This window comes from Streptomyces sp. MS06, assembly GCF_047200655.1.
GTDB lineage: Bacteria > Actinomycetota > Actinomycetes > Streptomycetales > Streptomycetaceae > Streptomyces.
The window spans coordinates 1-56,593 of sequence record NZ_JBJZOJ010000023.1 but is presented as its reverse complement, the minus strand read 5'-3'; the positions used below and the strand labels follow the sequence as shown (position 1 = coordinate 56,593).

The 56,593-nt window shown below is 73.4% G+C and carries 49 protein-coding genes and 2 pseudogenes (1 of these 51 cut by a window edge); 31 read left to right on the top strand and 20 right to left on the bottom strand.

Annotated elements, in window-relative coordinates; translation table 11 throughout:
* The 3 genes from ACL02U_RS14935 to ACL02U_RS14925 form a co-directional block, all read right to left on the bottom strand.
* Positions 1-1,002: the 5' portion of an alpha/beta hydrolase gene (locus ACL02U_RS14935; RefSeq protein WP_412791289.1), read on the bottom strand. 777 nt of this gene lie to the left of the window's left edge; the window shows 1,002 of its 1,779 coding nt (coding positions 1-1,002); it begins with the start codon at positions 1,000-1,002; the stop codon falls past the left edge of the window.
* Positions 1,003-1,009: 7 nt separating this feature from the next.
* Positions 1,010-1,456, bottom strand: a complete 447-nt coding sequence (locus tag ACL02U_RS14930) for an amino acid ABC transporter permease (RefSeq protein WP_412791288.1) — start codon at positions 1,454-1,456, stop codon at positions 1,010-1,012.
* Between the two features lie 510 nt (positions 1,457-1,966).
* Complete coding sequence (locus tag ACL02U_RS14925; protein ID WP_412791287.1) at positions 1,967-5,086, bottom strand: efflux RND transporter permease subunit; 3,120 nt, start codon at positions 5,084-5,086, stop codon at positions 1,967-1,969.
* A 208-nt stretch (positions 5,087-5,294) separates the two neighbouring features.
* On the opposite strand from ACL02U_RS14925, the pseudogene ACL02U_RS14920 reads away from it, so the two are divergent.
* Positions 5,295-5,531, top strand: a pseudogene (locus tag ACL02U_RS14920) (Uma2 family endonuclease); the annotation flags it as partial.
* 31 nt (positions 5,532-5,562) lie between these two features.
* Here ACL02U_RS14920 and ACL02U_RS14915 read toward each other — a convergent pair.
* From ACL02U_RS14915 to ACL02U_RS14900, 4 genes are all read right to left on the bottom strand, one after another.
* Positions 5,563-6,249 carry a response regulator gene (locus ACL02U_RS14915; protein WP_412791286.1) on the bottom strand — a complete coding sequence of 229 codons (687 nt, stop codon included), beginning with the start codon at positions 6,247-6,249 and terminating at the stop codon, positions 5,563-5,565.
* The gene (locus tag ACL02U_RS14910) at positions 6,246-7,484 is read right to left on the bottom strand and encodes a sensor histidine kinase (protein ID WP_412791285.1); all 1,239 of its coding nucleotides are present in this window, start codon (positions 7,482-7,484) and stop codon (positions 6,246-6,248) included. Before ACL02U_RS14910 ends, ACL02U_RS14915 begins: the two co-directional genes overlap by 4 nt.
* A gap of 63 nt (positions 7,485-7,547) precedes the next feature.
* The gene (gene pspAA, locus ACL02U_RS14905) at positions 7,548-7,826 is read right to left on the bottom strand and encodes a PspA-associated protein PspAA (RefSeq protein ID WP_412791335.1); all 279 of its coding nucleotides are present in this window, start codon (positions 7,824-7,826) and stop codon (positions 7,548-7,550) included.
* Positions 7,827-7,976: 150 nt separating this feature from the next.
* Complete coding sequence (locus tag ACL02U_RS14900; protein WP_412791334.1) at positions 7,977-8,747, bottom strand: PspA/IM30 family protein; 771 nt, start codon at positions 8,745-8,747, stop codon at positions 7,977-7,979.
* 256 nt (positions 8,748-9,003) lie between these two features.
* Here ACL02U_RS14900 and ACL02U_RS14895 point away from each other — a divergent pair, with 256 nt between their 5' ends.
* The 3 genes from ACL02U_RS14895 (at position 9,004) to ACL02U_RS14885 (ending at position 11,851) form a co-directional block, all read left to right on the top strand.
* Entirely contained in the window at positions 9,004-9,630 is a 627-nt protein-coding gene (locus tag ACL02U_RS14895; protein ID WP_412791333.1) for a DUF3043 domain-containing protein, read from the top strand.
* Between the two features lie 83 nt (positions 9,631-9,713).
* Positions 9,714-10,451, top strand: coding sequence for a class I SAM-dependent methyltransferase (locus ACL02U_RS14890; RefSeq protein ID WP_412791284.1), 738 nt, complete (start codon positions 9,714-9,716; stop codon positions 10,449-10,451).
* Positions 10,452-10,759: 308 nt separating this feature from the next.
* Positions 10,760-11,851, top strand: a complete 1,092-nt coding sequence (locus ACL02U_RS14885; RefSeq protein WP_412791283.1) for a S1C family serine protease — start codon at positions 10,760-10,762, stop codon at positions 11,849-11,851.
* Positions 11,852-12,010: 159 nt separating this feature from the next.
* Here the strand turns inward: ACL02U_RS14885 and ACL02U_RS14880 are convergent, their stop codons facing one another.
* The gene (locus ACL02U_RS14880; RefSeq protein ID WP_412791282.1) at positions 12,011-12,229 is read right to left on the bottom strand and encodes a hypothetical protein; all 219 of its coding nucleotides are present in this window, start codon (positions 12,227-12,229) and stop codon (positions 12,011-12,013) included.
* Between the two features lie 111 nt (positions 12,230-12,340).
* Between ACL02U_RS14880 and ACL02U_RS14875 the strand changes: the two genes are divergently transcribed.
* A complete protein-coding gene (locus ACL02U_RS14875; protein WP_412791281.1) occupies positions 12,341-13,546 on the top strand; it encodes a bifunctional adenosylcobinamide kinase/adenosylcobinamide-phosphate guanylyltransferase in 1,206 nt (401 codons plus the stop codon).
* Positions 13,547-13,564: 18 nt separating this feature from the next.
* Here ACL02U_RS14875 and ACL02U_RS14870 read toward each other — a convergent pair whose 3' ends face one another.
* Positions 13,565-14,521: a class I SAM-dependent methyltransferase gene (locus ACL02U_RS14870; protein WP_412791280.1), complete on the bottom strand. Its 957-nt coding sequence runs from the start codon at positions 14,519-14,521 to the stop codon at positions 13,565-13,567.
* A 170-nt stretch (positions 14,522-14,691) separates the two neighbouring features.
* Between ACL02U_RS14870 and cobT the strand changes: the two genes are divergently transcribed.
* On the top strand, positions 14,692-15,846 hold the full coding sequence (gene cobT / locus ACL02U_RS14865; protein WP_412791279.1) for a nicotinate-nucleotide--dimethylbenzimidazole phosphoribosyltransferase: 1,155 nt from the start codon (positions 14,692-14,694) through the stop codon (positions 15,844-15,846).
* A gap of 70 nt (positions 15,847-15,916) precedes the next feature.
* Here cobT and ACL02U_RS14860 read toward each other — a convergent pair whose 3' ends face one another.
* Positions 15,917-16,684 carry a hypothetical protein gene (locus ACL02U_RS14860; RefSeq protein ID WP_412791278.1) on the bottom strand — a complete coding sequence of 256 codons (768 nt, stop codon included), beginning with the start codon at positions 16,682-16,684 and terminating at the stop codon, positions 15,917-15,919.
* Between the two features lie 69 nt (positions 16,685-16,753).
* Between ACL02U_RS14860 and ACL02U_RS14855 the strand changes: the two genes are divergently transcribed.
* Positions 16,754-17,539 (top strand): adenosylcobinamide-GDP ribazoletransferase, encoded by a 786-nt coding sequence (locus tag ACL02U_RS14855; RefSeq protein WP_412791277.1) that lies wholly within the window; start codon positions 16,754-16,756, stop codon positions 17,537-17,539.
* A 138-nt stretch (positions 17,540-17,677) separates the two neighbouring features.
* Here ACL02U_RS14855 and ACL02U_RS14850 read toward each other — a convergent pair whose 3' ends face one another.
* Genes ACL02U_RS14850 through ACL02U_RS14840 form a run of 3 tightly spaced genes read right to left on the bottom strand, consistent with a single transcriptional unit; the run spans position 17,678 to position 19,323 of the window.
* Positions 17,678-18,292, bottom strand: a complete 615-nt coding sequence (locus tag ACL02U_RS14850; RefSeq protein ID WP_412791276.1) for a DUF4865 family protein — start codon at positions 18,290-18,292, stop codon at positions 17,678-17,680.
* A gap of 28 nt (positions 18,293-18,320) precedes the next feature.
* On the bottom strand, positions 18,321-18,731 hold the full coding sequence (locus ACL02U_RS14845) for a cupin domain-containing protein (RefSeq protein WP_412791275.1): 411 nt from the start codon (positions 18,729-18,731) through the stop codon (positions 18,321-18,323).
* 16 nt (positions 18,732-18,747) lie between these two features.
* Entirely contained in the window at positions 18,748-19,323 is a 576-nt protein-coding gene (locus ACL02U_RS14840; protein ID WP_412791274.1) for a TetR/AcrR family transcriptional regulator, read from the bottom strand.
* A 127-nt stretch (positions 19,324-19,450) separates the two neighbouring features.
* Here ACL02U_RS14840 and ACL02U_RS14835 point away from each other — a divergent pair, with 127 nt between their 5' ends.
* Positions 19,451-20,068: an RDD family protein gene (locus ACL02U_RS14835; protein ID WP_412791273.1), complete on the top strand. Its 618-nt coding sequence runs from the start codon at positions 19,451-19,453 to the stop codon at positions 20,066-20,068.
* Here the strand turns inward: ACL02U_RS14835 and ACL02U_RS14830 are convergent.
* Positions 20,016-20,834 (bottom strand): endo alpha-1,4 polygalactosaminidase, encoded by an 819-nt coding sequence (locus ACL02U_RS14830; protein ID WP_412791272.1) that lies wholly within the window; start codon positions 20,832-20,834, stop codon positions 20,016-20,018. The two genes, ACL02U_RS14835 and ACL02U_RS14830, sit on opposite strands and share 53 nt — an antisense overlap.
* Positions 20,835-21,221: 387 nt before the next feature.
* Between ACL02U_RS14830 and ACL02U_RS14825 the strand changes: the two genes are divergently transcribed.
* The 6 genes from ACL02U_RS14825 to ACL02U_RS14800 all read left to right on the top strand — a co-directional run bounded on the left by ACL02U_RS14825 (position 21,222) and on the right by ACL02U_RS14800 (position 31,026).
* Complete coding sequence (locus ACL02U_RS14825) at positions 21,222-22,772, top strand: leucyl aminopeptidase (protein ID WP_412791271.1); 1,551 nt, start codon at positions 21,222-21,224, stop codon at positions 22,770-22,772.
* Positions 22,773-23,101: 329 nt separating this feature from the next.
* Positions 23,102-24,490, top strand: a complete 1,389-nt coding sequence (gene lpdA, locus ACL02U_RS14820; RefSeq protein WP_412791270.1) for a dihydrolipoyl dehydrogenase — start codon at positions 23,102-23,104, stop codon at positions 24,488-24,490.
* Positions 24,491-24,556: 66 nt separating this feature from the next.
* Complete coding sequence (gene sucB, locus ACL02U_RS14815; protein ID WP_412791269.1) at positions 24,557-26,314, top strand: 2-oxoglutarate dehydrogenase, E2 component, dihydrolipoamide succinyltransferase; 1,758 nt, start codon at positions 24,557-24,559, stop codon at positions 26,312-26,314.
* 329 nt (positions 26,315-26,643) lie between these two features.
* Positions 26,644-27,273: a GntR family transcriptional regulator gene (locus ACL02U_RS14810; RefSeq protein WP_412791268.1), complete on the top strand. Its 630-nt coding sequence runs from the start codon at positions 26,644-26,646 to the stop codon at positions 27,271-27,273.
* A gap of 287 nt (positions 27,274-27,560) precedes the next feature.
* The gene (aceE, locus tag ACL02U_RS14805; RefSeq protein ID WP_412791267.1) at positions 27,561-30,263 is read left to right on the top strand and encodes a pyruvate dehydrogenase (acetyl-transferring), homodimeric type; all 2,703 of its coding nucleotides are present in this window, start codon (positions 27,561-27,563) and stop codon (positions 30,261-30,263) included.
* A 241-nt stretch (positions 30,264-30,504) separates the two neighbouring features.
* Complete coding sequence (locus ACL02U_RS14800) at positions 30,505-31,026, top strand: DUF4240 domain-containing protein (RefSeq protein WP_412791332.1); 522 nt, start codon at positions 30,505-30,507, stop codon at positions 31,024-31,026.
* Positions 31,027-31,575: 549 nt separating this feature from the next.
* Here ACL02U_RS14800 and ACL02U_RS14795 read toward each other — a convergent pair.
* A complete protein-coding gene (locus ACL02U_RS14795; RefSeq protein WP_412791266.1) occupies positions 31,576-32,388 on the bottom strand; it encodes a peptidoglycan recognition protein in 813 nt (270 codons plus the stop codon).
* Positions 32,389-32,468: 80 nt separating this feature from the next.
* Positions 32,469-32,957, bottom strand: coding sequence for an N-acetyltransferase family protein (locus ACL02U_RS14790; RefSeq protein WP_412791265.1), 489 nt, complete (start codon positions 32,955-32,957; stop codon positions 32,469-32,471).
* Positions 32,958-33,026: 69 nt separating this feature from the next.
* Here ACL02U_RS14790 and ACL02U_RS14785 point away from each other — a divergent pair, with 69 nt between their 5' ends.
* From ACL02U_RS14785 to ACL02U_RS14755, 7 genes are all read left to right on the top strand, one after another.
* Positions 33,027-33,920, top strand: a complete 894-nt coding sequence (locus tag ACL02U_RS14785) for a TIGR01777 family oxidoreductase (protein ID WP_412791264.1) — start codon at positions 33,027-33,029, stop codon at positions 33,918-33,920.
* A 162-nt stretch (positions 33,921-34,082) separates the two neighbouring features.
* Positions 34,083-35,498 (top strand): NAD(P)/FAD-dependent oxidoreductase, encoded by a 1,416-nt coding sequence (locus ACL02U_RS14780; protein ID WP_412791263.1) that lies wholly within the window; start codon positions 34,083-34,085, stop codon positions 35,496-35,498.
* 443 nt (positions 35,499-35,941) lie between these two features.
* Positions 35,942-36,892 carry a cyclase family protein gene (locus ACL02U_RS14775; RefSeq protein ID WP_412791262.1) on the top strand — a complete coding sequence of 317 codons (951 nt, stop codon included), beginning with the start codon at positions 35,942-35,944 and terminating at the stop codon, positions 36,890-36,892.
* Between the two features lie 169 nt (positions 36,893-37,061).
* Positions 37,062-38,651: a GMC oxidoreductase gene (locus tag ACL02U_RS14770; protein WP_412791261.1), complete on the top strand. Its 1,590-nt coding sequence runs from the start codon at positions 37,062-37,064 to the stop codon at positions 38,649-38,651.
* A 162-nt stretch (positions 38,652-38,813) separates the two neighbouring features.
* Positions 38,814-39,653, top strand: coding sequence for an SDR family oxidoreductase (locus tag ACL02U_RS14765; protein ID WP_412791260.1), 840 nt, complete (start codon positions 38,814-38,816; stop codon positions 39,651-39,653).
* Between the two features lie 36 nt (positions 39,654-39,689).
* Entirely contained in the window at positions 39,690-41,141 is a 1,452-nt protein-coding gene (locus ACL02U_RS14760) for a cytochrome ubiquinol oxidase subunit I (protein ID WP_412791259.1), read from the top strand.
* A complete protein-coding gene (locus ACL02U_RS14755; RefSeq protein WP_412791258.1) occupies positions 41,138-42,178 on the top strand; it encodes a cytochrome d ubiquinol oxidase subunit II in 1,041 nt (346 codons plus the stop codon). The genes ACL02U_RS14760 and ACL02U_RS14755 overlap by 4 nt, the downstream gene beginning before the upstream one ends.
* Positions 42,179-42,284: 106 nt before the next feature.
* On the opposite strand, the gene ACL02U_RS14750 is transcribed toward ACL02U_RS14755, so the two are convergent.
* Positions 42,285-43,235: a DUF389 domain-containing protein gene (locus ACL02U_RS14750; protein WP_412791257.1), complete on the bottom strand. Its 951-nt coding sequence runs from the start codon at positions 43,233-43,235 to the stop codon at positions 42,285-42,287.
* Positions 43,236-43,588: 353 nt separating this feature from the next.
* Complete coding sequence (locus tag ACL02U_RS14745) at positions 43,589-45,025, bottom strand: regulator (RefSeq protein WP_412791256.1); 1,437 nt, start codon at positions 45,023-45,025, stop codon at positions 43,589-43,591.
* A 295-nt stretch (positions 45,026-45,320) separates the two neighbouring features.
* On the opposite strand from ACL02U_RS14745, the gene lipB reads away from it, so the two are divergent.
* The 4 genes from lipB (at position 45,321) to ACL02U_RS14725 (ending at position 48,419) form a co-directional block, all read left to right on the top strand.
* Positions 45,321-46,121, top strand: coding sequence for a lipoyl(octanoyl) transferase LipB (gene lipB, locus ACL02U_RS14740; protein ID WP_412791255.1), 801 nt, complete (start codon positions 45,321-45,323; stop codon positions 46,119-46,121).
* 113 nt (positions 46,122-46,234) lie between these two features.
* Positions 46,235-47,200 (top strand): lipoyl synthase, encoded by a 966-nt coding sequence (gene lipA, locus ACL02U_RS14735; RefSeq protein WP_412791254.1) that lies wholly within the window; start codon positions 46,235-46,237, stop codon positions 47,198-47,200.
* 226 nt (positions 47,201-47,426) lie between these two features.
* Complete coding sequence (locus tag ACL02U_RS14730; RefSeq protein ID WP_412791253.1) at positions 47,427-47,627, top strand: hypothetical protein; 201 nt, start codon at positions 47,427-47,429, stop codon at positions 47,625-47,627.
* A gap of 90 nt (positions 47,628-47,717) precedes the next feature.
* Complete coding sequence (locus tag ACL02U_RS14725) at positions 47,718-48,419, top strand: DUF4191 domain-containing protein (RefSeq protein ID WP_412791252.1); 702 nt, start codon at positions 47,718-47,720, stop codon at positions 48,417-48,419.
* A 288-nt stretch (positions 48,420-48,707) separates the two neighbouring features.
* Here ACL02U_RS14725 and ACL02U_RS14720 read toward each other — a convergent pair whose 3' ends face one another.
* The gene (locus ACL02U_RS14720; protein WP_412791251.1) at positions 48,708-49,175 is read right to left on the bottom strand and encodes an RDD family protein; all 468 of its coding nucleotides are present in this window, start codon (positions 49,173-49,175) and stop codon (positions 48,708-48,710) included.
* Between the two features lie 209 nt (positions 49,176-49,384).
* Here ACL02U_RS14720 and glnA point away from each other — a divergent pair, with 209 nt between their 5' ends.
* From glnA to pspAB, 3 genes are all read left to right on the top strand, one after another.
* Positions 49,385-50,794 (top strand): type I glutamate--ammonia ligase, encoded by a 1,410-nt coding sequence (glnA, locus tag ACL02U_RS14715; protein ID WP_412791250.1) that lies wholly within the window; start codon positions 49,385-49,387, stop codon positions 50,792-50,794.
* A gap of 319 nt (positions 50,795-51,113) precedes the next feature.
* The gene (gene htpX, locus ACL02U_RS14710; protein WP_412791249.1) at positions 51,114-52,034 is read left to right on the top strand and encodes a zinc metalloprotease HtpX; all 921 of its coding nucleotides are present in this window, start codon (positions 51,114-51,116) and stop codon (positions 52,032-52,034) included.
* Between the two features lie 2 nt (positions 52,035-52,036).
* Entirely contained in the window at positions 52,037-52,621 is a 585-nt protein-coding gene (pspAB, locus tag ACL02U_RS14705; protein ID WP_412791248.1) for a PspA-associated protein PspAB, read from the top strand.
* A 206-nt stretch (positions 52,622-52,827) separates the two neighbouring features.
* Here the strand turns inward: pspAB and ACL02U_RS14700 are convergent, their stop codons facing one another.
* On the bottom strand, positions 52,828-53,154 hold the full coding sequence (locus ACL02U_RS14700) for a hypothetical protein (protein WP_412791247.1): 327 nt from the start codon (positions 53,152-53,154) through the stop codon (positions 52,828-52,830).
* 383 nt (positions 53,155-53,537) lie between these two features.
* Between ACL02U_RS14700 and ACL02U_RS14695 the strand changes: the two genes are divergently transcribed.
* The 3 genes and pseudogenes from ACL02U_RS14695 to ACL02U_RS14685 all read left to right on the top strand — a co-directional run.
* Positions 53,538-54,209: a hypothetical protein gene (locus ACL02U_RS14695; RefSeq protein ID WP_412791246.1), complete on the top strand. Its 672-nt coding sequence runs from the start codon at positions 53,538-53,540 to the stop codon at positions 54,207-54,209.
* A 485-nt stretch (positions 54,210-54,694) separates the two neighbouring features.
* The gene (gene glnII, locus ACL02U_RS14690) at positions 54,695-55,726 is read left to right on the top strand and encodes a glutamine synthetase (RefSeq protein WP_412791245.1); all 1,032 of its coding nucleotides are present in this window, start codon (positions 54,695-54,697) and stop codon (positions 55,724-55,726) included.
* A 339-nt stretch (positions 55,727-56,065) separates the two neighbouring features.
* Positions 56,066-56,593 (top strand): annotated as a pseudogene (locus ACL02U_RS14685) (hypothetical protein); the annotation flags it as partial.

The following is a 56,593-nucleotide window of genomic DNA, read 5'->3' as shown; positions in this document are numbered from 1 at the left end:
GCCCGTCTGGTCCAAGCGGCCATGGACAGCGGTCATGCCCCTGAGCTGGTCCTTGTACTTGTTGCCGCCCATGGCGTTCCACGCCGTCCACTCCGGGTTCGTGATGATCCCGCCTGCGGTGACGATCTGCTTCTCTGGCTCCGGGCCCAACTGGTCGAGGTTGTGCTGGACCCGGGCTCGGGCCTCGTCGAGCACGATCCGATTGGATGAGTCCCGGACCACGCTCGGTATGCCGTCTAGAGCGCCGATCTCGGCCGGATACAGCGTCTGATACTCCTCGCGCTGCTCCTGCGTGAGGCCGTCCCACCACTTCCTGTTGTCAGCCGGGGACTTGCTTTGCGGAATACTGTGCCTGCTCAGGCAGGTGCCGACCGTCTCCTGAACGCCACCCATGTCGTGGGCCTCGTCCAAGAGCATGCCATCGGTCACAGCCAGGCCGTCTGGCGCCTTCAGCTCGCGCAGGATCTTTGCGTATCGGTCGTCGATCTCGTTGGCGCTGTTCACCGCCCGCGAGATGCGTTCGGCGATGTCCTCGGCCTTGCCCATGTTGGGGTCGCCGCGTCCCTCGCCCGTGCCGGGCAGGTATGGGACGGGGGCGCCCGGCGTAGCGACTCCGGTGCCTGGGGCCATCGGAACCGCAGCGCTCCTCGGATACTCGACCGACCCGTCGTCGTTGACCGTGAACCCGAGACCGGCCGCGTCATCGAGGGCCTGCCTCAACTCCGCCTGAGCGGCGGACAGCTCTGAGGCAAGCCCGTTCAGAGTGGTGCGCATGAGACCGCATTCGCCATGTAGGTACTGGTAGTTGCGGCCCAATCGGGTCAGGTCCCGCTCTGCCGCGCTCTGCGCCTCACCCTTCTGCGTGGTGCGGATCGGCGCCGACATCTCCTGGTCGACCCGGATGCGTGCGGCGTCGGCCCGGTTACTGACCTTGCCCCAGCCGTCTGCGGCTTCCTCGTATCCGATGAACTTCGCGTCACGCAGCTGCTGCCATGTGGGCATACTCGCCTCACCGCGCCCAGTCGGGCGTGCTGCCGATCTTGACATCATTGACCTCGCGAGCGACGGCGGGGTCGATCTCGCCGAAGTCGTGGCCGGTCCTGGTGAGCGCGCCTTGCAAGCGGTCGCACTCGTCGCGTACCGAGGCCAGTCGGTTCTCCCAGGTGGGCAGGATCTCGTTCAGCGCGGCGGTGCTGGCGAAGCCGCCGGTGCCACCTTTGAGGCCCTCGTGCGCAGTCTTGAGGTCGGTGAGCCCCGATTTGGTGGTGGTCTGCAACTCCTGGGCCACGCCGGAAGCCTTCAACCATGGCCCCTTTGACGCCACCAGGTCAGGAGCCGATCCTCCGAAGGAGCCGCTCGGTCCTCCGCCTCCCCCGCCCCCCGGATCGGCCAGATGGTCGATCTGCATCCGCTGGGCCGCATCGGCCTTGAGCCGTTCCCACTCGTCCCACGCCATGGGTGTGGTTCTCCCCCTCTTCGCGGTGGCATGTGGTGTGTGCTGTGGTGCGCCAACCTACTGATGCAGTCCCGGGAGCGCCTGAGTATCGGTACTCAAACACTGAGAGGGCACTACGAGCCGCCGCAGCCGGGTGGTGTCGATGTCCGCTGCGCATCGCGCCGCTGCGCTGACACCTTCAAAGGTGATCTAGAGCTCAAGGTGGGGCTGGACTTCGACGGAGCGATGCCGGCGCCTGGCAGGCAGTCGGACGGGGCTCCGCTGTTCCCCCGTGGTTCCCCGCACTGTCCGGCACGGCTTCTCGTCTCGAAGCACAGATCCGGCCCCGTCGGGAGGGCTCTCCGTTCGGGGAGGCCAATTATTCACCAGTGCGAGAGCCTGACCGAACCCCGCACCCCACCGCCCCGTCACCTGGCGCACCACCCTCCGCACCCCGGACGGCGCGGGCAGCAATGAGCGACGGCCGGGTCTCCTCCGAGACCCGGCCGTCGCTCATTGCTGCTCCGTCCGTCAGACGCCCGCCGTCTCCAGCGGGTTCTCCGTCTGCTTGGCCTCCCGTTCCGCGGCCTTCGCCGCCCGCTTCTTCGCGCGGCGCTCCTTGCGGAGCTCCAGCATCGCGTACAGCGTGGGGACCAGGAGCAGGGTCAGCAGCGTCGACGTGACCAGACCGCCGATGACCACCACCGCGAGCGGCTGGGCGATGAAGCCGCCCTCGCCCGTGACGCCGAGGGCCATCGGCAGCAGCGCGAAGATCGTTGCCAGGGCCGTCATCAGGATGGGGCGGAGGCGGTGGCGGCCGCCTTCGATCACGGCCTCGACCACTCCGTGGCCCTGACGCCGGTACTGGTTGATCAGATCGATCAGGACGATCGCGTTCGTCACCACGATGCCGATCAGCATCAGCATGCCGATCATCGCCGGGACGCCCATCGGGGTGCCCGTGGCGATCAGCAGTCCGAGCGCGCCGGTCGCCGCGAACGGGATGGAGACCAGCAGGATCAGCGGCTGGGCCAGCGAGCGGAACGTCGCGACCAGGAGCAGGAAGACGATCGCGATGGCCGCCAGCATGGCCAGAGCGAGGTTCTTGAACGCGTCGTTCTGGTCGGAGGTGACACCGCCGATCTCGGCCGTGGCACCCGCCGGGAGCTTCAGGGCGTCCAGCTTCTTCGTCAGGTCCGCGCTCACCGCGCCGGTGTTGTCGCCGGTCGGCTTGGCGGTGATGGTCGCCGCGCGCCGACCGTCGATACGGGTCAGGGAGACCGGGCTGTCGACCAGGCGCACGTCGGCGATGTCGCTCAGCTTCACCGCGCCCAGCCGCAGGTCGCGCAGCTGCTGGAGCGTCTGCGCGGGGTGCGCGGGCCGGAGGACGACGTCCCGCTCGGTGTCGTCCAGGACCGCCTTCGCGGTCGGGGTGCCGCGGACCGCCTGGGCGACGGCCGCGCCGAGGGTCTGCTCGGTGAAGCCGGCCGCGGCGGCCCGGTCGTTGGCCGTGACCGAGATGCGGGGCACGCTCTGCGACAGGTCGCTGGTGACGTCGGTGACGTCGTCCAGGGTCGCGACCGTGTCGCGGACCCGGTCCGCGGCCTTGCGCAGTGCGTCCGCGTCGGCGGCCTTGACCACGACCTTCAGGTCCTGGCTGCCGAAGCCGTCGCCGGCCGCGATCGTGGTCGTGCCGATGCCCTTGAGGCCCGCGAGGCCCTTCTCGATGCGGTGCTGGACGTCCTCGTACGTCGCGGAGTCCTTGAGCATCACCTGGTACGACGCCTGGTTGCCGTCGGTGGCGCCGCCGAAGGCGGCCATGAAGCCGGAGGAGCCGATGGTGACCTGGTAGTCCCTGACGCCCTCGGTGCGTGCGAGCAGCTTCTCGACCTTCCGGGCCTGCACGTCGGTGGCCGCCAGGCTGGTGCCGGGTTCCAGTTCCTGCTTGACGGTGAGGACCTGCTGGTCGCCCGGGTCGAAGAAGTTCGTCTTCAGCAGCGGGGCCATGCCGAAGGTGCCGGCGAGCACGGCGGCCGCGATCAGGACGCTGGTGAGGCGGCGGCGGGTCGCGAAGCGCAGCACGGGGACGTAGAAGCGCTGGAGCCGGCTCCTGGCCTCCTTCTCCTCGGCCTGCCGGCGCGTCTCCGCGGCGCTCTCCGGGGTGGACTTCGGCGCGCGCAGGAACCAGTACGACAGCACCGGGACCACGGTCAGGGACACCAGCAGCGAGGCCAGCAGGGCGGCCGTCACGGTGATGCTGAACGGCCCGAACAGGGCGCCGACCATACCGCCGACCAGGCCGATCGGCAGGAAGACGGCGACCGTGGTGAGGGTGGAGGACGTCACCGCGCCCGCTACCTCGCGGACGGCGTTCAGGATGGCGGCGTGGCGTTCCTCGCCGTATCCGAGGTGGCGTTTGATGTTCTCCAGGACCACGATCGAGTCGTCGACGACGCGGCCGATGGCGATGGTCAGCGCGCCCAGCGTGAGCATGTTCAGGGACAGGTCGCGGGTCCACAGCACGATCAGCGCCAGGACGACCGACAGCGGGATCGAGACGGCCGTGACCAGCGTGGAGCGGACGGACGCCAGGAAGACCAGGATCACCAGCACCGCGAAGAGCAGGCCGAGCGCGCCCTCGGTGGTCAGGCCGGAGATGGACTTGGACACCGCCGGGCCCTGGTCGCTGACGACCGTGATCTTCGCGCCGGAGCCGAGGCTCGCACGCAGGGCGGGCAGCTTGTCCTGGACCGCGTCCGAGATGGCGACCGCGCTGCCGTCGTGGTCCATGGTGACCATGACGGCGAGGCTGGGCTTACCGTCGGTGCGGGTGATGGAGTCGGCCGGGGCCTCCTGCTGCGCCACGGCGGCCACGTTGCCGAGCCGGACCGGCTTCTTCGCCGCGGGTCCCTGGCCGGTGACCATCAGGTCCCGGAGCTGCTCGAGCGAGGTGTAGCCGCCGCCGACCCGGACGGTGCGGTTGGCGCCGCCCTCGTCGAAGGAGCCGGCCGGGACGGTCACGCCGCCCGCCTGCAGGGCGCGGGCGAGGTCCTGGGGCGTCAGGCCGGCCTCGGCCAGCTTCGCGTCGTCGGGGGTGACGGTGACCTGGAGGTCGCGCACGCCGTTGACCGTGACCTGGCCGACGCCGTCGATGTCCTTCAGCGCCGGTACGACCGTGCTGTCGAGCTGGTCGGCGAGGGCCTGCTGGTCCTTGCCGGAGGTGACGGACAGCACCACGGTCGGTATGTCGTCGGTCGAACCGGCCACGACCTGCGGGTCCACGGCGTCCGGCAACTGCGCGCGGGCACGGCTCACGGCCTGCTGGACGTCGGCGACGATCTGCTGGGTGTTGTTGCCGTAGTCGAAGGAGGCCATGATCACGGCGCTGCCCTCGTTCGCCGTGGAGGTGACGCCGGTGATGCCGTCGACGGCGTCGAGGCGGTTCTCGATCGGCTCGACGACCTGCTTCTCGACGACGTCGGGGGACGCGCCCCGGTAGGGCGCCACCACCGAGACGACGGGCAGTTCGATGGTCGGCAGCAGCTGCTGTTTGAGCTGCGGGATCGCGATCGCGCCGAACGCCAGCGCGACGATCGACACCAGGCCTATCAGGGCCCGTTGCGCGAGGCTGAATCGGGACAGCCAGGACATGGTCGGGGTCTTCCTTCGGTGAGCGGCAACAGGGCTCCTCCACCCTGTTGCATCGCCGCGCCCGGTTCTGTAGCCCCCAGGTCCATTTCCTTACGCGGCGCCTACTCCCGGCGCAGTACGCGCGGCTCGGGGACGCTCCACCCGCGGACGTAGCGGGCGGACGCCGGGGCGGTGCTGTGCCACGATCGTGGGAACGGTCCCCGACCCCGTGGTCCTGGAAGTGACTTCCACGAAGCCCCGGACCGGCCGTGAAGCCAAGCGCCGCTGCTACGCCCGCTCGGGAATCCCCCTGTACCTGCTCGTGGACCGGGACGCCGCCTCGATCACGCTGCTCAGCGACCCGAGAAACGACGACTACCGGCAGAGTTGCACGCTCCCGTTCGGCAAACCCCTCGCCCTCCCGGAACCGTTCGCCTTCGATCTCGACACCACGGACTTCCTCTGAGCCCGGCGCCGGGCACCCGGGCTGTACGGGGTCACTCCCCCCTCGGCCGCACCAGACCCGACTCGTAGGCGATCACGACCAGTTGTGCCCGGTCCCGCGCGCCCAGCTTCGCCATGGCCCGGTTGACGTGCGTCTTCACCGTGAGCGGGCTGACCTCCAGGCGTTCGGCGATCTGGTCGTTGGAGTGGCCGCCGGCCACCTGCACCAGCACCTCGCGCTCCCGGACGGTGAGCGCGGCCAGGCGGGCGGAGCGGGCCGGGTCGCGGTCGCCGTCCGGGCCGTGGCCCTGGGCGAGGAAGCGGGCGATCAGGCCCTTGGTGGCGGCCGGGGAGAGCAGGGCCTCGCCGCCCGCCGCGACCCGGATGGCGTTCAGCAGCTCGTCCGGTTCGCTGCCCTTGCCGAGGAAGCCGGAGGCTCCGGCCCGCAGGGACTGCACCACGTAGTCGTCGACCTCGAACGTGGTCAGGATGACCACCTTCACGTGTGCGAGGGAGGGGTCGGCGCTGATCATGCGGGTCGCGGCGAGGCCGTCGGTGCCGGGCATCCGGATGTCCATCAGGACGACGTCGGCGCGCTGCTCCGCGGCCAGCCGGACCGCCTCCGCTCCGTCGGAGGCCTCGCCGACCACCTCCATGTCGGGCTCCGAGTCGACCAGTACCCGGAAGGCGCTGCGCAGCAGGGCCTGGTCGTCGGCGAGCAGGACACGGATCGTCGTCATCGGGCCTGTCCTTCGTGCACGGCGGGTGGGCGGTTCTCGAGCGGAAGGATCGCATGCACCCGGAATCCGCCTCCGTAGCGGGGACCGGTGGTGAGCGTGCCGCGGAGTGCGGTGACCCGCTCCCGCATGCCGAGCAGGCCGTGGCCGCCGCCGCTCTCCGGCTGCCCGGCGGCGGCCGGGTCGTCGGGGCGGCCGTCGTCGAGGACCGTGATCTCGACGTGCGGCCCGACGCGTACGACGCTGACCTCGGCTCGCGCCTCGGGGCCCGCGTGCTTGTGCACGTTGGTCAGCGCCTCCTGGACGACGCGGTAGGCGGCCAGGTCGACGGCGGCGGGCAGGGTGGTGCCCTGGTCGGTGCGGGCGACCTCCACCCGGAGGCCGGCGGTGCGGAAGGTGGCCACCAGTTCGGCGAGCAGGTGCAGGCCGGGGGCGGGTTCGGTGGGGGCCTCGGGGTCGCCGGTCTGGCGGAGCAGGCCGACGGTGGCGCGCAGTTCGTTCAGGGCGGAGCGGCTGGCCTCCCGGACGTGTGCCAGCGCCTCCTTGGCCTGGTCGGGCCGCTTGTCCATGACGTGTGCCACCACTCCGGCCTGCACGTTGACCAGGGCGATGTGGTGGGCGACCACGTCGTGCAGGTCGCGGGCGATGCGCAGCCGCTCCTCGGCGACCCGGCGGCGGGCCTCCTCCTCCCGGGTGCGCTCGGCCCGCTCGGCCCGCTCGCGGATGGCGCGGACGTAGGCGCGGCGGCTGCGGACGGCGTCGCCGGCGGCCGCCGCCATGCCGGTCCAGGCGAAGATGCCGAGGTTCTCCTGGGCGTACCAGGGCAGTGGGCCGCCCAGCATCGCGGCGCCGGTCAGCACGGCCATGGTGAGCAGGCCGACCCGCCAGGTGGTGGGCCGGTCGGTGGTGGAGGCGACCGTGTAGAGGGCGATGACGGCGGACATCGCGACCGGGGCGCGGGGGTCGCCGGTGACGCACTCGATCAGCGAGACGGTGCCGGTGACGGCGAGGACGCGCAGCGGGGAGCGGCGGCGCAGGACGAGCGCGGCGGCGCCGACCGCCATCAGCAGCAGGCTGAGCGGGTCGGGGGTGCGCAGGCCCCAGGAGACGCCGTTCTCGCCGTGCGGATCGACGAAGGATCCGGCGACCATGCAGGCGAGCACGCCGGCGGCGAGTCCCGCGTCCAGTGCCAGCGGATGCGCTCGGAGCCGGCAGCGGGTGCGTTCCAGGGTGCTCACGGCTGAGTACGGTACGGGTTCCGGCCGACGGGCGGGGAACGGCGGTGCCGCACCCCCGGCCGGTCAGCCCGGGATGAGTCCGTCGTCGCTGAGGAGTGCCCGGACGTCCTCAAGGGTGGCGTCCGGGGCGGGGAGGATGAGCGCCGACGGTTCGAGCGAGTCGTCGGGAAGCGGCTCCCCCAGCTCCCGCACCTTGGACAGGAGGGCGTGCAGGGTGCGGCGGAAGCCGGGGCCGTCGCCGCTCTCCATCTCCCTCAGGAGTTCGTCGTCGAGCTTGTCCAGCTCGGCGAGGTGGCTGTCGGCCAGCGCGACCTGGCCCTCTCCCATGATCCGTACGATCATGCCGCCCATCTCGGCCTCCTCGGTGGGCCCGCCGTGACTCTGCGTCGGGACCGTCCCGGGCCCGTGCCGGGACGGTCCGCTGCTCGTCGTGCTCGTGGTGCCCGTCGAGCCGGTCCGCCGTGCCGGCGGGCCCGGGTGCTGCCCGTCGGACTACTGCTTGTCGAAGCGGGGGGTGTCCTGCGTCTGCTGCTGGGGCTGCTGCTCACCCGTGCCGCCCTCGATGGCCTGCCGGTCCGCGGACGGGCCGCCGGCCAGTTCGGCCTTCATGCGCTGCAGCTCCAGCTCTACATCCGTACCACCGGAGAGCTGGTCCAGCTCGGCCTGGATGTCGTCCTTGCGGGTGCCGGAGGGGTCGTCCAGGGCACCGGAGGCGAGCAGCTCGTCGATGGCGCCGGCGCGGGCCTGGAGCTGGGCGGTCTTGTCCTCGGCGCGCTGGATGGCCAGCCCGACGTCGCCCATCTCCTCGGAGATGCCGGTGAAGGCCTCGCCGATGCGGGTCTGGGCCTGGGCCGCCGTGTAGGTCGCCTTGATCGTCTCCTTCCTGGTGCGGAAGGCGTCGACCTTGGCCTGGAGCCGCTGGGCCGCCAGGGTGAGTTTCTCCTCCTCGCCCTGCAGCGTGGCGTGCTGCGTCTCCAGGTCGGTGACCTGCTGCTGCAGCGCGGACTTGCGGGACAGCGCCTCGCGGGCCAGGTCCTCGCGGCCCAGCGCGAGCGCCTTGCGGCCCTGGTCCTCCAGCTTGGTGGACTGCTGCTGCAACTGGTTGAGCTGCAGTTCCAGGCGCTTGCGGGAGGTGGCCACGTCCGCAACGCCGCGGCGGACCTTCTGCAGCAGCTCCAGCTGCTTCTGGTACGAGTAGTCGAGGGTCTCGCGCGGGTCCTCGGCCCGGTCCAGGGCCTTGTTCGCCTTCGCGCGGAAGATCATCCCCATACGCTTCATGACACCGCTCATGGGCTTCGCGCGCCCCCTTCTGACGGACTCCAGCTCAAGCTCTGCGACAGAACCCACAGTACGGGCCCTGCATCCATTACCGCACCGTCCGGGGACGGATGTGCTCATCCCCTGGGACGACTGAGGCCGGCCGGGCCTCCGGCGTAGGGAGTAGGTGGGTGTTCGGGGTTGTCTGTCCCCAGTAGAGACGACCGGCGTTGCCGGATCGTTCCCCGCGGGGCTGTGGTCCATGCCCGCGAAGCGCTTACCCTTGGGTTTTGTGTTCCGTAGCCGTGCCAAGGAAGAGAAGGCCGTCGCCGATCGGGCGGGCGTGACCGACTCCAAGCAGACCCGTGACCCGCAGGCCCCCAAGGGCCGGCCCACACCCAAGCGGAGTGAGGCCCGGACCCAGCGCCGCAGCGTGGCCCAGACGCCGACCACGCGCAAGGACGCCGCCAAGCGGCAGCGCGAGGACCGCCGTCAGGCCATGGCGCGCCAGCGCGAGGCGCTGGCCAGCGGCGACGAGCGCTACCTGCCCGCCCGTGACAAGGGTCCGGTCCGCAGGTTCGCGCGCGGATACATCGACTCCCGGTTCAACATCGCGGAGTTCTTCCTGCCGATGGCCGTGGTCATCCTGGTGCTGAGCATGGTGCGGGTGGGCTCGCTGCAGAGCATCGCGCTGCTGCTGTGGCTGCTGGTGATCGTGCTGATCGTGCTCGACTCGGCCGTCAGCGGCTTCCGGCTGCGCGGGCAGCTCAAGGAGCGCTTCCCCGACCAGAACAGGCGGGGTGCGGTGGCCTACGCCCTGATGCGGTCCCTCCAGATGCGCCGGCTCCGGCTGCCCAAGCCGCAGGTCAAGCGCGGAGAGCGGCCCTGAGCACGACGACGTTCCCGGGGGACGCGGCCGGCGCGTGGCTGCACGGGCCGGAAGGGCTGTGCGACGTCGTACGGCAGGAGCTGGTGGCGCGCCAGCTCGACGAGCAGCTGGCCGGGCGGTTCCCGGTCGGCCGGCGGCTGCGGGTGCTCGACGTGGGGATGGGGCGGGGCGCCCAGGCGCTGCGGCTGGCCCGGGCCGGGCACCAGGTGACCGGTCTGGAGCGGGACGCGCCGATGGTCGCCGCGGCCCGGGAGGCACTGGCCGGGGAGCCGGAGGGCATCCGGGAGCGGATGCGGATCATCGAGGGTGACGGCCGGGACACCGGCGTGCACTTCCTGCCCGGCGGCTTCGACGTGGTGCTCTGCCACGGCGTACTGATGTACGTGGAGGAGCCCGACGCCCTGGTGGCGGGGCTGGCGCGGATGCTCGCCCCGGGCGGTCTGCTGTCGCTGCTGGTGCGCAACGGCGACGCGCCGGCGATGCACCCCGGCCTCCGCGGGGACTGGGCGGGGGCGCTGGCCGCCTTCGACAGCGTCTCCTGCGTGCCCCGCTCGCGAGCGGACTCCGGTGAGCGCACGCCGGCCCGGCCCGCCCCGGACGTCCGGGGCGACCGCCTGGCCGCGCTGACGGCGACGCTCGCCGGGATCGGGGCGCCGCTGCACGCCTGGTACGGGGTGCGGGTGTTCACCGACACCGCCGCCGACCGGGTGGAGCCGGTCGCCGACGTGGGGACGCTGCTGGCGGTGGAGGAGCGGGCCGGGCGCACGGATCCGTACCGGGGTGTGGCGGCGCTGCTGCATCTGTGCGGGGTGCGCGGCTGAGGTCCGGTGGCGGGCGGCGGGGGTCGCCGTTCACCGGATCGGGTGTGCGGCCGGGAACCGGTTCGCGCCGGCGGAGGGGCCGCTGATCACCGCACGGGCCCGCGACCGCCGTTCACCCTGTCGGGTGCAAGGCCCGGGTCAGGTCCTCCGGCTGCGCGGCCGTCGCCGAGCGGATCGGCGGCGCGGTCTCCTGCCGGGTACCGGGTACGGGGCCGCGCGGAGGTGCGGCGGGAGCGGCGCACGCGGGGTGACCGGGTGGCCGCTCGGCCGGGTGGCCGGGCCGGTGCGCCGGCCCGAGACTCGGGCCCATGGACGCTTCCCTCACCCCCGCGCGTCTCCGGTGCGCCCTCGCCGCCGCGGCCGCCTGCTGTCTCGTCCTCGTCGCCGGATGCTCGGGCCGGGACGCCTCCGGCTCGGGCTCCTCCCGGAGCGAGGCGGCGACCGCTCGGGCCGCACGGCCCGCGGCCGTGTCCCAGGCGACGGACCTGCAGTCCGACTACCAGCGGGTGATCAAGGAGGTCCTGCCGTCGGTCGTGCAGATCCGCGCCGGCGACTCCCTGGGCTCCGGGGTGGTGTACGACGACAAGGGCCACATCGTCACCAACGCGCACGTGGTGGGCAACGCCAAGAACTTCGGCGTGACCGTCGCCAACAGCGAGGCCGCGCTCAACGCCCGGCTCGTCTCGTCCTATCCGGACCAGGACCTGGCCGTGGTGAAGCTGGACAGCACTCCCGACGGCCTGAAACCGGCCGCCTTCGGCGACTCCGCCAAGGTGGAGGTGGGCCAGATCGTGCTGGCCATGGGGTCGCCGCTCGGGCTGTCGTCCAGCGTGACCCAGGGCATCGTCTCGGCGACCGGGCGGACGGTCACCGAAGGCCGGTCGGACGGCGGAACCGGCGCCACCATCGGGAACATGGTCCAGACGTCCGCGGCCATCAACCCCGGCAACAGCGGGGGCGCGCTGGTCGACCTGGACGGCCGGGTGATCGGCATCCCGACGCTCGCCGCCCTCGACCCCGACCTGGGCAACGGCGCGGCCCCGGGCATCGGTTTCGCGATCCCCGCCTCGACGGTGAAGACCATCGCCGGTCAGATCGTCGACAAGGGCCGGGTCACCGACTCGGGCCGGGCTGCGCTCGGCATCACCGGGCGCACGGTCGTCGACTCGTCCTTCGAGCCCGCCGGGGTGGCCGTGGTCGAGGTGGAGTCCGGTGGCGCGGCCGACCGGGCGGGACTGCGGGCCGGGGACGTCATCGTCAGACTGGGTGACGCCGACATCACCACGATCACCTCGCTGGCGGAGGCGCTGGCCGGGGACGAGCCCGGGCAGCAGACCACGGTGTCCTACACCCGCAACGGGAGCCGGCGGACGGCGAAGGTGACGCTGGGCGAGCGGTGAGGTGGCGGGGCGCGGCCGGAGTGCGGTCCGGTGGGACCCCGCCCACCGGTCGCACCCCCGCCGCTCACGCCCCCAGCCGTCACGCCCCCGGTCATCGCACCCCGGACGGTCACGCCCCCCGGTGGTCACGCCCCCGGCCGCGTCACCCGCGCGGCCGCCTCAGTCCTGCTCGGCGTCCGCGTGCAGGCTCATCGGCCCGTAGACCTCCGTGGCGTCCTCGAACAGCCGCACCTGGTCCACGCCGCCCTCCAGCAGCGCCTTCCACTGCTCCCCGACCCAGGACTCGGCGTCGCCCTGCGTGGTGAACTCCTCGGGCTGCACCGCGGGCGGCACCTCCGTCCCGTCGGACTTCTCGAACCGCCACGTCCATGCCGCCATGTACGCCTCCCTGTGTGAGCACCGGCAGAGCAGCGGCCGGATCCCGGTCCGGCTGCTGCCCGCAGCCTAGTCGGATGCGCAAGGCCTGCGGCGACAGGTGAAAATCGGGGCGTGGAACTGACTCTGCTCGGCACCGGTGCCCCCGCGGGACTGCCCCGCCCCGACTGTCCCTGCGCCGCGTGCGCGTCCGCCGTGGGCGCGGGTGCGCGGGCGGCGACCTCGGTCCTCGTGGACGGTGCGCTGCTGCTGGACCTGACGCCGGGCGCGGCGTTCGCGGCGGCGCGGGCGGGACGGTCCCTCGGCGGGGTGCGGCAGGTGCTGCTGACGCACCCGCACCACGGGCCGGCGGTGGAGGTGCCCGCCGGCCTGCCGCAGCCGGGCCGGGTGCCGGACGGGCGGGAGCTGGCGCTGCTCACGGGCCACCGGGTGCGGGCGGTGGCGGTGGACGCGCCGGGCACGGGGTACGCGGTGACCGGGCCGGACGGGCGGCGGCTGCTCTACCTCCCGCCGGGGGGTGCACCCGCCGGTCTGGCGGAGGACACCGCGGTGGCGTACGACCTGGTCCTCGCGGACGTCGTACGGCGGCCGGACGCGCTGGCCGCGCTGCGCGCGGCGGGTGCGGTGGGGCCGACCACCGACGTGGTCGCGGTGCATCTGGGCCACGAGGTGCCGCCGGGGCCCGAGTCGGTGCGGCGACTGGCCGCGGCGGGCGCGCGTGCCGTACCGGACGGGGCCGCGCTCGCGGTCGGCGGGTACGAGGAGGTGCCGGACGTGCCGCGGCGGACGCTGGTGCTGGGCGGGGCGCGGTCGGGCAAGTCGGTGGAGGCGGAGCGGCGGCTGGAGTCCTTTCCCGGCGTGCTGTACGCGGCGACCGGCGGCACCCGGGGCGGGGACGGCGAGTGGGCGGGACGGGTGGCCGCACACCGGGAGCGACGGCCCGCGTCGTGGCGCACGGTGGAGACGTGCGATCTGGTGCCGCTGCTGACGGACGAGGGGCCGCCGCTGCTGGTCGACTGCCTGTCGTTGTGGCTGACCGACGCGATGGACTCCGTCGGCGCCTGGGACGACGCCCAGTGGGCGGACGGGGGCGAGCGGGCCCTGCGGGAGCGGGTGGCGGAGCTGGCGTCGGCGGTGCGCGGAACGCGGCGGACGGTGGTGGCCGTCTCCAACGAGGTGGGGTCGGGGATCGTGCCGGCGACGGCGTCGGGGCGGCGGTACCGGGACGAGCTGGGCCGGCTGAACGCGGCGTTCGCGGGCGAGTGCGAGCAGGTGGTGCTGGTGGTGGCGGGCCAGGCCCTGGTGCTGCGGGGCGGCTGAGGATCCCGGCGGCGCGCGCTACGGCGCGTCGGGCGGCGCGGGCGCCGGCTGCCGCGGCCCGCCCTTCCGGGCGAGGACGCGGTACCTGTTCGCGAAGCGGGTGCGGCGGAGCAGCGGCGACAGGGTGCGGTCCACCGCCGCGGCCGTCGCGACCACGGGGCCGGCCAGGGGGCGGGGGACGCGGCGGGCGGTGGCCAGCCGGGCCGCCGCCGTCAGGTCGTGCGGGAGGTGGGCCGCCCGCCGGTCCGCCGCCACGACCGTGCAGCCGAGGGACTCGAGTTCGGTGCGGAGGTTCGCCGGCGGCAGCAGTTGGAGGTGGTGCGGCTGGCCGTGGGCGTGCCACCACTTGCCGAGCAGGGCCGCGAAGGCGCTGCCGGGGTCGGGAAGTTCGATGAGGAGGTGGCCGCCGGGGCGCAGCGCGGCCAGCGCGGCGCGCAGTTCCGCCCGGGGGTCCGGGGTGTGCTCCAGGTGGCCGAGGATGCTGACCACGTCGTAGCGGGCGCGCAGGCGGGCCGCGAGCTCCGGCGAGGCCAGGTGTCCGACGTGCGCCTCCTCCACACGGGCGGCCTCGCGGGCCCGCACCACCCGGGGCGTCGGGTCGGTCCCGTCGAACGCGGTGTAGGGGAAGAGGGCCTTCGCGGTCTCCGGGAAGCGCGCGTCCCCGGTGCCCACGTCGAGCCAGCTCTCCGGCTCGGGACAGCGGCTCAGCACGGCACGGGCGGCACCGCGGTGCAGGCTGCGCAGGGCTCCGGGCGCGCCGACGGGGCCCGGCGGGGCGTACAGGGCGAGGCCCTCGGGGGTGAGGCGGGGGTTCTGGAAGGCGTGTGCGCAGTCCCGGCACTCGTCGACGGTGAAGTTGCCCGGCCCGCCGTGGCGCAGGTCGCCGGCGCGGAGTCGGACACGGAGCCGGGCCGAGCCGCACCAGGGGCAGTCCTCGCGACGCGGCTCGTGGATGGGCCTGGGTGCGGCGGACATGGGCGGCTCCCGGTGGGGCGGTGGGCGGGGCTGCCGGGGCGGGACCCACAGGAGGTGATTCCCGGCAAAACGGAACGTATGGGATACCGGTGCCGGGTGCAACGACGTCGCCGCCGCGTGGTGGCGATGTGGCGCGGAGCCGTTCGCCCGGTGGCGGTACTGTTCGCCGAATGAGCTCGCTGAATCTCGACGACTTCACCGATCTGATCGAGCGCCCGGACGGCGGGATGCGCCGGGACGCGGAGGCGCGCCGGGAGCGACAGGTCGTGCCGCCCGGATCGCTGGGGCGCCTCGACGAACTGGGTGAGTGGCTGGCCGCCGCGCAGGGCGCGGTGCCGGTGCGGCCGATCGAGCAGCCGAGGGTGGTGCTGTTCGCCGCCGACCACGGGATCGCCGCGCTGGGAGTGTCGGCGCGGCCCGCGGGCACCGCTTCGGAGCTGGTCCGGGAGGTCCTGGAGGGCGGACGGCCGGTGTCCGTGCTGGCGCGCCGGCTCGGCGTGCCGGTGCGGGTGGTCGACATGGGGCTGGACTGCGAGGCGGACTCGCTGCCCGCGGACGTGGTGCGCCACCGGGTGCGGCGCGGCAGCGGCCGGATCGACGTGGAGGACGCGCTGACCGCCGAGGAGGCGGAGGCCGCCTTCCGGGCCGGGGTCGCGGTGGCCGACGAGGAGGCCGACTCCGGCACCGACCTGGTGGTGCTGGGCGACCTCAGCGTCGGGGGCACCACGGTGGCCGGCGTGCTGGTGGCGGCGCTGTGCGGGACGGACGCCTCCGTGGTCACCGGCCGGGGAGGGCTGGCCATCGACGATCTGGCCTGGATGCGCAAGTGCGCCGCGATCCGGGACGCACTGCGCCGGGCGCGGCCGGTGCTCGGGGACCAGTTGGGGCTGCTGGCCGCGGTCGGTGGGGCCGACCTCGCGGCGATGACCGGCTTCCTGCTCCAGGCCGCGGTCCGCAAGCTGCCGGTGATCCTGGACGGAGTGGTCGGATCGGCCTGCGCGCTGCTGGCGCAGCGGGTCGCGTTCCGGGCGCCGGACTGGTGGCTGGCCGGGCACTCCGGCGGGGAGCCGGGGCAGGCCAAGGCGCTGGACCGGATGGCCCTGGAGCCGCTGCTGGAGCAGGGCGTCACGGTGGGCGAGGGCACCGGGGCGCTGCTGGCGCTGCCGCTGGTGCAGGCCGCGGCGGCGCTGGCGGCGGAACTGCCGGAGCGGCCGGAGGCGGAACCGGACGTGGAGAGCCCGGAGCAGGCACCGCACGCCGAGGCGGGGAGCGCCGTGGCGGGGGACGCCGCCGCGGAGAGCACCGCGGCGAAGACGGCGGACTAGGAGCCGCGCCCCCCGGCCGGGCGGTTCCCGCGGTCGCGGTGCCGTGCGGGCCGGACCGGGCGGGGTGACGTCAGCGGCGGTCGACGGCGCGCGGCGGCGAAGCCGGGTCGGGCTTGCCGCCGAGCCACTCCTGGAAGGCCCGGCTGGGCCCCGACCACCGCCGGTCGTGCCGGTAGGCGCGCAGGATGGCCCGGGCCCGGGCCCGCGGACGCCGCCGGTAGAAGCGGCGGGCCCAGGGCGAGCCCGGGCGGGCCAGGCGTACCGCGCCGACCACGCCGAGCAGCGGCACGATCACGCTGAAGATCGCCATCCGGGGCTTGCCCTTGGCCAGGACGGCCAGCGAGAACAGGAAGTTGATCGCCACGGTGGCGATCACGTCGGCGCGGTTCTGCAGTTCGTCCTCGCTCACGCCGTTCACCCCGAACGGCGCGAAGCCGGCGAGGACGAGGCCGACCAGCGCGGCGGTGACCACGACGACCTCGACGCTCTGCCGGCCGGCCTCCGTCCAGTAGACGTCGTCGAGGTGCAGGATCAGCGCGAACTCGTCCAGCACCAGCCCGACCCCGACCCCGAAGATCACCGCGCTCAGGTACGAGCCGAAGCCGTGCCGCCCGCCGGCGACCGCGCCGAAGCCGCCGATGACGGTCAGCACGACGCCGGGGACGACGTGGTGGATGTGCAGGCCGCCCGCACTGACGTTGCCGAAGGGTCCCCTGCCGGCGCGGATCAGCCGGGTGATGAGCCGGGTGATCAGGAAGGTGGCGACGAAGGCGGTGAGCGCGAGGAGCAGCGGAAGCTTGCCCGGCTCGATGATGTTGCGCTGCAACCATTGCCCCATATACGCAATATACGAACTCTGCCGACGGCTGCCCGCCCCGCCTCACCGGCCACCGGGTAGCCTGCGCCGGTGTCCACGCCTCCCGCCACCACCGGCCTCCGCTTCGCCTTCGGCACGCTGACCGTGCTGCCCGTGCGGGTCCACCGCTGGGATCGCGGGGCCGCCCGCGACGGTATGACGTGCGCCCCGCTCGCCGGCCTCGTCGTCGGCGCGGCCGCCGCGCTGCTCGGCGTGGTGCTGCTGCTCCTCGGCGCGGGCCCGCTGCTCGCCGCCGTCGCCACGGCCGCCGTGCCCGCCGCACTCACCCGGGGCCTGCACCTCGACGGGCTGGCCGACACGGCGGACGGGCTGGGCAGCGGCAAACCCGCCGAGGACGCCCTGCGGATCATGAAGCAGTCGGACATCGGACCGTTCGGGGTACTCACCCTCGTCCTCGTGCTGCTCGCCCAGGTGGCCGCGCTGGCCGCGGCCTACGGCGACTCCTGGGCGCGGGGTGCGCTCGCCGCGGTCGTCTCGGCCACCGTCGCCCGCCTGGCGCTCACCCTGGCCGCCCGCACCGGGGTGCCGGCCGCCCGGCCCGAGGGGCTGGGCGCCGCGGTGGCCGGGGTCGTCCCGGTGGGCCGGGCGGCGGTCGCGGCGCTCGTGGCCGCCGCGGCGGCCGCCGGGGCGGGCGCCCTGCTCGGCGGCCACGAGGCGGTGCGCACCGCACTGGCCGTCGCCGCCGCCCTCGCCGCCGCGGAGCTGCTGCTGCGGCACTGCGTCCGCCGCTTCGGCGGGGTCACCGGGGACGTGTTCGGCGGACTCGCGGAGACGGCCGCGACGACGGCGCTCGTGGTGCTGTCCCTGGGCCGCTGAGTCCGCCCGGTCCGCTGAGTCCGCCCGGTCCGCTGAGTCCGCCCGGTCCGCCCGGTCCGCCGGGGCCGCCGGGGCCTTCGGTGCGGACGCTTTCCGGGGCCGGCGCCGGCGGACAGCGGCGGGCGCCGGCGCGGACGGTCACCAGTCCCGCCCCTCCGGCAGGTCGTGCAGGCCGGGGGCGGAGAGGTGCAGTACCTCGTAGCGCTCGGTCGCGTCCTCGTCCGGGTCGCAGTCGTGCGCCCACAGCACGAAGCGCAGCAGCTGCCAGCGGTGGGGGTCGACGGCCAACGCGGCGGTGTGCACGCCGTCGCGGCGGGAGAGCCGCCGCAACCGTGCGAGCTCCCGCTCGACCAGTGCGGACAGGCCCAGTCCGGTGCCGTCCGGGTCCGCGTCCGCGGGCAGGGCGGTGAGGCGGCGCGAAGCCGCGCGGGGAGGCGCCGTGCGGGCGGGGCCGGCATGGCAGGCGACACCGGTCCAGTGACGGGCCGCGGGACGGCCGAAGTCCCGGACGATGTTCTGGAACCCGCCGCCGCCGACCAGGAAGCGGGCCATGGCACCGGTGTCGTTCCACAGGTAGAAGGGGGCGTACTGGTTGACCGGCGAGCCGTCGATGCCGCGTTCGCGGACGACGTACGCCTTCAGACCGAGTCCGGCACGGTCGTCGAGGACGTGGCCGCCGTCGGCCACCCGCTTGCGGATGGTCCGCATGTCGTAGTCGGCCGGCAGGGTGATCTCGTACTGGCTGGCGTACACGGGGTGTACCGCCTTTCGTCGGTGGCGGTCAGCGGGCGGCCGGGCGGGCCGGGTACTCGGCTTCGGTGACATGGCTGCCGCGTTCGGCCTCGGTGCCGTCCTCGGCGACCTCCTGGACGGCCAGATGCGTCATGGAGGCGGTGGGAGACGCTCCGTGCCAGTGCCACTCGCCGGGTGCGACGCGCACGCTGTCGCCCGTGCGGATGGTGTGCACCTCGCCACCGAGGCACTGGACGAGGCCCGTACCCGCGGTGACGTGGAGGACCTGGCCGAGGGGATGGCTGTGCCAGGCGGTGCGGGCGCCGGGCGCGAAGTGCACGCTGTCGACGCGGAGGTGCGACGCCCCCTCGGGTGCGGCGATCTCGTCGACCCAGGCCGCGCCGGCCACCCATTCCGGTGGCGCGGCGGCGGTGGGCCGCGGTGTGCGGGAGACACGCATGGCGGGCCTGCCCTCTCTACTCGTGGTCGGTGGGGACACGGGCGGCCAGGAAGTCCAGCAACCCGGCGACGGCCTGTTCGAACGGCTGCACGGAGTCGGCGGCGCGGGCCAGGACGTAGCCGCCCTGCAGGGTCGCGACGATGGTCGCGGCGACCGCCCGCGGGTCCGGCGCGCCCACCAGCTCGCCGCGCTCGCACCCCTCTTCGAGGACCTCGGCGAGGCGCCCGCGCAGCCAGGCCAGGGTCTCGTCGACCGGAGCCCGCAGCACCGGGTCGGCCATGACGTCGGGGTCCTGGGTGAGACGCCCGATGGGGCAGCCCCTGAGGACGTCCCGCTCCCGGCGCAGGTACGCGCCGATGCGGTCCACGGCGGTGCCCGGGGCGGAGAACTGCTCCTCCGCCTCGGCCCGCATCTCCTCCGCGGTGCGGCGGATCGCGGCGAGCGCCAGGTCGGGCTTGCCGGAGAAGTGGTGGTACATGCTGCCCTGCCCGGCTCCCGCCCGCTGCTGGATGGCCTTCGGGCTGGTACCGGTGTAGCCGCGCTCCCACAGCAGTGCGCGAGCGCTTTCGATGAGGCGTTCCTCGGTGCTCATGCGAGCACTGTACATACTAGTAGGTACAGAATGCATCCCCGCCCCGGCCGCCGCAGGCGCGGGCAGGGCCGTCGGGTAGCCTCATCGGCCGTACACGGACAACCATGCTGGTGATCGGGGGACCCACATGCCCAAGCTGCGCCGTGCCGCGGCCTGGTTCATCGACTTCGCGCTGGTGGTCGCGGCGGCCTCGGTGCTCGCCGTGCTCACCTTCCACCGGATATCCCTGCTCGTCACCGACGTGCCCGGCCTGGCCACGCGCAGCGGGCTCGACCTGCTGACCTCGCGGGGCGACGTGCTGGACGCCTCGGGACGGCTCGGCCTCTCGCTGTGGGACGAGGCCGTGCTGGACGTCGAGCAGGCCTTCGGGCTGCTGGTGCTCGGCACCTTCCTCTACCAGTGGGTCTGCCTGGCCCTCGTCGGGCGCACCGTCGGCAAGGGGGTGCTCGGTCTGAAGGTCGCCCCGAGGGCGAAGCGGAGGGCTGCGCTGCGCGCCGCCGTCACCACGGCCTCCGACGTCGCCGTGTACGCGCTGGCCTGCGTCCTGCTGATCAAGGGCCAGTTCGTGCTGTCGGTGCTGGTCTGGGCGCTCGCGGTGGCCGTCTTCCTGTGCAACGCGCTGCCGGTGCTCTCCCCGAGCCGCCGCTCGCTCGCCGACCGGCTCGCCGGGACGGCGGTGGAGGCGCTGGGCTTCAGCAGGGCCGGCGCCACGCCCCCAGCTCGCGGTGCTTCCGCATCGAGCTGAGCCGCAGCCTGCGCGCCTCGGCGCAGAAGCGCTCGGTGGGCAGGTCGTACTCCACGTGGAAGACCGCCTTGCCGGACTCGACGAAGGGGGTGAGCGCGGCGCACTCGCCGTACCGCGCGCAGCTCTCGTTCACCGCGAAGTCGAAGTCGCCGACCAGGTCCGGGATCTGGTCGAGGTCGTTCTTCAGGCCGACCGCCATGCCGCGGTCGTGGGCGAGGCGGGCGACCAGCCGGTTGTAGCGGAGCTGGTCGCCGGCCGTCAGCGGGAAACCGGTGCGGTTGCGGTAGCCGTCCATGTTGTCGGGCTCGACCGCGTCGAAGCCCTTGGCCCGGCACATGTCGAGGCGGGCGGCCATCAGCGGTTCCAGCACGCCGGTGCGGCGGATGTCGAGCCACCGCTCGCCCGGCCAGCCGTTGCCCGCGCCGAGGACCGAGGCCGGGAAGGAGTCCGCGTCCGGCCGCCAGTCCTCCCAGGCGCCCGTCGAGACGTAGCAGACGACCCGGCGGCCCGCGCGGTGCAGGGCGGCGACGGTCGCCGCTGACCGGTCGAAGCCGTCGATGTCGTAGACGGGCACGTCGACGGAGGTGTCGAGCCGCCCGCTGAGCTGCCACTGCCAGGGGGTGCCGGGGCGCGGCTGCCAGCGCCCGCCGCCCGCCGTCGCACCGTGCCGGACGGCGGCGCCGTCGGGGCGGGTGCCGCCGGGCGCCGGGGCGCAGCCCGCGAGGGCCAGGAGCAGGGCGGTCAGGACGGGCAGGGAGCGTCTCACCGGGCGGCCTCCTGGATGTGCGCTGGTGTGCCCGCCATGATCCCGCGTCCCCGTCGTACCCGGCCGGCCGGGTACGACGGGGACCTCGCGGGGGCGACCGGCCGGGCGCCGCGCGCGGCGCACCGGGACCCGATGGGCGTGGCGCGGCTTCTCGGGTGCGAGGATCGGGAAACGGTCACGACGCCGCCGACAGGTGGACGCCCGCAGTAATGAGCGAACGCTCATACGCGCGTAGTCTCGTGCCGGGTGTCCTCACCGCTTCGCCGCGTCGGTGGGGACCCCGGTCGGACCGCTCCCGCGAGCCGGATCTACTGTCGGCCGTCGGGCCCGGCCGACCCACACCGTTCGGCCACAGAAACTCCACATCGGAAGCGAGATATCACCACCGTGACTGCTCTCACTCTCAGCACCTCCGCGGCGCCCGGTCTGCGGGCCGACGCGATCGTGATCGGCGTGGCCAAGGGCGCCGCGTTCGAGTCGGACGACCTGGTCGTCGCCCCGGGCGCAGAGGCCGTGGACCAGGCCTACGACGGCCGGCTCGCCGGCGTCCTGGAGACCCTCGGGGCCACCGGTGCCGAGAGCGAGGTGACGAAGCTGCCGGCACCGGCCGGCTTCAAGGCCCCGCTCGTGGTGGCGGTGGGCCTGGGCGCCGAGCCCGAGGACGGCGCCCCGTACGAGGGCGAGGCGCTGCGCCGGGCCGCCGGCGCGGCCGCCCGCGCCCTGGCGGGCTCCGGGAAGGCCGCCTTCGCGCTGCCGCTGGCCGACCCCGCCGACACCGGCGCGATCGCCGAGGGCGTGCTGCTGGGCGCGTACGCCTTCGACACCTACAAGGCGAACGGCGCCCAGGCCAAGAAGGGCGCGAAGGCGAAGAACGGCAAGGCCCCGCTCGCCGAGGCCGCCCTGCTCGGAGCCAAGCCGCGCGACGCCGCGCACAAGGCTGCCCTGGCGCGCGCCACCGCCGTGGCCGAGGAGCTGAACCGGGCCCGCGACCTGGTCAACACCCCCGCGAACGACCTCTACCCGGAGGCCTTCGCCGCGCTCGCGCAGACCGCGGCCAAGGAGCACGGCCTGAAGGTGCAGGTGCTCGACGAGAAGGCGCTGACCAAGGGCGGCTACGGCGGCATCCTCGGCGTCGGCGGCGGCTCGGCCGCCGCGCCGCGCCTGGTGAAGCTGTCGTACACGCACCCCAAGGCGGAGAAGCACCTCGCGCTGGTCGGCAAGGGCATCACCTACGACTCGGGCGGCATCTCGCTGAAGCCGGCCGGCCACAACGAGACCATGAAGTGCGACATGAGCGGCGCGGCGGCGGTCTTCGCCGCCGTGGTCGCGGCCGCGCGCCTCGGCCTGAAGGTCAACGTGACCGGTTGGCTGGCGCTGGCGGAGAACATGCCGTCGGGTTCGGCCGTCCGCCCGGGCGACGTGCTGCGGATGTACAGCGGCAAGACCGTCGAGGTCCTCAACACGGACGCCGAGGGGCGGCTGGTGCTGGCCGACGCGCTGTGGGCGGCGTCCGGGGAGAAGCCGGACGCGATCATCGACGTGGCCACGCTGACCGGTGCGATGGTGCTGGCGCTGGGCAACCGGACGTTCGGCGTGATGGCCAACGACGAGGCGTTCCGTACCGCGCTGCACGAGGCCGCCGAGGAGGTCGGCGAGCCGGCCTGGCCGATGCCGCTGCCGGAGCACCTGCGCAAGGGCATGGACTCCCCGGTCGCGGACATCGCGAACATGGGTGAGCGGATGGGCGGCGGCCTGGTCGCCGGCCTGTTCCTGCGGGAGTTCGTCGGCGAGGGCATCACCTGGGCGCACCTGGACATCGCGGGGCCCGCCTTCAACGAGAGCGGTCCGTTCGGGTACACGCCGAAGGGCGGTACCGGTTCGGCCGTGCGGACGCTGGTGCGGGTCGCCGAGCTGGCGGCCTCCGGCGACCTCGGCTGAGGTCGGACGGCCCCGGCAGGGGCCGGACCGCCCGCCCGGGCCGCCTTGCCGTACGGCGCGGCGGCCCGGGCGGGCGTCGTTCGCCCCGCTCCCCGAGCGGGCCGCGCACCGGTGCGGTCCCGCGGCCGGGAGCGGGGCCCGTACCGCGCCACCGGGGAAGTGGGACGTCTCACACCCCGGCCCCGCGTCTCCTCGGGCGGCGACAAGTGCGAAGATGGGGCACGGCAGGACAGGGCCCCACCCAAGGGCCGAAGAACGAGCGGCCGGACACCCGCCGCCGACCGGTCGCCGACGACCGGCGCACGGCGCACATGCATGGAGGACGTGACGTGGCGAACGACGCCAGCACCGTTTTCGACCTAGTGATCCTCGGTGGTGGCAGCGGTGGTTACGCCGCGGCCCTGCGCGGGGCGCAGCTGGGACTGGACGTCGCCCTGATCGAGAAGGACAAGGTCGGCGGCACCTGCCTGCACCGGGGTTGCATCCCCACCAAGGCCCTGCTGCACGCGGGCGAGATCGCCGACCAGGCGCGCGAGAGCGAGCAGTTCGGCGTCAAGACGACCTTCGAGGGCATCGACGTACCCGCCGTCCACAAGTACAAGGACGACGTCGTCTCCGGCCTGTACAAGGGGCTGCAGGGACTCGTCGCCTCCCGCAAGGTGACGTACGTGGAGGGTGAGGGGCGGCTGTCCTCGCCCACCTCCGTCGATGTGAACGGGCAGCGGATCCAGGGCCGCCACATCCTCCTGGCGACCGGTTCCGTGCCGAAGTCGCTGCCGGGTCTGGAGATCGACGGCAACCGCATCATCTCCTCCGACCACGCCCTCGTGCTGGACCGCGTGCCGAAGTCCGCGATCGTCCTGGGCGGCGGCGTCATCGGCGCCGAGTTCGCCTCGGCGTGGAAGTCCTTCGGCTCGGACGTCACGATCATCGAGGGCATGAAGCACCTCGTGCCGGTCGAGGACGAGAACAGCTCGAAGCTGCTGGAGCGGGCCTTCCGCAAGCGCGGCATCAAGTTCAACCTGGGCACCTTCTTCCAGAAGGCCGAGTACACCCAGGACGGGGTCAGGGTCACCCTCGCGGACGGCAAGCAGTTCGAGGCCGAGGTGCTGCTGGTGGCCGTCGGCCGCGGACCGGTCTCCGCCGGTCTGGGCTACGAGGAGGCCGGGATCGCCATGGAGCGCGGCCACGTCGTGGTCGACGAGTACATGCGGACCAACGTCCCGACCGTCTCCGCGGTCGGCGACCTGGTTCCCACCCTCCAGCTCGCGCACGTCGGCTTCGCCGAGGGCATCCTGGTGGCGGAGCGGCTGGCCGGTCTGAAGACCGTCCCGATCGACTACGACGGCGTGCCGCGGGTGACGTACTGCCACCCGGAGGTCGCCTCCGTGGGTCTCACCGAGGCCAGGGCCAAGGAGATCTACGGTGCGGACAAGGTCGTCGCCCTGAAGTACAACCTCGCGGGCAACGGCAAGAGCAAGATCCTGAAGACCGCGGGCGAGATCAAGCTCGTCCAGGTCAAGGACGGTGCCGTGGTCGGCGTCCACATGGTCGGCGACCGGATGGGCGAGCAGGTCGGCGAGGCCCAGCTGATCTACAACTGGGAGGCGCTGCCGGCCGAGGTCGCCCAGCTCGTCCACGCCCACCCGACGCAGAACGAGGCGCTCGGCGAGGCTCATCTGGCGCTGGCCGGCAAGCCGCTGCACGCGCACGACTGACCCTCGGTCGCCACACGTCGTAGCGACGACCCAGACTTCCGCAACTCGTAAGGAGCAACCGAAACCATGGCGGTTTCCGTATCCCTTCCGGCGCTCGGCGAGAGCGTCACCGAGGGCACTGTCACCCGCTGGCTGAAGGCCGAGGGCGAGCGCGTCGAGGCCGACGAGCCGCTGCTCGAGGTCTCCACCGACAAGGTCGACACCGAGATCCCCTCCCCCGCCTCCGGCGTGCTGGCCTCCATCAAGGTCGCCGAGGACGAGACGGTCGAGGTCGGTGCCGAGCTCGCCGTCATCGACGACGGCTCCGGCGCCCCGGCCGCGGCCCCCGCACCGGCCGCCGAGGAGGCCGCGCCGCCGGCCCCCGCTCCGGCCCCGGCGGCCCAGGAGTCCCCCGAGCCGGCCGCGCCGGCTCCGGCGCCTTCCGCGCAGGCCGGCGGCGGTGCCGAGGGCACGGACGTGGTCCTGCCCGCGCTCGGCGAGTCCGTCACCGAGGGCACCGTCACCCGCTGGCTGAAGGCGGTCGGCGACTCCGTGGACGCCGACGAGCCGCTGCTCGAGGTCTCCACCGACAAGGTCGACACCGAGATCCCGGCGCCCGCCTCCGGCGTGCTGCTGGAGATCGTCGTCGCCGAGGACGAGACGGCCGAGGTCGGCGCCAAGCTGGCCGTCATCGGCGCCGCGGGTGCCGCCCCGGCCGCCCCCGCGCAGCCGGCCGCCCCGGCCCCCGCGCCGGCCGCCCCGGCACAGCCCGCCGCCCCGGCCCCCGCGCCGGCCGCCCAGGCTCCGGCCCCGGCCCAGCCGGCCGCTCCGGCGCAGCCCGCCGCCCCGGCTCCGGCACCCGCCGCGCCGACCCGGCCCGCGGCCCCCGCCGCGCCGGCTCCGGCCGCCGCCGCGCCGACCGACGAGGGCGCCTACGTCACCCCGCTGGTGCGCAAGCTCGCCGCCGAGAACGGCGTCGACCTGGCGGCCGTCAAGGGCACCGGCGTCGGCGGCCGTATCCGCAAGCAGGACGTCCTCGCGGCCGCCGAGGCCGCGAAGGCTCCCGCCCCGGCGGCGGCCGCGCCCGCGGCCGCGAGGAAGGCGCCCGCGCTGGAGGTCTCCCCGCTGCGCGGCCAGACCGTCAAGATGACCCGCATCCGCAAGGTCATCGGCGACAACATGGTCAAGGCGCTGCACGAGCAGGCGCAGCTGTCCTCGGTGGTCGAGGTCGACGTCACGCGCCTGATGAAGCTGCGCGGCCGGGCCAAGGACTCCTTCGCGGCCCGCGAGGGCGTCAAGCTGTCCCCGATGCCGTTCTTCGTCAAGGCGGCCGCGCAGGCGCTGAAGGCCCACCCGGTCGTCAACGCCAGGATCAACGAGGCCGAGGGGACCATCACCTACTTCGACGCCGAGAACATCGGTATCGCGGTGGACTCCGAGAAGGGCCTGATGACCCCGGTCATCAAGAACGCCGGCGACCTCAACATCGCCGGTATCGCGAAGGCCACGGCCGACCTGGCGGGCAAGGTCCGCGCGAACAAGATCACTCCGGACGAGCTGTCCGGCGCGACCTTCACCATCAGCAACACCGGCTCGCGCGGCGCGCTGTTCGACACGATCATCGTGCCTCCGGGCCAGGTCGCGATCCTCGGCATCGGTGCCACGGTCAAGCGCCCGGCCGTCATCGAGACGGAGGAGGGGACGGTCATCGGCGTGCGCGACATGACGTACCTGACCCTGTCCTACGACCACCGCCTGGTGGACGGCGCGGACGCCGCCCGCTACCTGTCGGCGGTCAAGGAGATCCTGGAGGCGGGCGAGTTCGAGGTCGAGCTCGGCCTCTGATCCGCCGGTGCGGTGCGCCGCACCACGGATCGCACGCCCCTCAGCGGTCACTGGCGCCCCCGCCCGGAACACTCCGGGCGGGGGCGTCCCGCTGCCCGGCCCCCGCGATGCGGCGGCCTCGGCGCCGCGGGCCGCGCCGGTGCGCGTGTAAGTCTCGTCTCACCTGCGTGAAAGCGTCCCCGTGCACCCCCTCCGGGACGGCTCGCGGCCTTATTGTCTAGAGCGTCAGACGCCCTCCGGGGTCCCGCCCGCCGCCCGACCGCCGCCCCGCGGGGCGGTCCTCCGGGCCCCGCACCACTGGATTCTGAGCCCTTCCCTAAGGAGCCCTCATGACCGCGCCCGTCGTCCACTCGCTCCGCGAGCAGATCCGCGAGCACATCCTGGAGGGGATCATCAGCGGGCGCTGGCAGCCGGGCGAGCGGATCGTGGAGCGCCGTATCGCCACCGAGCTGGAGGTCAGCCAGACCCCGGTGCGGGAGGCGCTGCGCGAGCTGGAGTCGCTGCGGCTGATCGAGTCGGCGCCCAACAAGGGCGTGCGGGTGCGCAGCCTGACCGCGGCCGACCTGGAGGAGAGCTACCCGGTCCGGGCCGGTCTGGAGGCGATCGCGGCGGAGCTGGCGGCCGACAGGCTGGCGGTGGACTGCTCGGTGCTGGAGCCGCACGTGGCCGCGCTGTACGAGGCTGACCGACTCGCGGACGGCACCGCGCAGGTCCGGCACACGGTGGCGTTCCACCGGGAGCTGGTCCGCGCGGCCGGCAACTCGGTGCTGCTGCACACCTGGGAGGGCCTGGGCATCGAGGTGTTCACCGCGCTGTCCATCCGGTGGCTGGGCACCGTGCAGCAGTCGTACGCGGAGGAGCACGAGGAGCTGGTGGCCGCCTTCCGGCGCCGGGACCCGCGGATCGCGGAGCTCGTGAAGGCCCATGTGCTGGGCTGCGCCCCGCGCCACGAGTCCTGAGCGGCGGTTCGCTCATCCGTGCTCCGACCTGCGAAAACCATTCGAAAACGCGTCACCGGGTGCCTTGGGTGATGACACCCCGTGCCTACTTTCTCGTGATCAAGAGGTTTTCCCCCTCAACCCTTTGATCGATCATCGATCAAGGGGTTACAGTCACCGACGGACCTGCGACGGGGTCGCACCTCGACACCGCACCGGGGTCCGCTGCCCTGTCCTGCCACAAGACCGAGGGCACCCCCGAACCCTTGCCGATGAGGGAACCCCCTTCGACTGAGGAAGGCGGCGACATGACCGACCCCAACGCCATCCAGCCGAGCGAGCTCGACCAGCTCCCGGACCGCGACCCGGAGGAGACCGCCGAATGGCGGGCCTCGCTGGACGCCGTCGCCGAGGCCGCCGGGCCGCACCGTGCCGCATACCTGATGCGCCGCACGCTGGAGCGCGCGGAGGGCGCCGGCATCGCGCTGCCGAAGCTCCTCGAGACGGACTACGTCAACACCATCCCGACCGCCGCCGAGCCCGCGGTGCCCGGCGACCCGGAGATGGAGGCCCGGATCACCGCGTGGAACCGCTGGAACGCGGCCGCCATGGTGACCCGCGGCAGCAAGTACGGCGTGGGCGGCCACATCGCCACCTTCGCCTCCGCGGCCTGGCTCTACGAGACCGGCTTCAACCACTTCTTCCAGGGCAAGGAGGGCGACGGGTCGGGCGACCAGCTCTACATCCAGGGCCACGCCTCCCCCGGGATCTACGCCCGCGCCTTCCTCGACGGCCGGCTGACCGAGGAGCACCTGGACAACTTCCGCCGGGAGGCCGGCGGCAACGGCCTGCCGTCCTACCCGCACCCGCGGCGCCTGCCCTGGCTGTGGGAGTTCCCGACGGTGTCGATGGGCCTGGGCCCGCTGTCCGCGATCTACCAGGCGCGCTTCAACCGCTACCTCACCAACCGCGGCATCAAGGACGTCTCGTCCTCGCACGTGTGGGCGTTCCTCGGCGACGGCGAGATGGACGAGCCGGAGTCGACCGCGGCACTGGCGCTGGCCGCGCGTGAGGAGCTGGACAACCTCACCTTCGTCATCAACTGCAACCTCCAGCGCCTGGACGGCCCGGTCCGGGCCAACTTCAAGATCGTGCAGGAGCTGGAGGCCCAGTTCCGCGGCGCCGGCTGGAACGTCGTCAAGACGCTGTGGGGTACCGCCTGGGACGAGCTGTTCCGGCTCGACACCACCGGCGCGCTGCTGCGCCGCCTGCGCGAGGTACCGGACGCGCAGATCCAGACGTACCAGACCCGCGGCGCCGCCTACATCCGCGAGGACTTCTTCGGGACCGACCCGGCGCTGGTCGAGATGGCGAAGCTGCTGGGCGACGACAAGATCCTCGACTGCTTCCACTTCTCCCGCGGCGGCCACGAGCCGCGCAAGGTCTACGCCGCGTACAAGGCCGCCGTGGAGCACAAGGGCGCGCCGACGGTGATCCTGGCGCAGACGGTCAAGGGCCACACCCTCGGCGACGGCTTCGCGTCGAAGAACGCCAACCACCAGATGAAGAAACTGACGGTGGACGAGTTCAAGACCATGCGGGACCTGCTGGGCCTGCCCATCCGGGACGCCGACTTCGCCGACGGGACGGTCCCCTACGGCCACCCGGGCGCCGACTCGCCCGAGGTCCGCTACCTCCAGGAGCGCCGCGCCGCCCTCGGCGGCCCGGCCCCGGCCCGCCGCGTGCACCCGGTGGCCCCGCTGCCCGCCCCGGCCGCGAAGGCGTTCGCCGCCTTCGACAAGGGCTCCGGCTCGCAGAACGTCGCCACCACCATGGCGTTCGTCCGCCTGGTCAAGGACCTGGTCCGCGACAAGGAGTCGGGCCGGCGCTGGGTGCCGATCGTCCCCGACGAGGCGCGCACCTTCGGCATGGAGAGCCTGTTCCCGTCGCTGGGCATCTACTCGCCCAAGGGCCAGACGTACGAGCCGGTCGACCGCGACCAGCTGATGTACTACAAGGAGGCCCGCAACGGGCAGATCCTCAACGAGGGGATCACCGAGGCCGGCTCCATGGCCGACTTCATCGCCGCCTCGACGTCGTACGCGACGCACGGCGAGACGATGATCCCGTTCTACATCTTCTACTCGATGTTCGGCTGGCAGCGCACCGCCGACCAGATGTGGCAGCTCGGCGACCAGCTCGGCCGCGGTTTCCTGGTCGGCGCGACCGCCGGGCGCACCACGCTGACCGGTGAGGGCCTGCAGCACGCCGACGGCCACTCCCCCGCCCTCGCGGCGACCAACCCGGCGGCGCTGACCTACGACCCGGCGTTCGCCTACGAGGTCGCGGTCATCGTGCGCGAGGGCCTGCGCCGCATGTACGGGGAGGCGCAGCCGGGCGAGGACCAGAACGTCTTCTACTACCTCACCGTCTACAACGAGCCGCTGCCGCAGCCGGCGAAGCCGTCCGCGTCAGGCGTGGACGAGGGCATCGTCAAGGGCCTGTACCGCTTCAACACCGCGGAGTCGGCGGGCCTGTCCCCGGCGGCGAACGCCCCCCGCATCCAGCTGCTGGGCTCGGGCACCGCGATCCACTGGGCGCTGCGCGCGCAGCGGCTGCTCGCCGAGGAGTGGGGCGTGGCGGCCGACGTGTGGTCGGCGACGTCCTGGGGCGAGCTGCGCCGCGACGCGATGGAGGCCGACGCGGCCCTGCTGCGCGGCGAGGAGCGCACGCCGTACGTCCGCCAGGCGCTGCACGGGGCCGAGGGCCCGGTGCTCGCGGTGTCCGACTACATGCGCCAGGTTCCGGACCAGATCGCGCAGTGGGTCGAGCAGGACTACTCCTCGCTGGGCGCCGACGGCTTCGGCCTGTCGGACACCCGTGAGGCCGCCCGCCGCCACTTCGGCGTCGACGCCGAGTCGATCGTCGTCGCGGCCCTCGCCCAGCTCGCGCGCCGCGGCGAGGTGAAGGCCACCGCGGTCAAGGAGGCACGGGAGAAGTACGGCCTCTGAGGGCCGGTCATGCCGGAGGGCTCCCGCGTCGCGGCGCGGGAGCCCTCCGGCGTGTCGGCGGGTGTCCCGCGTCCCGGCGGCGGGCTTTCCGCGCACGGTGGCGCAGTCGGTCCTCGCGGTCGGTCCGCGCGGGAGGCGCCCGGCGCGTCGGCCGGCCGGCGGGCCGGCACGTCCGCGCGGTCTCCCGGTCCGCCGCACTCCGCGTGCGCGTCCTTCCGGGAGGCACGATGCTGGAGCCGTGATGGACGAGACGGAGTTCTGGGAACTGGTGGACACCACCAGGGAGGCCGCCGAGGGCGACCCGGAGGAGCAGGCGGACCTCCTCGTGGCACGGCTGGTCCGGCTGGACCCCGAATCGGTGATCGACTTCGCCCGGCACTTCGAGTCCCGCTACAACCGCGCCTACCGCTGGGACCTGTGGGGCGCCGCCTGGGTGCTGCTGGACGGGTGCAGCGACGACGCCTTCGACTTCTTCCGGTGCTGGCTGATCGGCCAGGGCCGGGAGGTCTTCGAGGGCGCCCTGCACGACCCGGACGCGCTGGCGGACCTGCTCGACGACGACTTCGACGAGGAGGTCGACGGCGACGGCGAGGAACTGGGCTACGCCGCCGACGAGGCGTACGAGCAGCTCACCGGGTCCGTCGCGCCCGATCTGGCGATCGCGCCCGCGCCCGCCGAGCCCGAGGGCACCCCGCTGGACCTGGAGGACGAGCGGCTGCTCGCGAGCCGGTACCCGCAGCTCTGGGACCGCTTCAGGGAATAGCAGGCGCCCCTCCCCCCGTCCCGTCCGCTCCCCGCGCCCCATCCCCTCCTCGCGCCCCGCGCCTCATCCCCTCCTCGCGCCCCGCGCCCCATCCCCTCCTCGCGCCCCGCGCCCCATCCCCTCCTCGCGCCCCGCGCCCCATCCCCTCCTCGCGCCCCGCGCCCCATCCCCTCCTCGCGCCCCGCGCCTCATCCCCTCCTCGCGCCCCGCGCCTCATCCCCTCCTCGCGCCCCGCGCCCCATCCCCTCCTCGCGTTCCTTCCCCTCCTCGCGTCCCTTCCGCGCCCGCCCCTTCCCCTTCCCCTGCCGCTCCGACGGACAGGCCCGGTGGGGGGCTTGCGGCCGGCGCATCCCCCCAGGTCCCCGGGCCGCCGGCCTCGTCCGCCGCGCCCTCTGGCGTGCGCCCGCCGCAAGTCCGGTCCCGCCCTCGCACTCCTTCGTGCGGGGGGGCGGGCGGGGTCGCGGGAGCCCGGGCGGGGACGCGGGGCCGGACTGCGGCGGGCCGGGGTGTCCCCGGCCCGCCCGCGGCGGCCGGCCGGCCCTCGGCGGCTCACCCGCGGCCCTGGAGCCGGGCGGCCTCCTGCCGGATCTGCGGCAGCCGGGCCGCCAGGGCGGCGCCGGGACAGCGGGTCATGTACTCGTCGTCGTGACCGGAGAGTGCGGGCAGGGTGACGGTGGTGCCGGACGCGTAGCGGCTGTGGCTGTTGCTGGAGGTCAGGCGGACCGAGCCGCGCGGGTCGATGTCCGCGAGGCCGAGTTTCCAGGCGGCGATCGCGGCGATGGCGTCGGTCATCGCCCGCGGCACGGGCACTCCGGCGGTGTAGGTGCCGATGGCCGCGATGCCGACGGTGCGGTGGTTGAAGCCCTGGGTGTGGGCGCCGGTGACCGGACGTGCGACGCCGCCCGCCCGGCCCTCGTAGACGGTGCCGCAGCGGTCGACCAGGAAGTTGTACCCGATGTCGTCCCAGTCGCGGGCTCCGGTCTGCCCGGCGTACACGGACCGGATGATGCGGGGGGTGTCGGCGCAGTCGTAGCCGTTCGGCGTGTCGGTGTGGTGGACGACGACGGCGACGACCTCGTCGTCGTAGCGCGGCGGCGGCTGGGACCGCCGTACGGTGTCGTCGAGCCAGTCGGATCGCGGCACGATGTCCGGTCGGGGCGCGGTGTGGCGGGGGACGGCGGGGCGGGCGGCCACCGGACGGGCGAGCCGGGCGGCCGCGATGCGGTCGACTCCGGTGGCGCACAGCAGCAGGGCCGCGAGGGCCGCGAGGGCGGGCAGACAGCCGAGCCAGAGGCGGGCTGCCCCGGATATCCGTGCGGGACGCCGACTTCGCGCCCCCGGCGCTCTTCGGAAGGCACGCATGGCTCAACGGTCCGGCGGATCCGCCCGCCCCGCGACACTCGTTACGCCGTTCGGGGGACATCGTGGGCCGTCCCGGACCGTCAGAGCAGCGACCGCCCCATCAGCACGTCGTCGACGTAGGCGCCCTCCAGGCGGAACTCCCCCGGCTGCACTCCCTCGACGACGAAGCCCTCCGACTCGTACAGCGCGCGGGCGGCGGCGTTGTGGCCCAGTACGCGCAGGGTGATCCGGCGGAAGCCGCCGTCGCGGGCCTGGTCGACGGCGGCCCGCACCAGGGCCCGGCCGACACCGCGGCCGCGGGCCTCGTCCGCGACGGCGAGGCCGCGGATCTGCCGCACGTGGGAGTTGGAGGCGAGGGAGGTGGGGAAGCCGAGACGCACGTAGCCGACGAGGCGGCCGCCGAGTTCGGCGACGAGGTGGGCGCCGGGACCGGCGCCCTCGCGGAAGAAGGGCTCCTGCGGGCGCGGGGCCGGCGTCACGGCGTGCTGGTACGACCAGACGGCGCGGTCCAGCCGGGCGAGCGGCTCCTCGTCGTCGGGGCGGGCGGTGCGTATGGACGTGTCGGGCATGGGAACACAGTACGGTCGGGCTCCGGTGCGTCCACCGGCGTCCCTCCCCGCCACTGACAGGATGGGATCATGCAGCAGTCGAGAATCGTGGTGTCGGGCGCTTCCGGACTCATCGGCTCCTCCCTGGCCGCGTCACTGACCGCGGAGGGGCACGAGGTGGTCCGCCTGGTGCGGCGTGCGCCCCGGGACGCGACCGAGGTCCGCTGGGATCCGGAGCGAGGGTCCGTCGACGCGGCGGGGCTGGAGAAGTGCGACGCCGTGGTCAACCTCGCCGGGGCGCCGATCGCCGACCGGCGCTGGAGCGAGGAGCACAAGCGGCGGATCCGGCGCAGCCGGGTGCTGGGCACCCGGACGCTGGCGACGGCCGTCGCCTCCCTCCGGCAGCCGCCGCGGGTCTTCCTGAACGGCAGTGCGATCGGCTTCTACGGGGAGACCGGTGACCGCCCGGTGGACGAGGCGTCACCGCCCGGCGAGGGCTTCCTGCCCGGGGTGTGCGTGGAGTGGGAGCAGGCCGCGGCTCCCGCGCGGGAGGCCGGCGTGCGCACGGTGTACGCGCGCACCGGTCTGGTGGTGTCCCGCCGCGGCGGCGCCTGGGGGCGGCTGTTCCCGCTGTTCCGGGCCGGTCTCGGAGGCAGGCTGGGTGACGGGCGCCAGTACTGGTCGTACATCGCGCTGCACGACGAGGTCGCCGCGCTGCGGCATCTCCTCGAACGGTCGGACCTGTCCGGCCCGTTCAACCTGACCGCCCCTCAGCCGCTGACGAACGGTGAGATCACGGCGGCGATGGGCCGGGTGCTGCACCGGCCGACGCTCGCCGCGGTGCCGGCGCCGGTGCTGCGAGCGGTGCTCGGAGAGATGGCGAGCGAGGTGCTGGGCAGCGCACGGGTGGTACCGAAGAGGCTGCTGGAGTCCGGTTTCCGCTTCGCCTTCCCGGGGATCGAGGACGCGATCCGGGCCGCCTGACGGCCGGGCGCGAGCACATGCGACCGCCGTGCGACCGTGCCCTGTCCGTGCGCGACTGCACCCGGCCGATCACGGCCCTAACCTCAAGCCGAACTCGGGTATCCGGCAAGCCTGTTGGGGGCATGACGTCTCCACCGGCCGCACAACCTCGAGGAGGGGCACGTGCTTGAGCCCGCGTACCAGGCAGACGTCGTCGTGGTGGGGGCCGGCATCGCCGGCCTCTCGGCGGCGCTTCGGCTGACCAGCGCAGGAGTGACGACCGCGGTACTGGAGGCCGCCCCGTGCGCGGGCGGCCGGATGGCCACCGAGAAGGTCGACGGCTTCCGGCTGGACCGCATCGGGCAGTTGCTGTCCACGGCGTATCCGGAACTGCGCCGCACACCGGGGTTGGACGCGCTGGCGCTGCGTCCTTTCGCACCCGGGGTCCTGCTGCACGGCGACGGGCGCCTGCACCGGGCGGGCATCCCGGCGGGCGCCGGCGGCGTACGGAGCACAAGGGGCGCACTCCACGTCGTGCGCGCCCTGGCGAGCGCCCCCCGTTCGGCGTCGCCCGCCAGGGTGCCGCGGGGCGTACTGCCGAGGCCGCGCACCGGCGGCGCCCCGCCCCGCGCCCGCACCGGCGCCCCGCTGGGCACCGCGGTGGACCAGGCCCGCCTCCAGCAGGCGCTCGCCAGGCTGGCGAACGTCCCGGTCGCGCGGCTGCTGTCCCGCCCCGAGGCTCCGGCCGGCCGGGCGCTGGCCGTCCGCGGGCTGCCCGCCCGGACCGTCGACGGGTTCCTGCGCCCGCTGCTCGCCGCCCTGCTGTGCGATCCGGAGCTGACCACGTCCAGCCGGTGCGCGGACCTCGCCCTGCGTGCCTTCGCCGCGGGCCGGTTGTGCCTGCCGGAGGGCGGCGCGGAGGCGGTGCCGGAGCTGCTCGCGCGGGCCCTGCCGCCGGGCAGCCTGCACACCGGCGTACGCGCCACCTCGGTGGCGACGACCTCCGTCACCACCGCCGAGCACGGTGTGTTCCGCTGCCGCGCGGTGCTGGTGGCCACGGACGCGCGCAGCGCCGCCGAACTGCTCCCGGGCCTGCGCGTGCCCGGCTTCCACCCGGTGACGGTGGTGCACCACACCACCGACGAGCCGCCCGCGACCGGTGCCGCGCTGCTCCTGGACGCCGACCGCGGCGGCCCGGTCGCGCACACGGCCCTGGTCAGCGCGGTGGACCCGAGCCGCGCGCCCGCGGGCCGCGCCCTGATCTCGTCCACGGTCCTGGGCACCCCGCCCGAGGGCGTGGACACCGCCGTCCGGATGCACCTGGAGCGCCTCTACGGGACCTCCACCGCGCGCTGGGAGACCCTCGCCGTGCACCACACCGCCGAGGCGGTGCCCGCCATGTCGGCGCCGCACGACCTGCGGCGGCCGGTGCGGCTGCTGGCCGGCCTGTACGTGTGCGGCGACCACCGCGACACCAGCACCGTGCAGGGGGCGCTGCACTCCGGGCACCGGGCCGCCGCGGCCGTCCTGGCCGACCTGGGCGCGACGGGGGCGACGCGCACGGCGGACCGCGCGCCGACGCTGCCGAGCGCTGCCTGACCGCGCCGAAGGCACGGCCGGGACGAGCGGGCCCGGAGTCGGAGGTCGTAGGCCTGCGGGGCTGCAGGGCTGCGGGCCTGCGCGGCTGCGGGCCTGCGGGGCTGGGCCCGGGCCGGACCTGGGGGCCGGGAGGCCGAGACCGGCGAGGCAGGACCGGGAAGCCCGGGTCGGAAAGCCGCGACCGGGGAGCCGGCGAGCGAAGAGCCGGCGAGCGGTTCCCCGGTCCGCACCCCGGCCCCGCCGGGAACGAACGGACGTGCGCCGCCGTGCGCCCAGTGGTGCAATGACCGGACGGGACGCGCCCGGGGACCGGCGCCGCCGGCGCACGGTCACGGCCCGGTGCCCAGGGATGGTGCCGTGGCACGGTCGGCCCGTCCACCTCGGACGGGACGCGCGCCGCCGGCCCGCGCGCCCCGTCCGAGGTGGACGAGCAGGAGTCGCCGATGACCCGGAACCCGCGACCGGCACCGCCGCAGCCCCTGTCCGAAGCGGCCTTCCGGGACCTGTACCGCCGGCTGCGGGACCGGGCCGCGGACGGCGGCGGCCCTCGGCGCGGGGCGCTGGCCCGGCTGACGCCCGAAACGGTGGTGGCGGCCGCGGCCGAGGTCCGGTCCGGGCGCACCGTCTCGCTGGCCGCGCCGATAGAGACCCGGCCGGGGCCGGACGACCCGGAGCCCGCGTCCCACCGGATGACGGCACCGACGGCCCCGGAGACCGGCGGACGCGGTCTGGCGTTCGCCCGTGACCGGTTCGCCATGAACGTGCACGGCGACGCCGACAGCCACCTCGACGCGCTGTGCCACGTGATGTTCGACGGCACCCTGTACGGGGGCGTCCCGGCGAGCACCGTGACGCCGGACGGCGCGGGCGCGCTGACGCTGGACCTGGTCCGCGACGGCATCGTCGGCCGCGGGGTGCTCCTGGACATCCCGCGCCTGCGCGGGGTTCCGTGGCTCGAACCCGGCGACCAGGTGACCGCCGAGGACCTCGCCGCGGCCGAGTCCGCGCAGCGGACGACGGTCGGTGCCGGAGACCTGCTGTTCGTGCGGGTGGGGCATCGGCTGCGACGCAGGACGCTCGGGGCGTGGGACGCGGCACGGGCGAGGGCGGGACTGCACCCCGCGGCGATGCGTTTCCCGGCCGAGCGGCGGGTGGCCGCGCTGGGCTCGGACGGGAACAGCGACACCGCGCCCAGCGCGGTGCCCGAGGTCGCGTTTCCCGTGCACGCGCTGGCCGTCAACGCGATGGGACTGCACCTGCTGGACTATCTCGACTTCGAGGAACTGGTCACGGTCTGCGAGCAGCAGGACCGCTGGCGCTTCCTGTGCGTGGTCGCCCCGCTGCGGCTGCCGGCGGCGACCGGCTCTCCGGTGAATCCGATCGCCGTCCTCTGAACGCACCGCCACCGGACCGCACCTCCGCCCGAACCACGCCCACGCCCGGCCCACGCCCACGCCCGGCCCACGCCGTCGCCCGGCCCGCTCCGCGTGCCGCGTGGCCGGAGGACGCGTACGTTCGAAGGAGGCATGTCGGCAACGTCAGCGCACCGCACGAGCAAGGACAGTGGTCGCCGTGGACACCCTGCCCTCCTATGACGTCATCGTCATCGGTACCGGCGCCGGCGGCGGTACCCTCGCCCACCGCCTCGCCCCCTCCGGGAAACGGGTGCTGATCCTCGAACGCGGCGACTACCTGCCCCGGGAGCGCGACAACTGGGACTCCACCGCCGTGTTCGTCAGGGCCAAGTACCGCGCCCCCGAGTTCTGGCTCGACCGGGACGGCCGGGAGTTCCCGCCCGAGGTGAACTACTACGTCGGCGGCAACACCAAGTTCTTCGGCGCGGCACTGTTCCGGCTGCGGCCGGAGGACTTCGGCGAACTCCGCCACCACGACGGCGTCTCCCCCGCCTGGCCCATCGACTACCGGGACCTGGAGCCGTACTACACCCGGGCGGAGCATCTCTACCGGGTGCACGGCCGGCACGGCGAGGATCCCTGGGAAGGGCCGAGCAGCGCGCAGTACGCCTTTCCGCCGGTCGAACACGAACCGCGGATCCAGCAGTTGAGCGACGACCTGGAGAGGCGCGGCCTGCACCCCTTCCATCTGCCGATCGGCGTCGACCTCACCCAGGACGACCGCGGCCGGGCCACCCACAGCAGCGTCTGCATCCGCTGCGACCGGGTCGACGGCTTCCCCTGCCCGGTCCGCGCCAAGTCCGACGCCCAGGTGATCTGCGTGGATCCGGCGCTCCGGCACCCCAACGTGGAGATGATCACCGGCGCCCGGGTGACCCGGCTCGAGACCGACCCCGCCGGACGCAGCGTCAGCACGGTCGCGGCCCGGCTCCCCGGAGGGCAGGAGGCCCGCTTCGCGGCGGACATCGTGGTGGTGGCCTGCGGCGCCGTCAACTCCGCGGCGCTGCTGCTCGCCTCGGCGGACGACCGCCATCCGCACGGGCTGGCGAACAGTTCGGGCGTGGTGGGCCGCCACTACATGCGCCACAACAACCTCGCCCTGATGGCCGTCTCGAAGGAGCCCAACGACACCCGGTTCCAGAAGACGCTCGCCCTGCACGACTGGTACCTCGGCGCGGACGACTGGGAGTACCCGCTCGGCGGCATCCAGATGCTCGGCAAGTCGGACGCCGAGCAGATCCGCGCCCAGGCACCGCGCTGGGCGGGAACGGTGACACCGGACATGCCCTTCGAGGTCCTGGCCCGGCACGCCGTGGACTTCTGGCTCTGCGGGGAGGACCTGCCGCGCGCGGACAACCGGGTGACGCTGGAGGACGACGGCCGGATCCGGCTGACGCTCGACGAGCGGAACAACACCGCCGGCCTGCAGCGCCTGCGGCACAGGCTGCAGCACCTGCTCGGCCATCTCGGTATGCACGAGCACCATCTGCTGTCCCGCAGCATCTACCTGCACAAGGGCATGCCGATCGGTGCGACCGCCCACCAGGCCGGCACCGTGCGCTTCGGCACGGACCCGGCGTCCTCGGCGCTCGACGTCCACTGCAAGGCCCACGACCTGGACAACCTCTACGTCGTCGACACGAGCTTCTTCCCGAGCATCGGCGCGGTCAACCCGTCCCTGACGGCCATGGCCAACGCCCTCCGTGTGGGGGACCACCTGCTGGAGCGGCTGGGCTGACCCCGCGTCCCGTCTCCCTTCCAGCCGGGTGAAGCGCCTCGGCCGGGCAGCGCAACACGCTCCGTGCCGGGATGCCGGCACCGCTCCGCGGTGTTTGTCTGGCGGCTGAACCCTCCGGGCCGCGGCCCGGCCGTCGGGCACGTAGTGGAGGACCAGGGCATCGTGAGTTCCACCGAGGGCGCACCGCGGGAGATCATCCCCGCACATCTGCTGCAGGGTCAGAAGGCACTGGTCACCGGCGCGAACTCGGGGATCGGCCGGGCGACGGCCGTGGCCCTGGGCCGGGCCGGGGCCGATGTCCTGGTGAACTACGTGACGGGACGCGAGGAAGCCGAGAAGGTGGTCGAGGAGATCACCGCCCTCGGGGTGCGGGCCGAGGCCCACCGGGCGGACGTGTCGGACGAGGAGCAGGTCGTCGCCATGACGGACCGGATGGTCCGGGAGTTCGGGACGATCGACATCCTGGTCGCCAACGCCGGACTGCAGCGCGACGCGGCGGTCACCGACATGACCCTCGCCCAGTGGCAGAAGGTCCTGGACGTCAACCTCACCGGGCAGTTCCTCTGCGCCCGCGAGGCGACGAAGGAGTTCCTGCGGCGCGGTGTCGTCCCCGAGGTGTCGCGCGCGGCCGGGAAGATCATCTGTATGAGTTCGGTGCACCAGATCATTCCGTGGTCCGGCCACGTCAACTACGCCTCCTCCAAGGGCGGCGTGCAGATGATGATGGCCACCCTCGCCCAGGAACTCGCACCGAAGAGGATCCGCGTGAACGCGATCGCCCCGGGAGCGGTGAGGACCCCGATCAACCGCTCCGCCTGGGAGACCCCCGAGGCGGAGCGGGACCTGCTGCGGCTGATCCCCTACGGCCGCGTCGGCGACCCGGAGGACGTCGCCTACGCGGCCGTGGGCCTCGCTTCCGACCTGATGGACTACGTCGTGGGATCCACCCTGTACGTGGACGGCGGCATGACGCTCTTCCCCGGCTTCTCCACCGGCGGCTGACCACCCCGGCCGGCGTCGGCCCCCGGAGGGACTCCCATGCACACGGTCCTCATGCTGGCGGACACCCCGCCGCAGACGCTCCCGGCCAGATCGATGATGGCCTTCACGCTCGCCGCCCACATCATCCTGGTCCCGATGGGCGTCGCGTTCCCGCTGATCACCCTCGTCATGCACGGGTACGGACTGCGGCGTGCCGACGCGACCGCCCTGCTGCTGGCACGGCGCTGGTCGGCCGTGATGGCCGTCCAGTTCGCGATCGGGGTCGTCACCGGCACCGTGCTGTCCCTGGAGTTCGGGCTGCTGTGGCCCGGCATGCTGGGCAGGTGGGGCGACGTCTTCGGCATCGGTTTCGGCGTCGAGGGCTGGGCTTTCTTCCTGGAGTCCGTCCTCATCGCCGTCTACCTCTACGGGTGGCGCAGGCTCCCGGCCCGGACCCACTTCCTGCTCGGTCTGCCCCTGCCCCTGGTGGCCCTGCTGGGTGCCTTCGGCATCCTGGCCGCCAACTCGTGGATGAACACCCCGCAGGGCTTCACCCTCGACTCCGCCGGCAACCCCGTCGACGTGAACGTCCGCAAGGCGGTCTTCACCCCCATCCTCGGCGCGGAGTACTGGCACTTCGTCGTGGCGATGCTCCTCACGGCGGGCTTCGTGGTGGCCGGCGTCTACGCGGTGGGCTGGCTGCGCGGCCGCCGGGACCACTACCACCGGCTCGGCTTCACCGTCCCGTTCACGCTCGCCGCGGTGTTCACGCCGGTGCAGTTCCTGCTCGGCGACTCCAGCGCCCGGCAGGTCTTCCACAAGCAGCCGGTGAAGTTCGCCGCGATGGAGATCGTCTGGCGGACCGACACCCACCAGCCCGAGTACATCTTCGGCCGGCTGCAACCGGACGGGTCCGTCTCCGGCGGCATCCGGATCCCGCAGCTCGACTCGATCCTGGCCGGTTTCCGCCCGGACACCCGGGTGACCGGGCTGACCTCGGTGCCCGCGAGCGACCGGCCGACGGTCCATCAGGCCACTCTCGTCCACTGGACCTTCGACATCATGGTGGGGATCGGCTCCCTGCTGCTGGCGCTCGCGCTCTGGTACGCGGCGGTGTGGGCGCTGCGCCGCAGGATGCCCGCCTCCCCCTGGTTCTTCCGGGGCGCGGCCGTGGCCGGCGTCGCCTCCGTCGTCGCCGTCGAGTGCGGCTGGATCACCACCGAAGTGGGTCGCCAGCCGTGGATCGTGTACCGGAACATGCGGGTCGCCGATGCGGTGACGGCGACCGGTTCCACCAGCCTGTGGATCATGTTCGGGGTGACGGTGGCGGTGTACGTCCTGGTCTTCGGGGCGTTCCTCGCGGTGCTGCTGAGGATGCGCGCCCGCTGGCGGGGCAGCGGCGGGGAGGGCGGGCGCCGGCCCCCCGGCGAGGTACCGGAGGCCCCCCTGGATCAGGTGCCGGAGGCGGGCGCCCCGTACGGGCCGCGCTCCACCGGGAGCCGACCGTGATCGCCGGTGCCGTCGCCGTGGTGCTGCTGCTGGCCGTCGCCGCGTACGCCTGCGGGGGCGGCACCGACTACGGGGCCGGCTTCTGGGACCTGACCGCGGGCGGAGCGGAGCGCGGGCAGCGCCCCCGCCAGTTGATCGACCACGCCATGGCCCCCGTCTGGGAGGTCAACAACGTCTGGCTGGTCTTCGTGCTGGTCGTGATGTGGACCGGATTCCCCGTCTTCTTCCAGCGGGTGTTCGTCACCATGTGGCTGCCGGTGGCGCTGGCCGCCGCGGGCATCGTGCTGCGCGGGGCGGGCTTCGCCCTGCGCAAGCCCGTCCGGCGGCTGACCGGCCGGCGCCTGTACGGAGCGGTGTTCGCGGTCTCGTCGCTGCTGACGCCGTTCTTCCTGGGCGTCGCGGCGGGCGGGGTCGCCTCGGGCCGGGCGACGTCCACGACGACGACGTCAACGGACGCCTGGGCCAACCCCACGTCCCTGCTGTTCGGCCTGTTCGCGGTGGCGGCCTCGGCCTCGCTCGGGGCCGTCTTCCTCGCCGCGGACGCCCGGCGCTTCGCGGCGCCCGACCTGGACGTGTACTTCCGGCGGCGGTCCCTGGGCGCGCTGGCCGTCCTCGCCGCCCTCGCCCTGATCACGCTGGCCGTCACCCACGGGGACGCACCGCACGTGTGGCGCGGTCTCACGCACGGAGCGGGGCTCGTCTTCGTCGTCGTGGCCGGGCTGGCCACCCTCGCCACCGGCTGGCTGCTGACGCGTCCTTCCGGGGCCTGGTCCCGGGTGGCGGTGGTCGCCGCGGTGGCCTCCGCCGTCGTCGCCTGGGGAACGGCGCAGCGCCCCTATCTCGTCCCCACCTCGCTGACGGTCGCCGACGCCGCGGGCGCGCACACCACGATGCGCTGGCTCGTCGTCGTCAGCCTCGTCGCGCTGGTCCTGGTCGTGCCCGCGGTCGCGCTGCTCTACTGGCTGGACACCCACGGGGAGCTGGAGTCCCTCTCCGACGCCGAGCTTCGGCCCACCGACGCGGGCGACGGAGGCTGACGGCGGACCGGCGGCCTCACCCCGGGTGCGGGCGGCGCCGTGCGGGAGGGGCAGGGCCGCCACCGGCCGCCGTGCAGCAGGCGCGTCCGCCGGAGACGTGCCCGGCTCACGGCCGCGGCCGGGTGGCGGCGCGGCCGGCCGCGCGGTTCCACAGGCTGCGCTGCAGACGCAGGGCGAGAACCCCGACGAGCACGAGCACGACCACGTTGAGCACGAGCTGGATCAGTGAGCCGCGTGCCTCGCGCCAGTCGCCGAAGGCCAGCGACACGGCGACGTCCGAGGCGGCGGGGATCGTGGTCACCGAGATGAACACCCCGAGCAGGGCGCTGCTGCGCGCCTCGGTCAGCGAGACGATGCCGACGACGCCGGCCAGGGCGGCGACCACGACGGAGAACACGTCGGGCGTGTCGATCAGGTGGGACACGGGCCGCAGCCCGAGTGTGAACGCCCGGGACTGCAGGCCGGCAGCCCGCGCCAGCAGGGAGAACAGCAGCGTGACCACGATGGCCAGCGCGAATCCGGCGGCCAGCGCACGCAGGCCCTCGCGGACCCTGCGGCGGTTCCGGCGGCTGAGGCCCAGGGCGATGCTGGTGATCGCGTGGTACTCGGGTCCGACCACCATGGCCGCGACGATGAGGATCTGCGAGTTCGTCATGATGCCGACCGAGCCGATGATCCCGGCGATCACGAGGAACAGGTAGAAGGACGCCAGATAGGTCCCCTCCGCCCGGATGTGGGCGTCGACCGAGGCCCACAGCGGGGCGTGGACGAGGACGCTCGGCTGCCCGGCCTCGATCCGCTCGGCCTGCTCGGAGAACATCAGGCCGACGTCGTCGACGGCGATCGAACCCGCCCGGTCGACGCCCAGCCTGCGGAGCTCGCCCAGGATTCCGTTCGCGACGCCCTTCGGCACATCGCAGTCGATCGCGTCACCGTCCGAAGGACGGGCCGCTCGCACCACCACGAGGTTGAGCACCCGGTCGTGCGAGGCCAGCAGGGAGACGGCCGAACGGGTGAGGGCGGGCGGCATGACCATGCGGAAGTGGACCAGATCCATCCGCCCTCCTCTGCCGGCGCCTGCGGGGCCGCCCCGCCCGCTCCGGCCAGGTGGGCGCCGGCCCCGCTCGGTTCGCTCCGTGGCCGCTCCCGACGAGGATGGACACGGGAGTGTCCGCCCCGCCACCGCACGCCGCGGCAGTCCCCCGGGCGGTACCGCGGGAGCGCACGGCGGGCGGCCGCGCGGGGAAGGGCGGTGCGGCCGGCGACCCGGCCTCCGCGGCGATGACACGGCGGCGTGGTCCGCCCCGCTGCCGCGGCGATGACCTGACGGCGTGGTCCGTCCCGGTGCCGCGCCGGTGACCGGGGGAGGCGGCGCGCCCCGGTCCCGGCGGCGACCCGCCGGGGCAGGCGTCAGTCCAGTGCGGTCGCCCTGTCCCGGTAGCCGCGCACCGGAGGCGCGTCCTTGTACGGCTCCAGCCGGCGTTCGAAGTCCCTGACGTACTCCACCGCCCGCACCGACCGCATCTGGGCGGCCTGCCCGGCCGCCTCGGCGGCCAGCAGGCAGGCCTGGTCGAGTTCGCCGAGGCCGAGGCGGGCGGTGGCGAGGACGACCTTGGAGAACAGCCTGCTGCGGGCGTACCCGACGGCGCGCAGTTGCAGGGAGCGCTCGGCGTGCTGCGCGGCCGCGCGGAACTGCTGGAGGTCGCGGTGGCAGTGGCCGAACTCGTCGGCCAGTTGCGCCTCGTCGAACCGGCGCGCCCACTGCGGGGGCTCGTCCCCGGACCGGGAGGCCTCCAGGGCTCGTTCGGCGCGCACCAGGGAGGCGGTGCAGGCCCGCACCTCGCCGAGCACGGCGTGGCCGCGGGCCTCGGCGGCGTGCAGCAGCGCCTGGGCGGCGGGCGGCGCCCCGGCGCCCACCCCCTGCTGGGCGACGCGCGCCAGTTGCACGGCCTCCCGGCCGTGGCCGAGGTAGACGGCCTGCCGGCCCATGGTGACCAGTACGTAGGAGCCGTAGGCGCGGTCGCCGGCGGCCTGGGCGAGCCGCAGCGCCTGCACGAAGTAGCGCTGGGCGAGCCCGTGCGCGCCGATGTCGTAGGAGGTCCAGCCCGCGAGCCGGGTCAGTTCGGCGGCCGCGGCGAACAGCCGGCGCCCGGTCTGCTCGCCGTAGACCCCGCGCAGCAGCGGCTCGCACTCGTGCTCCAGGTAGCGGACCAGCGCCTGGCGGGCGTGGCCGCCGCCGTAGGTGTCGTCGAGGGTGCGGAACAGTTCGGCGACCGACCGGAGCGCGGCGATGTCGCCTTCGCCGACCCGGTGCCCGGGCCCGCGGTCGACCTGGAGGCGCTGGCGGGGCATGGCGGGGCGGCCCTGGGCGGGCAGGCGGACGGGGGGCTCGCCGCGGGCGACCTTCTCGTCGGGCCGGCCGATCAGCCAGTCCCGGCTGGGCACGACCAGCCCGGCGGGGGTGAAGGCGATCTTGCGCAGTTCGGCGTGGCTGCCGGAGTCCTTGCGCCACAGGCCGCTGACGATGTCGACGGCCTCACCGGGCCCGGCAGCGAACTCCAGGCCCGCGTAGACCGGCGCGCAGGCGTCCAGGCCGAGGTCCTGGGCGGTGAGCCGGCGGCCGAGGCGGCGGGTGAACACCTCGGCGATCAGGGCCGGGGTGGTGCCGCGCGGCTGCTGCCCGCGCAGCCACCGGGTCACCGACGTCTTGTCGTATCTGAGGTCGAGCCCGTGTTCGAGGCCGAGCTGGTCCACGCGACGGGCGAGTCCCGCGTTGGAGAACCCCGCTTCTGCGATGAGCGCGGCGAGCTGGCGGTTGGGGGTGCGCTGCGCGGGTCGTTCCGTCATCTGCGGTGCGGTCTCCTGCCTTCCGGGCATCCGACGTGCCCGGATTGCCTGTGAGCAGCCCTTATGGCCGCCGCGAACGGCGCGAATGTAGCGGAGCGTAAGCATGCCGTCGCATTTCTCGACGCCCATTCATCCGATCGTGTGAGGATTGCCCACGAGGCTGACGCCCGTCAGGCAGTCGTACAGTGGCACGGGCACGTTTCGTGGCTGACGTCCCCGCCGGTCCCGGCGACCCCGAAGGTCCCGGCTGCCCCGGCGGCCCGGCGGCCCGACGACTTCGAGGGAGGCGCTTGCCGTGAGTGAGGTGCGGTTCGTCCGGCTGGGGTTCGGCGCGGACGCCGTGGAGTACCAGGAGGCGTGGGACGAGCAGCGCCGGGTGCACGCGGCCCGGTTCGCCGACGAGATCGAGGACACCGTGCTGCTGCTGGAGCACCCTCCGGTCTACACGGCCGGCCGGCGCACCGAGGACAGCGAGCGGCCCCTGGACGGCACCCCGGTGATCGACGTGGACCGCGGCGGCAAGATCACCTGGCACGGCCCGGGCCAGCTGGTCGGCTACCCGATCCAGAAGCTGCCCCGCCCGGTGGACGTGGTGGCCCATGTGCGCCGGCTGGAGGAGGCGCTCATCCGCACCTGCGCGGAGTTCGGCCTGGAGACCACCCGGGTCGAGGGCCGCAGCGGGGTGTGGGTGCTGGGCGACCCGGTCGAGCAGCGCCCCGCACTCGGCGGCCTCTCCCTGGACTTCGACCCCAGGCTCGACGACGAGGAGTTCGACCCCCGGCTCAACGGACCCGAGTACGCGCCATCCAACGCCGGCCAGCGGCGCGAGGACCGCAAGATCGCGGCCATCGGCATCCGGGTCGCCAAGGGCGTGACCATGCACGGTTTCGCGCTGAACGTGAACCCGGACAACAAGTGGTTCGACCGGATCATCCCGTGCGGCATCCGGGACGCGGGGGTCGCCTCGCTCTCCGCCGAACTCGGCCGGGACGTGACCATCGCCGAGGTGCTGCCGGTCGCCGAGCGGCATCTGCGGGACGTGCTGGAGCACGCGGAGCTGAAGCCGAGGGTGATCGAGCGGACGCCCGCGGCCTGACCCCGGAGCGGCGCGGGACGGGCGGCCGAGTGCGCCCGGCTCCCGCTCCGGGCCATCAAATCAACGGGCGTACCCTGGGGAACGCCGAAGAATCAATCGCTAGGGAGCCGGTCGTGTCCGCAGTCTCACCCGACGGACGCAAGATGCTGCGCCTGGAGGTCCGCAACAGCCAGACCCCCATCGAGCGCAAGCCCGAGTGGATCAAGACCCGGGCGAAAATGGGCCCCGAGTACTCGAAGATGCAGAGCCTGGTCAAGAGCGAGGGCCTGCACACGGTCTGCCAGGAAGCCGGCTGCCCCAACATCTACGAGTGCTGGGAGGACCGCGAGGCGACCTTCCTCATCGGCGGCGACCAGTGCACCCGGCGCTGCGACTTCTGCCAGATCGACACCGGCCGGCCCGAGGCGCTCGACCGCGACGAGCCGCGCCGCGTCGGCGAGTCCGTGGTCACCATGGACCTCAACTACGCCACCATCACCGGCGTCGCCCGCGACGACCTGGAGGACGGCGGCGCCTGGCTCTACGCCGAGACCGTCCGCCAGATCCACCGGCAGACCGCCGGGCGCGAGGACGGCCGCACCAAGGTCGAACTGCTCGCCCCCGACTTCAACGCCGTCCCCGAGCAGCTGGCCGAGGTCTTCTCGGCCCGCCCCGAGGTCTTCGCGCACAACGTCGAGACGGTCCCGCGGATCTTCAAGCGCATCCGCCCCGGCTTCCGCTACGAGCGCTCCCTGAAGGTGCTCACCGAGGCCCGCGACGTCGGCCTGGTCACCAAGTCCAACCTGATCCTCGGCATGGGCGAGACCCGCGAGGAGGTCGGCGAGGCCCTCCGGCAGCTCCACGACGCCGGCTGCGAGCTGATCACCATCACCCAGTACCTGCGCCCCTCCGTGCGCCACCACCCCGTGGAGCGCTGGGTCAAGCCCCAGGAGTTCGTGGAGCTGAAGGAGGAGGCCGAGCAGATCGGCTTCTCCGGCGTCATGTCCGGCCCGCTGGTCCGCTCCTCCTACCGCGCCGGACGCCTGTACCGGATGGCCGTGGAGAGGCGGGGCGCCTTCAGCGCCGGCCAGGCCGTGTGAATTCACGCACAAGAAATTACCGGCCAGTAACGGCCGATTCGGCGCGGCCCCGGCCGTCCTCGCAGATGAGGGCGTACGCCGGGGCCGCGCCGTGGTGCGCGACCCGCGCAACGGGGCTTCATGGGTGTTTGACCGGTCGGTCACGCCCTGGTAACACCAATCAGTGAGCCTGGAGTCACAGCACGTAAACCACGTATCGGAGCCGTACCGAGGGGGGACCTCCACCATGCAGGCCGCGCCCGTTCGCGCCACCGCGATCCCGTCCTTCACCGACGCCCTCCGCGCCGTCGAGTCAATCCTGATGAGCGGTGGCCAGCGCACGGCCCGCCGCAACGCCTGGACGTCCGTCATGGAGGACCGGCGCCGCGCGCGGGACCGGGTCGAGGCGCAGCGCGTCCTCGACGAGACGCTGTCCGTCCGTTCCTGAGCGCGTTCGCCCCCTCCCGGACCGCGCCCCGGACGGCCCTGGGGGCACTGCCGTCGTCGGCGGTTTCCCGGGCCACGTAGACTTCGTGCCATGGCGAGGAAGGAAACCGCAGCGGACGCTGCGAACCCCGGGCGACTGAAGCAGATCGTCCTGACGTACAAGATGACCCGCAAGGCCGACACGAAGATCGGTCTTGTACTCGCGGCTGTCGGCATCATCACGTTCGGTGTCCTCCTCGGGATCGGTTTCTTGATCGGTCACCCCATCTATCTCGGCATCCTGGGTGTGCTGCTCGCCTTCCTCGCGACGGCGATCGTGTTCGGCCGGCGGGCCGAGCGGGCCGCCTTCGGCCAGATGGAAGGCCAGCCGGGTGCCGCGGCGGCGGTGCTCGACAACATCGGCCGGGGCTGGACGACCACCCCGGCGGTGGCCATGAACCGCAGCCAGGACGTGGTGCACCGGGCGGTCGGGAAGGCCGGCATCGTGCTGGTCGCCGAGGGCAACCCGAACCGGGTGAAGAGCCTGCTGGCCGCCGAGAAGAAGAAGATGAACCGGGTCGTGGCGGACGTGCCGGTGCACGACGTCATCGTGGGCGACGGCGAGGGCCAGGTGCCGCTGAAGAAGCTGCGCACCACCATGCTGAAGTACCCGCGCGTGCTGACCGGCTCCCAGGTGACCGCCACCACCGACCGGCTGCGGGCACTGGGCGACCTGATGAGCAACATGCCGCTGCCGAAGGGACCGATGCCCAAGGGCATGAAGCTCCCCAAGGGCGGGCCCAACGGCCGCTGACCCGCTTTCCCGTACGACGGCGAAGGGCGCCCGGACTCCGGTCCGGGCGCCCTTCGCCGTCCGGGGCCCGGGCGCGTGCGTGACTGGTCCGGGGAGCGGCCCTCCCCCAGGACACAGCCGCTCGGGACCACGAACGCTCCGGACACGGCCGCTCGGAACACACCCGGTCGGGACACGGCCACTCCGGACACAGCCGCTCGGGACGAAGCTGGACACAGCCGCCCGGGACACGCAGCCCGCCCGAGTGGGCGCCCTGCCGGCTCGGAGCGGCGGGTCCGGACGGGTGGTCTAGATGCGGACCTCGACCGTGCGGGCCAGCCGGTCGTGCAGGCCGCGGCCGTCGCGGTCCCAGACCAGGGCCGGGACGGCGAGGCACAGCAGCACCGAGCGCAGCAGGGCGCGCAGCGGGTTCACCGCGCCGGTCTCCAGGGAGACCACCCGGATGCCGAAGATCCGCTTGCCGGGGGTGAAGCCCACGGTGCCGACGGTGAGCACGCTCAGCACGAAGAAGACCAGCAGCGCCCAGTTGCTGGTGGCGGGGCTGTCGCCCTGTGTGATCAGGCCGTATGCGATCAGGACGCTCAGGCCCCAGTCGACGGCGAGGGCGCCGATCCTGCGTCCGGGCCGGGCGATCGAGTTCGGCCCCTCCTGCGGAAGCCCGAGCTGCTCGCCCCGGTATCCGAGGTCGGCGCCGGCGTCCTCCATGGCCGCGCGGGGCCCGGAGAGCCACGATCCGACTGCTTGCCTGTTGTCCACCCGACCACGGTACTGCGCCCGTGTCCGCGTGCGGGACGGCGGGGTGTGTCGGGGGTACGGTGGAACCGCGGCCGGTTAACTTCGGCGAAACAATCGGGTCACGCCCGAGAAATCACCCGTCCCTACTGTCGACGACAGCGTGTGCCACCGCACTGGCCGCACGAACGATCTACCACCCCGGCGGGACGGTCGGGAGTAGGAGGAGCTGGATGTTCCAGAACGCCGACGAGGCCAAGAAGTTCATCGCGGACGAGGACGTCAAGTTCGTCGACGTCCGCTTCTGCGACCTGCCGGGCGTCATGCAGCACTTCACGGTGCCCGCCGAGGCGTTCGACCCGGCCGAGGAGCTGGCCTTCGACGGCTCCTCGATCCGCGGTTTCCAGGCCATTCACGAATCCGACATGGCCCTGCGCGCCGACCTTTCCACCGCCCGCGTGGACCCGTTCCGCCGCGACAAGACCCTCAACGTCAACTTCTTCATCCACGACCCGATCACGGGTGAGCAGTACTCCCGCGACCCGCGCAACGTGGCGAAGAAGGCCGAGGCGTACCTGGCCTCCACCGGCATCGCGGACACCGCGTACTTCGGTCCCGAGGCCGAGTTCTACGTCTTCGACTCGGTCCGCTTCGCGACCAGCGCGAACGAGTCCTTCTACCACATCGACTCCGAGGCCGGCGCCTGGAACACCGGCGCCCTCGAGGACAACCGCGGCTACAAGGTCCGCTACAAGGGCGGCTACTTCCCGGTCCCGCCGGTCGACCACTTCGCCGACCTGCGCGCCGAGATCTCGCTGGAGCTGGAGAAGGCCGGCCTGCAGGTCGAGCGCCAGCACCACGAGGTGGGCACCGCCGGCCAGGCCGAGATCAACTACAAGTTCAACACGCTGCTCGCCGCCGCGGACGACCTGCAGCTGTTCAAGTACATCGTGAAGAACGTCGCCTGGCGCAACGGCAAGACGGCGACCTTCATGCCGAAGCCGATCTTCGGCGACAACGGCTCGGGCATGCACGTGCACCAGTCGCTGTGGCAGGGCGGCTCCCCGCTGTTCTACGACGAGCAGGGCTACGCCGGCCTGTCGGACACCGCCCGCTACTACATCGGCGGCATCCTCCGGCACGCCCCGTCGCTGCTGGCCTTCACCAACCCGACGGTGAACTCCTACCACCGCCTGGTGCCGGGCTTCGAGGCCCCGATCAACCTGGTGTACTCGCAGCGCAACCGCTCGGCTGCCATGCGTATCCCGATCACCGGCTCCAACCCGAAGGCGAAGCGCGTCGAGTTCCGCGCGCCCGACTCCTCCGGCAACCCGTACCTGGCCTTCTCAGCGCTGCTGCTGGCGGGTCTGGACGGCATCAAGAACAAGATCGAGCCGGCCGAGCCGATCGACAAGGACCTGTACGAGCTGGCTCCCGAGGAGCACGCGAACGTCGCGCAGGTCCCGACCTCCCTCCCGGCGGTCCTGGACTCGCTGGAGCGCGACCACGAGTTCCTGCTCCAGGGCGACGTCTTCACGTCCGACCTGATCGAGACCTGGATCGACTTCAAGCGCGCCAACGAGATCGCCCCGCTGCAGCTGCGTCCGCACCCGCACGAGTTCGAGCTCTACTTCGACGTGTGATACGGCCCCGGGGTCAGAGCGGGTTTCCGCTCCCCTGGGCCGTCTGTGGGCCGTCGGCCGTGTCCTTCCTCGCCGGAGGGACACGGCCGACGGCCTGTTTCGGGGTCCTGCAGAACGAGCGGCGGTCGCGAGCCCCCAAGAGCCCGCCCGACGCGCACCCCCGCGTCGCTTGCTGGGCCGGCTGCGGTACCCCGCGTACCGCTGAGCCCGGCGGGCTCGGGACCTTTTGCGGACCCGAGGGCCTTTCGGGGCGGTCTCCGGCGGCGCCGTGGGTGCACACTTGCAGTGGGACGGATGTCTGACTGGCGGGGTGATGCAGATGCGGAGCCGCTTCCGGAGCGATCGCCGGCTGACCGTGCGGATGACGGTCACCATGTTCCTGCTCGGGCTGCTGTACGTGGCGTTCGTCGCGGCTCTCGTGATGCTCCTCAGGTCCTGGGTGATGGTCGTCGTGATCGCCGCGGGAGTCCTGGCCGCGCAGTACTGGTTCTCCGACCGGATCGCGATGTTCGCCATGCGCGGGCGGGTCGTGGAGCGGGAGGAGTATCCCGAGCTGCACGCGGTGGTGGACCGGCTGTGCGCCCTCGCGGACATGCCCAAACCGGTGGTCGCGGTGTCCGCGATGGACATGCCGAACGCGTTCGCGACCGGCCGGAACCCCGACCACGCCGTGGTCTGCGTGACCACGGGACTGCTGCGCCGGCTGGAGCCCGGCGAGCTGGAGGGGGTGCTCGCGCACGAGTTGTCGCACGTGGCCCACAAGGACGTCGCGGTGATCACCATCGCCTCCTTCCTGGGCGTGCTGGCGGGGCTGGTCGTACGGTTCGCCTTCTACTCGAGCCTGTTCGGCGGGGGCCGCCGGGACCAGAACACCGCGGCCGTGTTCGCGGCCGTGATAGGCGTGTCGGTGGCCGTGTACGCGATCAGCTTCCTGCTGATCCGGGCGCTGTCCCGGTACCGGGAGCTGGCCGCGGACCGGGCGGCGGCGCTGCTGACCGGTCGGCCCTCGGCGCTGGCCTCGGCCCTGACCAAGGTCACCGGCGACATCGCCAGGATCCCGACGAAGGACCTGCGCACCGCGCAGGCCTTCAACGCCTTCTACTTCAGCCCGGCGGCGGGCCGGGAGCCCGGAATCGAGCGGATCTTCTCCACCCACCCGACGCTGGAGCAGCGGCTGGAGCAGCTCAGCCGCATCTCCGCCGAGCTGGGCGAGGCCGCGGCCCCCGGGAAGGCCGACTGACCATGGGTCTGCTGGACATCCTGCTGGGCCGGACCAGGCCGACGGCGCCCGATCTGGACCGCCTGTTCGCGCTGCCCTCGGCCGCGATCACCCTCCAGGCCGCGGCCGGATTCACGCCGACCGGGCGGGGTGCGGTCTGCTTCGCCACTGTCGAGGGGGCCGCTTTCGAACAGACCCACCGGGAGGTGCGGGCGCTCCTCGACGCGGACGCCGACCGCACCGGCCCGCCGGTGGAGCTGACGCAGGACGGCTACGGCTACTCGTGGCTGGTCTCGCGCCGCTCCCCGGACGACCTGTCGACCCTCGTGAACGACCTGCACGCGGTGAACACCTCGATGGAGGTCAACGGTTTCGGGCCGCAGCTGCTGTGCTCGCTGGCCGGCTTCCGCGACGAGCGCGAGCGCCGGCTCGCCCTCGTCTACCTCTACAAGCGGGGCACGTTCTACCCCTTCGCCCCGCTGCCCGACCACAACGAACGGCGGGACAGCGCGCTGGAACTCCAGATCAGGTCGGCCCTCTCGGACGACCTGCGGATGGAGCAGGACCTGAGCCGCTGGTTCCCGGTATGGGGAGCGCCCGGTCTCTGAAGCGGTGCCGGGGCTTCGGTGCGCCGCGCACCGGACGTGGAGCGGGTGCGTGCCGCGGCGGACGTGTTCACGGCCCGGGGCTGATCCTGCGGGCGGGGCCCCTGCCTTGCGGAGGCACAGAGCCGCGTACCGGGGGCGCCGGCGCTCCCCCGGTACGGCTCCGCTGCGCCGGGCGCCCCGCGGAGAGGGCGCCCGGCGCCGGGGCTTCAGCGTGCGTACCGCATCAGCGCACGCACCATGTGGCAGGTGGTCTCCGACGGCGGGTGCACGCCGATCAGCCGGGCGGCGCTGCGTATCGTCTCGTCACGGGCCTGGTCGGGCTGGTGGACACCGGAGTCGAGAAGGGCGATGGCCAGGCGCATCGCCTTCAGGCGGCGGTTGTGGGTGACGTACCACTCGCGCGGGCGGCCGGGCGGCAGCGGCCTCTTGGCCACGGGCGCGTACGGCGTGTCGAGCGGTACCGGGCGCTTCGCGGTGGACTGTGTGGGCAACGGCTCGTTGGACGGCTTCGGCTTGAGTGCGGCAGCGGGCACGGGCATCCTCCTGTCGCGGTCAGGGTGCCCGCCCCGGGGTCGGCGACCCTGGGCGAACACCCTCGAACACTGCTTCTATTCTACTGCCCGGCACTGACAAAAGCCCCTGGCCACAGGGGCTTTCGGGGTGCTCGGGACGGAGGGGGAGAACGAGTCTCCGGCCACCGCGATCCGTGGCTGATCCGGGTCGGGCCGGGCGGGCCCGAGTCCCGCAGCGCCACCCCGTTGATCGGCGTGCACCCGCCCGCGGGCGGGGCGGCGCCGGGACCCGCTCGGCCGGCCTGTGACGCAGGTTACCCGGGGCGGGCCGGCGGCGGCTGAGCACGCTCGTTCGGCATCTCGTACATAGCGGCGTACGCTCCCCTACCTCTCAGGAGGCGCGCATGTCGCGAAAGCGAACACTCGGCCCCAGGAAGAAACTCGCGCTGCTGGTCGGCGCGGCGACCGTGGCGGGAGGCGGTGCCTTCGTCATGGCGAGCACCTCGAACGCCGCCCAGCCCGCGAAGACCGCGGCGGAGTCGACCGTCTGCCAGGGCCTGGCCACCGCCCTCGGCAACAACGAGAACTTCATCGACGGCCAACGGGCCAATCCCGACGCGCAGTCGGCGGCGCGCATCGCCAACCGCCAGGCGGTCGTGGAGGAGATCAAGCGCAAGCAGGCGGCGTCCGGGTGCGTGGTGGGGGAGTCGGCTCAGGACTCCCGCTCGGCGCAGAACGGGCAGGCCGGGCAGCAGGCCGGCGAGCAGGCCGCACAGCCCTCGGCCCCGGCGTCACAGGGCCGGGACCAGGGCGGCGCCGCGGCCTCGGGGCAGCAGGTGTGCCAGGGCTCCACCGTCACGCTCTCCGGCGAGGGCGGCGCTCCGGCGGCCTCCAGCGACCGGTTCCCGGCGGGGACGAAACTGAAGGTGACCAACCTGGACAACGACAAGTCGACGACGGTCGAGGTGACCTCGACCTCCGGCAGTTGCGTACTGCTCAACAACGCGGCCTTCGAACAGGTCCGTGAGCCCGGGAAGTTCCTGATCCGGCGCGCGCTGATCGAGAAGGTGGGGTGAGGCCCGGCCGCTGAGGAACCCGCCGGGGCGGCGGCCCGGTGCGGGGGTGCGGCGTGCCGCGGCGCGTGGTGGGTGGGAGACACCGGGGACGGTCTCCGGCTCCACGCGCGGCGGCGGTTCGCCGGCCCGGGCCGCCGCCTCGGCGGGAGCGCGGGTCCTGCTGTTCCCGGCGAGGAGCAGCAGGACCGGCGCGTCCGGTGCCCGCGCGGCGACGTCGAGGGAGATGGCGGTCGGCCCCGGGGCGGAGCGCGGCCGGGTTCGCGAACGGGAAGCGCGAACGACGTCCCGCGGGCCGGAGGCACGACCTCACCGCGGGCGGCGCGCGCCGGCATCACCAGGTAACACGGGGTTCACGGTCGGGCAATGGGCGGGAAATCGCCCGTTGACAGGCTCCCGGGCATCCACCGCGGCGCCCCGGTGCCGCAGCGCCGCAGTGCCGCAGCGCCCGCGCATGCGCCGAAGTCCCACCCCGAAGGATGTGTCCCGTGACCTTCAAGGCTGAGTACATCTGGATCGACGGCACCGAGCCGACGGCCAAGCTGCGATCCAAGACGAAGATCATCGCGGGCTCCCCCGCCGGCCTGGACGCGCTGCCGATCTGGGGCTTCGACGGATCCTCCACCAACCAGGCCGAGGGCCACTCCTCGGACTGCGTACTCAAGCCGGTCTTCACCTGCCCGGACCCGATCCGCGGCGGCGGCGACGTCCTGGTGCTGTGCGAGGTCCTCAACACGGACATGACCCCGCACCCGACCAACACGCGGGCCGCGCTGGCCGAGGTCGCCGAGAGGTTCACCGCACAGGAGCCGATCTTCGGCATCGAGCAGGAGTACACCTTCTTCCGGGACGGCTACCCCCTCGGCTTCCCCAAGGGCGGTTTCCCGGCCCCGCAGGGCGGCTACTACTGCGGTGTCGGCTCCGACGAGATCTTCGGCCGCGACGTGGTCGAGGCGCACCTGGACAACTGCCTCACGGCGGGCCTCGGCCTGTCCGGCATCAACGCCGAGGTCATGCCAGGCCAGTGGGAGTTCCAGGTCGGCCCGCTGTCCCCGCTGGAGGTCTCCGACCAGATGTGGCTGGCCCGCTGGCTGCTGTACCGCACCGCCGAGGACTTCGGCGTCTCCGCCACCCTGGACCCCAAGCCGGTCAAGGGCGACTGGAACGGCGCCGGCGCACACACCAACTTCTCCACCAGGGCGATGCGCGAGTCCTACGACGCGATCATCACCGCCTGCGAGGCGCTCGGCGAGGGATCCAAGCCGCTGGACCACGTCAAGAACTACGGCGCGGGCATCGACGACCGCCTGACCGGTCTGCACGAGACCGCCCCGTGGGACAAGTTCTCCTACGGCGTCTCCGACCGGGGCGCCTCGGTCCGCATCCCCTGGCAGGTGGAGAAGGACGGCAAGGGCTACATCGAGGACCGCCGCCCGAACGCGAACATCGACCCGTACGTCGTGACCCGCCTCCTCGTCGACACCTGCTGCACCGCGCTGGAGAAGGCCGGCCAGGTCTGATCCGGCCACCGGCCCTTCGCGAAGGGGCGCCCACCGACTCGTCCTCGGTGGGCGCCCCTTCGGCGTGTACGGGCCGGCGTCCACCGGCCCCGGCGGGCCCGCCCGCCGCCGCGCGAGCACTTGCGCGCGGGTACCGGTCCGACAGCGCCGGCACTCCGTCGCATCGACAACACCCCTGCTCAGCATGCGAGTTGGGGTCCCCTGTGACGCCCGTGACGCGTGCCGGGTTCCGAGTCGCTTGAACACCTCCGGGGCGGATTCCGTATCTGAGGAAGCCGCTTCACTCCTGTCGGGCGCCTACGCCGCCCCGCAAGCCCGCAAGGAAGTCAGAGGAGTTCCATGGGACGCAATACACGCAAACGCCGTTCGTCGATGGCCGCCAAGGCCGTGGCCGCATCGGCAGCCCTAGCGCTCGGTGGGGGCGGGCTGATCTGGGCGAACTTCCACGCGTCGGCACACGAGTCGCACCACTCGGGCAACAACTGGACCAAGTCGGCCGCCGGGCAGGTGGCCACGATCTCCTGCCCGGACGTCGGGCAGCATCTCACCGACGTACCGAACCGGGCCAAAACCGAGGTGAACGGCGAACTGGCCACCCTGGACCGCCAGATCTCCACGTTCTACCAGCGTCTGAGGACCACCCGGGACGCACAGGCCCGGGACGCCTCGTTCGTGCGCAACGCCATCCTCGGCCCGCTGAAGGACCGGCGCAAGGCGATCATCGATCGCATCCAGCTCGAGATCAACCGGGCCGGCGGCGACGCCCCCCGGAGCCTGGACAACCTGGCCGGCTGCGCCGGCGCCATGGCCGACCAGGGCAACCAGAACGGCGGCGGCCAGGACGGCGGCAACCAGAACGGTGGGGGC

Coding starts and splice junctions, on each gene's coding strand:
- ACL02U_RS14930 (WP_412791288.1), bottom strand. CDS start 1,456: ATGGCGTGGGACGAGTGGGAACGGCTCAAGGCCGATGCGGCCCAGCGG.
- ACL02U_RS14925 (WP_412791287.1), bottom strand. CDS start 5,086: ATGTCCTGGCTGTCCCGATTCAGCCTCGCGCAACGGGCCCTGATAGGC.
- ACL02U_RS14915 (WP_412791286.1), bottom strand. CDS start 6,249: ATGACGACGATCCGTGTCCTGCTCGCCGACGACCAGGCCCTGCTGCGC.
- pspAA (WP_412791335.1), bottom strand. CDS start 7,826: ATGATCGTACGGATCATGGGAGAGGGCCAGGTCGCGCTGGCCGACAGC.
- ACL02U_RS14900 (WP_412791334.1), bottom strand. CDS start 8,747: ATGATCTTCCGCGCGAAGGCGAACAAGGCCCTGGACCGGGCCGAGGAC.
- ACL02U_RS14895 (WP_412791333.1), top strand. CDS start 9,004: ATGCCCGCGAAGCGCTTACCCTTGGGTTTTGTGTTCCGTAGCCGTGCC.
- ACL02U_RS14885 (WP_412791283.1), top strand. CDS start 10,760: ATGGACGCTTCCCTCACCCCCGCGCGTCTCCGGTGCGCCCTCGCCGCC.
- ACL02U_RS14880 (WP_412791282.1), bottom strand. CDS start 12,229: ATGGCGGCATGGACGTGGCGGTTCGAGAAGTCCGACGGGACGGAGGTG.
- ACL02U_RS14870 (WP_412791280.1), bottom strand. CDS start 14,521: ATGTCCGCCGCACCCAGGCCCATCCACGAGCCGCGTCGCGAGGACTGC.
- cobT (WP_412791279.1), top strand. CDS start 14,692: ATGAGCTCGCTGAATCTCGACGACTTCACCGATCTGATCGAGCGCCCG.
- ACL02U_RS14860 (WP_412791278.1), bottom strand. CDS start 16,684: ATGGGGCAATGGTTGCAGCGCAACATCATCGAGCCGGGCAAGCTTCCG.
- ACL02U_RS14845 (WP_412791275.1), bottom strand. CDS start 18,731: ATGCGTGTCTCCCGCACACCGCGGCCCACCGCCGCCGCGCCACCGGAA.
- ACL02U_RS14840 (WP_412791274.1), bottom strand. CDS start 19,323: ATGAGCACCGAGGAACGCCTCATCGAAAGCGCTCGCGCACTGCTGTGG.
- ACL02U_RS14835 (WP_412791273.1), top strand. CDS start 19,451: ATGCCCAAGCTGCGCCGTGCCGCGGCCTGGTTCATCGACTTCGCGCTG.
- sucB (WP_412791269.1), top strand. CDS start 24,557: ATGGCGGTTTCCGTATCCCTTCCGGCGCTCGGCGAGAGCGTCACCGAG.
- ACL02U_RS14810 (WP_412791268.1), top strand. CDS start 26,644: ATGACCGCGCCCGTCGTCCACTCGCTCCGCGAGCAGATCCGCGAGCAC.
- aceE (WP_412791267.1), top strand. CDS start 27,561: ATGACCGACCCCAACGCCATCCAGCCGAGCGAGCTCGACCAGCTCCCG.
- ACL02U_RS14800 (WP_412791332.1), top strand. CDS start 30,505: ATGGACGAGACGGAGTTCTGGGAACTGGTGGACACCACCAGGGAGGCC.
- ACL02U_RS14795 (WP_412791266.1), bottom strand. CDS start 32,388: ATGCGTGCCTTCCGAAGAGCGCCGGGGGCGCGAAGTCGGCGTCCCGCA.
- ACL02U_RS14790 (WP_412791265.1), bottom strand. CDS start 32,957: ATGCCCGACACGTCCATACGCACCGCCCGCCCCGACGACGAGGAGCCG.
- ACL02U_RS14785 (WP_412791264.1), top strand. CDS start 33,027: ATGCAGCAGTCGAGAATCGTGGTGTCGGGCGCTTCCGGACTCATCGGC.
- ACL02U_RS14775 (WP_412791262.1), top strand. CDS start 35,942: ATGACCCGGAACCCGCGACCGGCACCGCCGCAGCCCCTGTCCGAAGCG.
- ACL02U_RS14760 (WP_412791259.1), top strand. CDS start 39,690: ATGCACACGGTCCTCATGCTGGCGGACACCCCGCCGCAGACGCTCCCG.
- ACL02U_RS14750 (WP_412791257.1), bottom strand. CDS start 43,235: ATGGATCTGGTCCACTTCCGCATGGTCATGCCGCCCGCCCTCACCCGT.
- ACL02U_RS14745 (WP_412791256.1), bottom strand. CDS start 45,025: ATGACGGAACGACCCGCGCAGCGCACCCCCAACCGCCAGCTCGCCGCG.
- ACL02U_RS14730 (WP_412791253.1), top strand. CDS start 47,427: ATGCAGGCCGCGCCCGTTCGCGCCACCGCGATCCCGTCCTTCACCGAC.
- ACL02U_RS14725 (WP_412791252.1), top strand. CDS start 47,718: ATGGCGAGGAAGGAAACCGCAGCGGACGCTGCGAACCCCGGGCGACTG.
- glnA (WP_412791250.1), top strand. CDS start 49,385: ATGTTCCAGAACGCCGACGAGGCCAAGAAGTTCATCGCGGACGAGGAC.
- htpX (WP_412791249.1), top strand. CDS start 51,114: ATGCGGAGCCGCTTCCGGAGCGATCGCCGGCTGACCGTGCGGATGACG.
- pspAB (WP_412791248.1), top strand. CDS start 52,037: ATGGGTCTGCTGGACATCCTGCTGGGCCGGACCAGGCCGACGGCGCCC.
- ACL02U_RS14695 (WP_412791246.1), top strand. CDS start 53,538: ATGTCGCGAAAGCGAACACTCGGCCCCAGGAAGAAACTCGCGCTGCTG.